General features: G+C 53.3%; 54 protein-coding genes, 1 tRNA gene and 1 riboswitch (1 of these 56 running past the window's edge). Of the genes, 50 read left to right on the forward strand and 5 right to left on the reverse strand.

Annotated elements, in window-relative coordinates:
• Nucleotides 1–219: 219 nt before the first annotated feature.
• Nucleotides 220–741: a hypothetical protein gene (locus D7M11_RS31875; RefSeq protein WP_120751335.1), complete on the reverse strand. Its 522-nt coding sequence runs from the start codon at nucleotides 739–741 to the stop codon at nucleotides 220–222.
• Nucleotides 742–986: 245 nt separating this feature from the next.
• Between D7M11_RS31875 and D7M11_RS31880 the strand changes: the two genes are divergently transcribed.
• From D7M11_RS31880 to rsmI, 10 genes are all read left to right on the forward strand, one after another.
• Nucleotides 987–1,187 carry a sigma factor G inhibitor Gin gene (locus D7M11_RS31880; protein WP_240041403.1) on the forward strand — a complete coding sequence of 67 codons (201 nt, stop codon included), beginning with the start codon at nucleotides 987–989 and terminating at the stop codon, nucleotides 1,185–1,187.
• A 112-nt stretch (nucleotides 1,188–1,299) separates the two neighbouring features.
• Nucleotides 1,300–2,793 carry an aminotransferase class I/II-fold pyridoxal phosphate-dependent enzyme gene (locus D7M11_RS31885; RefSeq protein WP_120751336.1) on the forward strand — a complete coding sequence of 498 codons (1,494 nt, stop codon included), beginning with the start codon at nucleotides 1,300–1,302 and terminating at the stop codon, nucleotides 2,791–2,793.
• Nucleotides 2,794–2,832: 39 nt separating this feature from the next.
• On the forward strand, nucleotides 2,833–3,507 hold the full coding sequence (gene tmk / locus D7M11_RS31890) for a dTMP kinase (RefSeq protein ID WP_240041404.1): 675 nt from the start codon (nucleotides 2,833–2,835) through the stop codon (nucleotides 3,505–3,507).
• A 169-nt stretch (nucleotides 3,508–3,676) separates the two neighbouring features.
• Nucleotides 3,677–4,006 (forward strand): cyclic-di-AMP receptor, encoded by a 330-nt coding sequence (locus D7M11_RS31895; protein WP_120751337.1) that lies wholly within the window; start codon nucleotides 3,677–3,679, stop codon nucleotides 4,004–4,006.
• A 31-nt stretch (nucleotides 4,007–4,037) separates the two neighbouring features.
• On the forward strand, nucleotides 4,038–4,484 hold the full coding sequence (locus D7M11_RS31900) for a YaaR family protein (RefSeq protein WP_120751338.1): 447 nt from the start codon (nucleotides 4,038–4,040) through the stop codon (nucleotides 4,482–4,484).
• Between the two features lie 43 nt (nucleotides 4,485–4,527).
• Complete coding sequence (gene holB, locus D7M11_RS31905; protein WP_120751339.1) at nucleotides 4,528–5,496, forward strand: DNA polymerase III subunit delta'; 969 nt, start codon at nucleotides 4,528–4,530, stop codon at nucleotides 5,494–5,496.
• A gap of 114 nt (nucleotides 5,497–5,610) precedes the next feature.
• Nucleotides 5,611–6,414 carry a PSP1 domain-containing protein gene (locus D7M11_RS31910; RefSeq protein ID WP_120751340.1) on the forward strand — a complete coding sequence of 268 codons (804 nt, stop codon included), beginning with the start codon at nucleotides 5,611–5,613 and terminating at the stop codon, nucleotides 6,412–6,414.
• Nucleotides 6,415–6,446: 32 nt separating this feature from the next.
• The gene (gene yabA, locus D7M11_RS31915; protein WP_120751341.1) at nucleotides 6,447–6,806 is read left to right on the forward strand and encodes a DNA replication initiation control protein YabA; all 360 of its coding nucleotides are present in this window, start codon (nucleotides 6,447–6,449) and stop codon (nucleotides 6,804–6,806) included.
• A 124-nt stretch (nucleotides 6,807–6,930) separates the two neighbouring features.
• Nucleotides 6,931–7,707 (forward strand): tRNA1(Val) (adenine(37)-N6)-methyltransferase, encoded by a 777-nt coding sequence (locus D7M11_RS31920; protein WP_120751342.1) that lies wholly within the window; start codon nucleotides 6,931–6,933, stop codon nucleotides 7,705–7,707.
• On the forward strand, nucleotides 7,704–8,585 hold the full coding sequence (gene rsmI, locus D7M11_RS31925; RefSeq protein WP_120751343.1) for a 16S rRNA (cytidine(1402)-2'-O)-methyltransferase: 882 nt from the start codon (nucleotides 7,704–7,706) through the stop codon (nucleotides 8,583–8,585). The genes D7M11_RS31920 and rsmI overlap by 4 nt, the downstream gene beginning before the upstream one ends.
• A 126-nt stretch (nucleotides 8,586–8,711) precedes the next feature.
• Here the strand turns inward: rsmI and D7M11_RS31930 are convergent, their stop codons facing one another.
• Nucleotides 8,712–8,975: an AbrB/MazE/SpoVT family DNA-binding domain-containing protein gene (locus D7M11_RS31930; RefSeq protein ID WP_120751344.1), complete on the reverse strand. Its 264-nt coding sequence runs from the start codon at nucleotides 8,973–8,975 to the stop codon at nucleotides 8,712–8,714.
• A gap of 443 nt (nucleotides 8,976–9,418) precedes the next feature.
• On the opposite strand from D7M11_RS31930, the gene D7M11_RS31935 reads away from it, so the two are divergent.
• Entirely contained in the window at nucleotides 9,419–10,708 is a 1,290-nt protein-coding gene (locus D7M11_RS31935; protein ID WP_120751345.1) for an HD domain-containing protein, read from the forward strand.
• 87 nt (nucleotides 10,709–10,795) lie between these two features.
• Complete coding sequence (locus D7M11_RS31940; RefSeq protein WP_120751346.1) at nucleotides 10,796–11,569, forward strand: TatD family hydrolase; 774 nt, start codon at nucleotides 10,796–10,798, stop codon at nucleotides 11,567–11,569.
• 88 nt (nucleotides 11,570–11,657) lie between these two features.
• On the opposite strand, the gene D7M11_RS31945 is transcribed toward D7M11_RS31940, so the two are convergent.
• Both D7M11_RS31945 and D7M11_RS31950 read right to left on the reverse strand, forming a co-directional pair.
• Nucleotides 11,658–12,875 carry an ABC transporter permease gene (locus D7M11_RS31945; protein ID WP_120751347.1) on the reverse strand — a complete coding sequence of 406 codons (1,218 nt, stop codon included), beginning with the start codon at nucleotides 12,873–12,875 and terminating at the stop codon, nucleotides 11,658–11,660.
• Nucleotides 12,872–13,618: an ABC transporter ATP-binding protein gene (locus D7M11_RS31950; RefSeq protein WP_120751348.1), complete on the reverse strand. Its 747-nt coding sequence runs from the start codon at nucleotides 13,616–13,618 to the stop codon at nucleotides 12,872–12,874. Before D7M11_RS31950 ends, D7M11_RS31945 begins: the two co-directional genes overlap by 4 nt.
• 277 nt (nucleotides 13,619–13,895) lie before the next feature.
• A riboswitch (cyclic di-AMP (ydaO/yuaA leader) is annotated at nucleotides 13,896–14,050 on the forward strand.
• Between the two features lie 348 nt (nucleotides 14,051–14,398).
• Here D7M11_RS31950 and D7M11_RS31960 point away from each other — a divergent pair.
• The 32 genes from D7M11_RS31960 to ftsH all read left to right on the forward strand — a co-directional run bounded on the left by D7M11_RS31960 (nucleotide 14,399) and on the right by ftsH (nucleotide 46,098).
• Nucleotides 14,399–15,457 carry a ubiquitin-like domain-containing protein gene (locus D7M11_RS31960; protein ID WP_338042525.1) on the forward strand — a complete coding sequence of 353 codons (1,059 nt, stop codon included), beginning with the start codon at nucleotides 14,399–14,401 and terminating at the stop codon, nucleotides 15,455–15,457.
• A 132-nt stretch (nucleotides 15,458–15,589) separates the two neighbouring features.
• Nucleotides 15,590–16,159 (forward strand): ribonuclease M5, encoded by a 570-nt coding sequence (gene rnmV / locus D7M11_RS31965; RefSeq protein WP_120751351.1) that lies wholly within the window; start codon nucleotides 15,590–15,592, stop codon nucleotides 16,157–16,159.
• The gene (rsmA, locus tag D7M11_RS31970) at nucleotides 16,156–17,052 is read left to right on the forward strand and encodes a 16S rRNA (adenine(1518)-N(6)/adenine(1519)-N(6))-dimethyltransferase RsmA (protein WP_120751352.1); all 897 of its coding nucleotides are present in this window, start codon (nucleotides 16,156–16,158) and stop codon (nucleotides 17,050–17,052) included. Before rnmV ends, rsmA begins: the two co-directional genes overlap by 4 nt.
• A gap of 54 nt (nucleotides 17,053–17,106) precedes the next feature.
• Nucleotides 17,107–17,976, forward strand: coding sequence for a sporulation peptidase YabG (gene yabG / locus D7M11_RS31975; protein WP_120751353.1), 870 nt, complete (start codon nucleotides 17,107–17,109; stop codon nucleotides 17,974–17,976).
• Between the two features lie 307 nt (nucleotides 17,977–18,283).
• Nucleotides 18,284–18,559 (forward strand): biofilm formation stimulator Veg, encoded by a 276-nt coding sequence (gene veg / locus D7M11_RS31980; protein WP_110843831.1) that lies wholly within the window; start codon nucleotides 18,284–18,286, stop codon nucleotides 18,557–18,559.
• 109 nt (nucleotides 18,560–18,668) lie between these two features.
• Nucleotides 18,669–18,857, forward strand: coding sequence for a small, acid-soluble spore protein, alpha/beta type (locus D7M11_RS31985; RefSeq protein WP_120751354.1), 189 nt, complete (start codon nucleotides 18,669–18,671; stop codon nucleotides 18,855–18,857).
• 119 nt (nucleotides 18,858–18,976) lie between these two features.
• Nucleotides 18,977–19,831 carry a 4-(cytidine 5'-diphospho)-2-C-methyl-D-erythritol kinase gene (ispE, locus tag D7M11_RS31990; protein WP_120751355.1) on the forward strand — a complete coding sequence of 285 codons (855 nt, stop codon included), beginning with the start codon at nucleotides 18,977–18,979 and terminating at the stop codon, nucleotides 19,829–19,831.
• Between the two features lie 79 nt (nucleotides 19,832–19,910).
• The gene (purR, locus tag D7M11_RS31995; protein WP_120751356.1) at nucleotides 19,911–20,741 is read left to right on the forward strand and encodes a pur operon repressor; all 831 of its coding nucleotides are present in this window, start codon (nucleotides 19,911–19,913) and stop codon (nucleotides 20,739–20,741) included.
• A 17-nt stretch (nucleotides 20,742–20,758) separates the two neighbouring features.
• On the forward strand, nucleotides 20,759–21,151 hold the full coding sequence (locus tag D7M11_RS32000) for a RidA family protein (protein ID WP_120751357.1): 393 nt from the start codon (nucleotides 20,759–20,761) through the stop codon (nucleotides 21,149–21,151).
• Nucleotides 21,152–21,264: 113 nt separating this feature from the next.
• The gene (spoVG, locus tag D7M11_RS32005) at nucleotides 21,265–21,549 is read left to right on the forward strand and encodes a septation regulator SpoVG (protein WP_110843786.1); all 285 of its coding nucleotides are present in this window, start codon (nucleotides 21,265–21,267) and stop codon (nucleotides 21,547–21,549) included.
• Between the two features lie 132 nt (nucleotides 21,550–21,681).
• Nucleotides 21,682–23,082, forward strand: coding sequence for a bifunctional UDP-N-acetylglucosamine diphosphorylase/glucosamine-1-phosphate N-acetyltransferase GlmU (gene glmU, locus D7M11_RS32010; RefSeq protein WP_120751358.1), 1,401 nt, complete (start codon nucleotides 21,682–21,684; stop codon nucleotides 23,080–23,082).
• 103 nt (nucleotides 23,083–23,185) lie between these two features.
• Nucleotides 23,186–23,824, forward strand: a complete 639-nt coding sequence (locus D7M11_RS32015) for a 50S ribosomal protein L25 (protein ID WP_120751359.1) — start codon at nucleotides 23,186–23,188, stop codon at nucleotides 23,822–23,824.
• 397 nt (nucleotides 23,825–24,221) lie between these two features.
• Nucleotides 24,222–24,782, forward strand: coding sequence for an aminoacyl-tRNA hydrolase (gene pth / locus D7M11_RS32025; protein WP_120751361.1), 561 nt, complete (start codon nucleotides 24,222–24,224; stop codon nucleotides 24,780–24,782).
• Between the two features lie 122 nt (nucleotides 24,783–24,904).
• On the forward strand, nucleotides 24,905–25,135 hold the full coding sequence (locus D7M11_RS32030; protein WP_120751362.1) for an anti-sigma-F factor Fin: 231 nt from the start codon (nucleotides 24,905–24,907) through the stop codon (nucleotides 25,133–25,135).
• A 467-nt stretch (nucleotides 25,136–25,602) separates the two neighbouring features.
• Nucleotides 25,603–29,124 carry a transcription-repair coupling factor gene (gene mfd, locus D7M11_RS32035; protein ID WP_120751363.1) on the forward strand — a complete coding sequence of 1,174 codons (3,522 nt, stop codon included), beginning with the start codon at nucleotides 25,603–25,605 and terminating at the stop codon, nucleotides 29,122–29,124.
• Nucleotides 29,111–30,166 (forward strand): peptidylprolyl isomerase, encoded by a 1,056-nt coding sequence (locus D7M11_RS32040; protein ID WP_120751364.1) that lies wholly within the window; start codon nucleotides 29,111–29,113, stop codon nucleotides 30,164–30,166. Before mfd ends, D7M11_RS32040 begins: the two co-directional genes overlap by 14 nt.
• 210 nt (nucleotides 30,167–30,376) lie before the next feature.
• Nucleotides 30,377–30,919, forward strand: coding sequence for a stage V sporulation protein T (spoVT, locus tag D7M11_RS32045; protein ID WP_120751365.1), 543 nt, complete (start codon nucleotides 30,377–30,379; stop codon nucleotides 30,917–30,919).
• A 133-nt stretch (nucleotides 30,920–31,052) separates the two neighbouring features.
• The gene (locus D7M11_RS32050; RefSeq protein ID WP_120751366.1) at nucleotides 31,053–32,717 is read left to right on the forward strand and encodes a putative polysaccharide biosynthesis protein; all 1,665 of its coding nucleotides are present in this window, start codon (nucleotides 31,053–31,055) and stop codon (nucleotides 32,715–32,717) included.
• A 14-nt stretch (nucleotides 32,718–32,731) separates the two neighbouring features.
• Nucleotides 32,732–34,219, forward strand: a complete 1,488-nt coding sequence (yabN, locus tag D7M11_RS32055; protein WP_120751367.1) for a bifunctional methyltransferase/pyrophosphohydrolase YabN — start codon at nucleotides 32,732–32,734, stop codon at nucleotides 34,217–34,219.
• Nucleotides 34,220–34,333: 114 nt separating this feature from the next.
• Nucleotides 34,334–34,606 carry an HU family DNA-binding protein gene (locus D7M11_RS32060; RefSeq protein WP_120751368.1) on the forward strand — a complete coding sequence of 91 codons (273 nt, stop codon included), beginning with the start codon at nucleotides 34,334–34,336 and terminating at the stop codon, nucleotides 34,604–34,606.
• Nucleotides 34,606–34,863: an RNA-binding S4 domain-containing protein gene (locus D7M11_RS32065; RefSeq protein WP_120751369.1), complete on the forward strand. Its 258-nt coding sequence runs from the start codon at nucleotides 34,606–34,608 to the stop codon at nucleotides 34,861–34,863. Before D7M11_RS32060 ends, D7M11_RS32065 begins: the two co-directional genes overlap by 1 nt.
• A 118-nt stretch (nucleotides 34,864–34,981) precedes the next feature.
• Nucleotides 34,982–35,263, forward strand: a complete 282-nt coding sequence (yabP, locus tag D7M11_RS32070) for a sporulation protein YabP (RefSeq protein WP_120751370.1) — start codon at nucleotides 34,982–34,984, stop codon at nucleotides 35,261–35,263.
• Nucleotides 35,260–35,850 (forward strand): spore cortex biosynthesis protein YabQ, encoded by a 591-nt coding sequence (gene yabQ, locus D7M11_RS32075; RefSeq protein ID WP_240041405.1) that lies wholly within the window; start codon nucleotides 35,260–35,262, stop codon nucleotides 35,848–35,850. The genes yabP and yabQ overlap by 4 nt, the downstream gene beginning before the upstream one ends.
• 26 nt (nucleotides 35,851–35,876) lie before the next feature.
• Nucleotides 35,877–36,200 carry an FtsB family cell division protein gene (locus tag D7M11_RS32080; RefSeq protein WP_240041406.1) on the forward strand — a complete coding sequence of 108 codons (324 nt, stop codon included), beginning with the start codon at nucleotides 35,877–35,879 and terminating at the stop codon, nucleotides 36,198–36,200.
• A 178-nt stretch (nucleotides 36,201–36,378) separates the two neighbouring features.
• Nucleotides 36,379–36,852 carry a S1 domain-containing RNA-binding protein gene (locus tag D7M11_RS32085; protein WP_120751371.1) on the forward strand — a complete coding sequence of 158 codons (474 nt, stop codon included), beginning with the start codon at nucleotides 36,379–36,381 and terminating at the stop codon, nucleotides 36,850–36,852.
• Nucleotides 36,853–36,989: 137 nt separating this feature from the next.
• Nucleotides 36,990–37,063, forward strand: a tRNA-Met gene (locus D7M11_RS32090).
• A 371-nt stretch (nucleotides 37,064–37,434) separates the two neighbouring features.
• Complete coding sequence (gene spoIIE / locus D7M11_RS32095) at nucleotides 37,435–39,924, forward strand: stage II sporulation protein E (protein WP_120751372.1); 2,490 nt, start codon at nucleotides 37,435–37,437, stop codon at nucleotides 39,922–39,924.
• A gap of 332 nt (nucleotides 39,925–40,256) precedes the next feature.
• Entirely contained in the window at nucleotides 40,257–41,027 is a 771-nt protein-coding gene (locus D7M11_RS32100) for a VWA domain-containing protein (protein WP_120751373.1), read from the forward strand.
• Nucleotides 41,011–41,928 carry a protein kinase domain-containing protein gene (locus D7M11_RS32105; RefSeq protein WP_120751374.1) on the forward strand — a complete coding sequence of 306 codons (918 nt, stop codon included), beginning with the start codon at nucleotides 41,011–41,013 and terminating at the stop codon, nucleotides 41,926–41,928. Before D7M11_RS32100 ends, D7M11_RS32105 begins: the two co-directional genes overlap by 17 nt.
• Nucleotides 41,929–41,991: 63 nt before the next feature.
• Nucleotides 41,992–43,428, forward strand: a complete 1,437-nt coding sequence (tilS, locus tag D7M11_RS32110) for a tRNA lysidine(34) synthetase TilS (RefSeq protein WP_120751375.1) — start codon at nucleotides 41,992–41,994, stop codon at nucleotides 43,426–43,428.
• Nucleotides 43,429–43,496: 68 nt separating this feature from the next.
• A complete protein-coding gene (hpt, locus tag D7M11_RS32115; protein ID WP_120751376.1) occupies nucleotides 43,497–44,039 on the forward strand; it encodes a hypoxanthine phosphoribosyltransferase in 543 nt (180 codons plus the stop codon).
• Nucleotides 44,040–44,118: 79 nt separating this feature from the next.
• The gene (gene ftsH, locus D7M11_RS32120; protein WP_120751377.1) at nucleotides 44,119–46,098 is read left to right on the forward strand and encodes an ATP-dependent zinc metalloprotease FtsH; all 1,980 of its coding nucleotides are present in this window, start codon (nucleotides 44,119–44,121) and stop codon (nucleotides 46,096–46,098) included.
• Between the two features lie 73 nt (nucleotides 46,099–46,171).
• On the opposite strand, the gene D7M11_RS32125 is transcribed toward ftsH, so the two are convergent.
• A complete protein-coding gene (locus D7M11_RS32125) occupies nucleotides 46,172–48,388 on the reverse strand; it encodes an S-layer homology domain-containing protein (RefSeq protein ID WP_240041407.1) in 2,217 nt (738 codons plus the stop codon).
• A gap of 301 nt (nucleotides 48,389–48,689) precedes the next feature.
• Here D7M11_RS32125 and D7M11_RS32130 point away from each other — a divergent pair, with 301 nt between their 5' ends.
• From D7M11_RS32130 to nadB, 6 genes are all read left to right on the forward strand, one after another.
• A complete protein-coding gene (locus D7M11_RS32130) occupies nucleotides 48,690–49,217 on the forward strand; it encodes a GbsR/MarR family transcriptional regulator (RefSeq protein WP_158606954.1) in 528 nt (175 codons plus the stop codon).
• A gap of 166 nt (nucleotides 49,218–49,383) precedes the next feature.
• Nucleotides 49,384–52,494 carry an efflux RND transporter permease subunit gene (locus tag D7M11_RS32135; RefSeq protein ID WP_120751379.1) on the forward strand — a complete coding sequence of 1,037 codons (3,111 nt, stop codon included), beginning with the start codon at nucleotides 49,384–49,386 and terminating at the stop codon, nucleotides 52,492–52,494.
• Between the two features lie 48 nt (nucleotides 52,495–52,542).
• Entirely contained in the window at nucleotides 52,543–53,808 is a 1,266-nt protein-coding gene (locus tag D7M11_RS32140) for an efflux RND transporter periplasmic adaptor subunit (protein WP_120751380.1), read from the forward strand.
• A 24-nt stretch (nucleotides 53,809–53,832) separates the two neighbouring features.
• Nucleotides 53,833–55,572, forward strand: coding sequence for a hypothetical protein (locus D7M11_RS32145; protein ID WP_120751381.1), 1,740 nt, complete (start codon nucleotides 53,833–53,835; stop codon nucleotides 55,570–55,572).
• Between the two features lie 256 nt (nucleotides 55,573–55,828).
• The gene (gene nadA / locus D7M11_RS32150) at nucleotides 55,829–56,767 is read left to right on the forward strand and encodes a quinolinate synthase NadA (protein WP_120751382.1); all 939 of its coding nucleotides are present in this window, start codon (nucleotides 55,829–55,831) and stop codon (nucleotides 56,765–56,767) included.
• A 100-nt stretch (nucleotides 56,768–56,867) separates the two neighbouring features.
• On the forward strand, nucleotides 56,868–57,671 hold the start of the coding sequence (gene nadB, locus D7M11_RS32155) for an L-aspartate oxidase (RefSeq protein ID WP_120751383.1). The gene runs 819 nt beyond the window's last position; 804 of the gene's 1,623 nt are visible here — the first part of the coding sequence; its start codon is at nucleotides 56,868–56,870; its stop codon lies off the right edge, out of view.

Here is a 57,671-nt window from a genome sequence, read left to right on the forward strand (position 1 = left end):
AGCAATGCGTGCAGCTGACGAATACTAATCGGTCGAGGGCTTATCCAAAGAGCCTCGGATACCCCCGAGGCACTCGATTCTGCTTCAATCGCTCGTTTCGCATCCAGTTTTCAAGGAATAATCCTTGCCTATGAATCCGCTCCTTTATACAGGAAGCGTTTTTTTTGTTTTATCGAGTTCTTTTGCAGCAAGACAAAAAGCCCGGTCAAATGACTCGGGCTATTGAATGTAGTAGGAAGTATCGCCGGCGCCGATCTTGAGCAAGCCGGGCTTTTTTGCCCGTCGGAGCACGAAAAAAATCCAAAAGCGCGGTAGCATATACCAGATATGAAGGGCGAGCAGCATCAAGACATGGTCCTTGCCGATCCAGGGGAACAGGCAAACGATGATCGCGCTGCCGATCCATAACAGCTGGTTATGAATCCCGGTCACGATCCGCAGCGAAACATGTTGAGCCGGAAGCAGACCGAGCCAAGGAAGCCGCCAGCCATACGACCAGGCGCTCCGCTGCCCGGAAGCGAGAAGCTTCATATATAAAGCGGTAAGCCCGCTGTACAGATTAGGCAGAAGCAGCAGTCCTCCCACGAAGGAGACGGCAAGCGAAGGCGATACGGAGACAGCCATATATATGGCAAACGGAAGCGGCAGCACGCCATAAAGCAAGAGCGGCAGCGGTCGGTGACGCACCCTTTTTATAAGCGTGAAATTATAAATCGTGGAGTCTTTATCCAAGCGATGCAATCGAAAACCTCCTCTTCCTTCTATTATAAAGGGAACCCGCATGGGGCAAAAGTGTTTTCTTCACCTCTTTCGTTATGGTTCCCGGCTATTTACGAGCAAGCACCATTAGCCTAAATTCCACATATGGTATTGCAAAGTCGAATCCAATCATTCCGAAAACTTCGATTTACGCAAAAAAAATGAAACACGCTAGTTTAAGAGAATAGAAAATGTGGCATACTGATAGGGAAAAGGGGTGAAACCTCATGGAGCATATGGAGCAGGCCGAGACTGTGCGGAACACATGCATCATCTGCGATCAGCCGAAGCCGAATGGGATTCAGATCTGCGCGGAGTTTATATGCGACGAGTGCGAGGCGGAAATTGTCAAAACCGATGTGCTGGACGTCAAATATCCTTTTTTCATACATCGGATGAATAAAATATGGTATAAGATGAACGCCTAAGCCTCGGGCGTCTAGAAAGCTCGTTAAGGTCTATCTTCTCGGAAGGGACCTTTTTTGCTTTTAGCCGAACCTTTCCTGTATTGTAGAAGGGGAAAAAGGAAGGGGACGTTTTATGAGCGAGCAAGCGTTGCCGCTGCTGGATGCTTTGCTGCATCACAGTCGGCTGGACTATAAAAGTTTTCATGTTCCCGGCCACAAATCGGGGAAAGGTCTCTTGCCTTCGGCTGCTAGTTTTCGCGAGCTGATGGAGATCGATTTGACGGAAATTACGGGAATGGACGATCTGCACAGTCCTGAGGGGATTATTCGTGAAGCGCAGCAGCTCGCGGCCGATTGCTTTGGGGCCGAGGAAACGTTTTTTTTGGTTGGGGGAAGCACAGCCGGGAATTTAGCCTCCATTACTACGTTATGTATGCCGGGAGACATCCTCATTGTCCAGCGGAATGTACATAAGTCCGTTATTAACGGACTAATGCTGGCCGGCGCAAAAGCGGTGTTCGTCTCGCCGCGCTACGATGCCGAATCCGGGCTTCCGAGCGGTCTGGACAAAGCCGGCGTGGAGTTTGCTTTGCAGCAATATCCCGAGGCCAAGGGAGTTCTTGTGACGAACCCGAACTATTACGGGATGGGAACGGATGTGCGTGGACTGGCCGATCTGGCTCATGCATACGGGAAGCCTTTGATCGTCGACGAAGCTCATGGAGCCCACTACGGATTTCATCCAGCTTTGCCAAAATCGGCTCTGTCCTGCGGGGCCGATCTTGTCGTGCAGTCTACACACAAAATGCTTACCGCCATGACGATGGGGGCGATGCTGCACGTGCAAGGGGAGCGGATCGACCGCGAGCTGCTCAGATCACGATTGGCGATGCTGCAAAGCTCTAGCCCCTCTTATCCGATACTGGCGTCACTCGATGCCGCCCGCCATTTGCTGCAGACGGAAGGAAATCAGTGGCTGGCCCGGGGGCTGCAAGCGGTCCAGCGGGTGGAATCGGCCTTGGCGGAGTGGTCCTGGTACCGAATGTTACCGGATGCGCCGGCTTTTGCCTATGAGACGAAAGATCCGTTTAAGCTAACGATCTCGGATGCGACAGGAACGCTGAGCGGTTACGAGCTTCAGAGCGAACTGGAAGCCCGCGGCGTTATGACCGAGATGGCCGATCCGCGCCATGTGCTGCTCGTATTTAGCCTCGCCTCAGACGAAGGGGATGCCGACCGGCTGATAACGGCGCTGGCGCGACTGGCCGGGGATTTCCGGCTTTCAGAGCGAACTGTTCCGGCTTCCGCCGTGCCTGCTGAATCTTCGTTATTTCGCGAGGGCGTGTCGGCTTCGGTTGCGTTCGGAATGGGCAGATTTGGCGATACGACGGAGGTGACGCTCTCCGATGCGGCTGGGCGTATCGCCGGGGAGATGGTTATTCCATATCCGCCAGGCATTCCCGTTCTGTATCCAGGGGAGACGATAACCGGGGAGACGATAACTTATTTACAGCAGCTTGCGGATCGGGGAGCGCGATTTCAAGGTGCCTCATCTCCTCGGCTGCAAACGATTCGGGTGGCTCATGGGCCGGACCAAGCAGGAAATGGGAATACGAGCATCGAATAGAACTATTACGGTAAAAACGATGCTGATAGGAGAACGGTCGTGGCGAACAAAGGAATATTTATTACAGTCGAGGGCGGAGAAGGAGCCGGTAAAACGTCAGCCATCCGCTTGATGGAGCAGCTTTTGCAACAAGCCGGCTACGAGGTTGTGGTGACCCGCGAGCCGGGAGGCATTCCGATCGCAGAGCAAATCCGGGAGGTGATCTTGGATTCGCGCAACACCGAGATGGATGGACGAACCGAGGCGCTGCTGTATGCGGCGGCAAGACGCCAGCATCTTGTACAGAAGGTTATTCCTGCGCTCGAGAAGGGGCATGCCGTGTTATGCGACAGGTTTATCGATAGCAGCCTGGCTTATCAAGGTTTTGCGCGGGAAATCGGAATGGATGAAGTGTTCGAGATTAACCGGTTTGCCATCCACGATACGATGCCGGATTTAACCTTGTTTCTCGACGTGTCCCCGGAGGTCGGGCTTGAGCGCATACGGGCCAATAGCGGGCGCGAGGTGAATCGACTCGATATGGAATCGCTCGCTTTTCACGAGCGGGTCAGAAGCGGCTACTTGCTGCTGCTGGACAAATACCCCGAGCGCATCGTCCGCATTGATGCGAGCCGCTCCGAGGCGGAAGTGACCGGCTCCTTGTCGGCGGTGCTGATCGAGCGGCTGAAGCTCCAGATGGCCGATGGGAACATTGGACAGCAGAATCGTGTATAATGGAAGTAGGCCGCTGCCCGGGGCAACGGCTGCCGCGAAAGACGCGAGCCATTGGGTGTATAGAAGCTGCAAACGATGAAGCCATGGGCCTTGTAAACGTTTTCTTTTCTAATATGATATACTAGATATGGGATTCAATCAGCCTATACGATTCCAGGGAGGTATGTGTATGAAGTTGGTGATCGCAGTCGTACAGGATAAGGATAGCAACCGTTTGTCCAACGCTCTTGTGAAGGAAGGCTTCCGCGCTACGAAGCTGGCCAGCACCGGCGGTTTCTTGAAAGCCGGCAACACGACGTTTATGATAGGGATTGAAGACGAGCGTATTCATGAAGTATTTCAAGTGATCAAGGCGAACTGTAAAGTGCGCGAGCAGCTCGTTACACCCGTTTCGCCAATGGGCGGCACGACCGATTCGTATATTCCGTTCCCGGTCGAAGTTCAAGTTGGCGGCGCTGCCGTATTCGTTCTCCCCGTCGAACGTTTTGAGCATTTCTAGGCAAACTGTATAATAAGGAAGGAACAGATCTGTGAAAATCAATCCCGGCCTGCGCCCATTCGGCAAACAAATCCAGCTGACGGACAGTCCTCTGGCGGCCCCGGCGCCGCCTAAAAGCTTCTCCGACATGTTGAACCAGCAAAACGGCAAAGCCGATGCCGAGCAGCTTACCCGCATGCTTCAGCAAATTCAGCTGCAAGGTGAAAGGCTCAGCAAGTCGATGACGGTTCGCGAGCTGCGCGCCTACAAAATTTTGGTGAAACAGTTTCTGGAGAATACGGTCCGCAAAGGAATCGGCATCAAAGATACGACCGGATGGGATCGCCGCGGCCGCGGCAAGCGGTACAAGCTGCTCGATGAAATCGATCGGCATCTGACACAGCTCGCCGACGATTTGCTGGAGACGGAAGAAGGGAAGATTGAGCTTCTGGGCAAAGTCGGCGAAATTCGCGGGCTGCTCATCAATTTGTTTTATTGATAGAGGAAGTTAAGAAGGCTGTAAGGTTACGGAGAGAGCATATATGAACTTTCAATCGATACCGGGACAGGAACGCGCCAAGCGGCTTTTGCAAAACAGCTTGAAGGCGGATAAACTGTCCCATGCCTATATATTTGCAGGTCCTCTCGGAAGCGGGAGAAAAGAAATGGCCCGGGCGTTTGTCGCTGCGCTTTTTTGCAGCCGCAACCGGGACGAAGCGTGCGGGGAATGCCTCGAATGCCGCAAGCTGGCGCACGGCAACCATCCCGATTTGATCTGGGTTGAGCCGGATGGCGCAAGCATCAAGATCGACCAGATTCGTGAGCTGCAGCAGCAATTCGCTTATCGTTCCTCTACATCGGGTACGAAGGTGTATATATTAAATGAAGCGGAACGTTTGACGGTACAGGCGGCTAACAGCCTGCTTAAGTTTCTGGAAGAGCCGCAAACGCCGATTATCGGCATCCTCATAACGGATAACGGACAAGCTCTGCTGCCCACGATCCAGTCTCGTTCGCAATGGGTGCAATTTTACCCGATTCCCCCGGAACAGATGAAGAAAAAGCTGCTCGACGAGGGCCACGCTCCGGAGCTTGTTCATGTAGCCGTACGGCTGGCTGCGGGGCTAGAAGCGGCTCGGTCGCTTATCCAAATAAATTGGTTTGCAGAAACAAGAAACGTGATGATACAATTAATGAAGGACCTCGCCGGCAAACAGCCTTTTCTTGTTACCGTGCAAACGAAGGTGATGAAGTCCGAGGTCGCCGAGCATTTGGACACGCTGTTCGACATGATTATGTTGTGGTACAAAGACTTGATTCATGTATGTTACGGTTCAAAATCAAGTATCGTTTATATAGATCAGGAGGACCTGCTGTCGAGGCTTGCATTCACGCGGGACGTCAGTATTTGGGTCGAATGTATGGAGCGGGCGGCGGAAGCCCGGAAGCGCCTGCGATCGAATGCGAACACGCAGCTTGTCTTGGAGCAGTTTCTGATCGATGTGAAGTAAACGTTGCTGCTCGCAAAGTTCAGTAGTTGCTTACGAAGTCAGCATTCCTCACGGAATGCTCGGCAGTTGTTTACGAAGTAACGTTGCTTACGCAGCGTCTTAGGAGGGAAGAAGGTGTACAACGTCGTAGGAGTCCGTTTCAAAAAAGCGGGCAAGGTGTATTATTTCGATCCAGCGGATCTGCCTATAATCCAAGAAGATGCAGTAATTGTAGAAACGGCCCGTGGCGTCGAGTACGGCAAAGTCGTAATCGGTAAACGCACCGTCGGTGAATCCGATGTCGTCCTTCCTCTAAAAAGAGTCATTCGCGTAGCCGATCATACCGACGCCAAACTTGTCGAAGACAACAAAAACGCGGCCAAAGGCGCAATGGCTACCTGTCAGGAGAAAATAAAGGAACATCAGCTCAAAATGAAGCTGGTGGACGTCGAATATACGTTTGACCGCAACAAAATCATTTTTTATTTCACCGCCGAAGGCCGTATCGATTTTCGCGAGCTGGTGAAAGATTTGGCCAGCATTTTTCGGACGCGCATCGAGCTTCGCCAGATCGGGGTGCGCGATGAGGCCAAAATGCTCGGCGGTATCGGACCGTGCGGACGCATTCTGTGCTGTTCCTCGTTTCTCGGCGATTTTGAGCCGGTGTCGATCAAGATGGCCAAAGATCAAAATTTGTCGCTCAACCCGACAAAAATATCCGGGCTATGCGGAAGGCTCATGTGCTGTCTCAAATATGAGCACGATCAATACGAAAGCGTCAAGCAGGAAATGCCGAAGATTGGAACTGTCGTCATTACATCGATGGGTAGCGGCAAAGTCGTCAGCTTGCAGGTAGAAAACCGTATGGTCAAGGTGCAGCTGTTCGATTCGGGCAAAATGGAAATGATGCCTTGCGACGATGTGGCGGAGCAAGATTAAGCTCCATAGTATGAGGCGCTCGAGGTGCAGACGTGGAAAAAAAGGACCTGTTTACGCAAATGCATCAGTTGGAAGAGCAGGTGGGCGGCTTTCATCAGGTGATCGGCTCTTTGAAGCAGGAAATTGTCCAATTGCTGGAGGAAAACAAACGGCTCAGTATTGAAAATCAGCAGCTGCGCAAGCTGCTTCGCAGCGATAACGAAACGGGCAGCGATGAATTTACCGAAGCCCGAAATCCTGAGGAAATGGCCAAAGACACGCCGGCCATCGGAGAAGGCTACGAAAACCTGGCTCGTCTGTATGCAGAAGGGTTTCATATATGCAATGTGCATTATGGACATTTGCGAACGGAGAAAGATTGTTTGTTCTGCTTGTCCTTTCTGAGCAAATAACACTCGGCTGGAATATATGCCGTAGGGAGCGGATTGGGAGCCGTTAATCGGGCGCCGACCGTATCTCTACGGTTTTTTCGCCCTTTGGCTTACGCGTAACCGCGAAAGGAGAATTCCGGGGAAGATGGAGAAGAACGATAACGGGCTGCGGCCCGGAGAACGGTTGGACGACCTGCTTACCCATGAGCTGCAAATCATTCAAAGTGACGAGGTGTTCAGTTTCTCGCTCGACGCCGTGTTGCTTGCCAGATTTTGCAAGGTGCCGCCGCGTGGTCGCATCGTCGATTTGTGCACCGGCAACGGCGTTATCCCGCTGCTGCTCTCCACGAGGACGAAGGCGGACATCGTCGGTGTCGAGATTCAGGACCGGCTGGCGGATATGGCGGCGCGAAATGTGCGATGGAATCGGCTGGAGGACCGGCTTCGCATCGTACATGGCGATCTAAAGCAAGCTCACGACGTGCTCGGCTACGGCCAGTTCGATCTGGTCACGGTTAATCCGCCTTACTTGCCGATTGCTTCCGGGGACCGGAAGCTGAACCCGCATATCGCAGCGGCCCGTCACGAGCTGTTCTGTACGCTTGACGATGTGCTAGCCGCTTGCAGCCGGCTTGTGCGGACGGGAGGTAAGGTGGCGATGGTACACAGGCCTTCACGGCTGGCCGAAATCATGAGCGGAATGCAAAAATACCGGCTGGAGCCGAAGCGGATGCGATTCATTCATCCCCGCGAAGGCCAGGAAGCCAATATGGTGCTGATCGAGGCAACGCGTGACGGCAAGCCGGAGCTGAGGGTGCTGCCGCCGCTTATTGTACATAGCGCGGACGGTTATTGCCAGGAACTGCTCGACGTTTATTACGGTCACGCAGATGAGCTTAAGGAGAAGGGGGAAGCACAATGAGCGTGCAAATTCAGAAAAGTTACGAGCCGAAAGCCGGGGTAGGGACGCTGTATTTGGTATCGACGCCGATCGGCAATCTGGAGGACATGACATACCGCGCCGTACGCATTCTTAAGGAAGTGGATTGCATTGCCGCCGAAGACACGCGGCAAACCCGCAAGCTGCTCACTCACTTCGAGATTCAAACGAGGCTGGTCAGCTACCATGAGCACAATAAGATGGCCAGCGGCCCGGAGCTCATTCGGCTCATCGGAGAAGGCCGGTCGATCGCACTGGTAAGCGATGCCGGAATGCCGGCGATTTCCGATCCGGGCTATGATTTGGCGAAGCTCGCTGCCGAGGCAGATATTCCGGTTGTGCCGATTCCTGGCGCAAATGCGGCATTGTCGGCGCTTATTGTTTCGGGACTGCCGACCGAACGTTTTTTGTTCGTCGGTTTTTTGCCGCGCGAGAAGAAAAAGTTGAAGGACGAGCTGGAACGAATCAGTCATATACAAGCGACGCTTCTCTTTTACGAATCGCCGCACCGGGTCATGAAGACGCTGGAGGTTATGGCCGAGGTTTGGGAGGACGGGCCGATCGCAATTGCGCGTGAGCTGACGAAACGCCATGAAGAAATTGTCCGCGGCTCTATTAGCGAATGCTTGGAGCTGTTTCGGACGAAGGAGGCGCTAGGAGAATTTTGTATCGCAGTCGATCGCAGCAACGCCGGGGAACGTGCGGATGCGGAGGCGGAGTCCTGGTGGACGGAGTTATCGATTGAAGAGCATGTTGCCCGCTACGAGCGGGAATCCGGAGACCGGAAAGAGGCGATGAAACGAGCTGCAGCCGATCGGGGCGTCAGCCGGCGCGACATCTATAATGCGCTTATTCCATGACAAAAAAAAGATCCCCGGGTGCGACGCCATCACATCGCGCCCTGGGGATGTACAGAGGAGATATATAAAGGTTAGAAATAACTGTGATCATATTCCTATTATAACCTATAATTTCGATTTTGTCTTTTAATTTGTCATAGAATTATAAATTTCTGCTAATTCAGCCAAGCACTCTTTGCTGATCATTTTTCCTTTGAAATAGACGAGGTTGTCGGCGTTTCCGGTAAAGATGCAGGCAGGCTCGTATTTTTTGAGCATGATCCGCTCTCCGTCCACATAAATTTCGAGCGCGTCTTTCTCCCCGATACCAAGCGTACGGCGAAGTTCTATCGGAATGACGACACGTCCGAGTTCGTCAACTTTGCGGACAATACCTGTGGATTTCATCATGATGTTGTACCCCTCTCGATTATTTCGTCATAATTCGACAATGTTATTGTCTTAATCATACCAACCATTCCCATAACAGTCAATCGGATTTCAGGCGTTTGGATAAGAATTGACGCGCGCAAATTATTGTCTAGCCCTCGGAAGTGTTGATACAGGCGGCTTTATGAGAATATATGTAGGGCTGCTGTCAACATAACTAGGTATTATGGGTAAGAAAAGCATAACAGACTGTTCACGTATTTGGAAGTAAAAATATGAATAATATTCGACAATTTCCTGAAAGTTATGTCGAACTCGACAAGAACTGTATCGCTATTTGTCGAAGGCTGCACTCTCGATACGTTCAGGCAGGGCAAACTTTCTTGGACGAAATTAAGGTTGTTTTAGCCTCGTTAGTATATACTTGTAGTAGATAAAGCTTTCCAGCAAACGGAGGGTGGAGCATGGCTGCGCAGCTGAGGGAAGAAAAAGTTTTCAAAGATCCGGTACATAAATACATTTACGTTCAGGACGAGACGATCTGGAATCTGATCAACACGAAGGAGTTTCAACGGCTTCGCCGGGTTCGGCAGCTGGGCACTTCGTTCATGACGTTTCACGGTGCGGAGCACAGCCGATTCTCTCATTCCCTCGGTGTTTATGAAGTGGCCCGGCGCATTATTTCCCAGTTCGAGCGCAGCCGTTATCCCGACTGGCCGAAGGAGGAGCGGCTGCTCTGCCTGTGCGCAGCGCTGCTGCACGACATCGGGCACGGTCCATTCTCGCATTCGGTCGAATCGGTGTTCGGTACGCATCACGAGCAGTGGACCTGCAAGCTTGTGCTTGGCAATACCGAGGTCAATCGCGTACTGACCGAGGCGGACCCGGAGCTGCCGAGGAAAGTGGCCGACGTCATCTGCAAAACGTACGACAAGGAAATCGTCGTCAGCCTGATCTCCAGCCAGCTGGATGCGGACCGGATGGATTATCTGCTCCGCGACGCCTATTATACCGGCGTCCATTACGGCACCTTCGATCTGGAGCGAATTTTACGCGTCATCCGTCCGCATCGCGGGCATATGGTTGTCAAGGAAAGCGGTATGCACGCGATTGAAGATTATTTGATGTCGCGCTACCAGATGTATTGGCAAGTGTATTTCCACCCGGTTACCCGAAGCTCGGAAATATTGCTCCGTAAAATATTCGAAAGAGCAAAGGCGCTTTATGGGGAGCGCTACCGCTTCCAGTTTTTGATGGGGCCGCTGGTCGGGCTGCTTGAGAACGAAATAACGCTTGAAGATTATGTAGCTTTGGATGAAGCCTACATCCAGATGACGATCATGCAGTGGTGCAAGGAACGGGATGCGATCTTATCCGATTTATGCGCCCGCTTTATGCACCGCAGGCTGTTCAAATATGTGGCGCTGGATGAAATCGGCGAGCAGCTCGAGGGTGAGCTGCGGGCGGGCCTCATGAACTGCGGCATCGATCCCGACTATTATTTGGTGATCGATTATTTGACCGACCTGCCTTACGATATATATCGTCCCGGCGACGCAGAGGAGAGCTTGCCGATCTGGCTGCTGGACGGACAGAACCGGCTGGTCGAAATATCCAGGAAGTCCGATATTATTCGTTCCATCAGCAGCATTCATAGTGGCAAGCACCATGTGTATTTTCCGGAAGAGCTTCTGCGGCAAGGGAACTCGTGCCTGTCCGCGGAGCTGCTGAGCGTGCTGAAGCCGGGGGGCTGACTGAAAGCCATTTCATAGAGGTTACGTCGTTTGGAAGAATAAGGTTTGATACGATTTTTGCAAGGGTATAACTTCGTGGAGGTACTTATGCTAACAGATACGCATACGCATTTAAACGTGCGACAATTCGACGACGATAGGGACGAGGTGATCGAGCGGGCCCGGCAAAACGGCGTCAGCCGGATCGTGAACATCGGCTTTAACCGCGAGACGATACCGTCTTCGATCGAACTGACGGAAACGTATGATTTTATTTACAGCACGGTCGGCTGGCATCCCCAAGACGCGATCGATATGAAAGCGGACGATCTCGACTGGATCGAGGAGCTGTGCGCCAAGCCCAAAGTGGTCGCGATCGGGGAAATCGGACTCGATTACTACTGGGACACATCGCCGAAGGACGTGCAGCACCGGGTATTTCGCGAGCAGATACGGCTTGCGAGGAAGCTGGGAATGCCCATATCGATCCATAATCGGGACGCCCATCACGATGTCGTGCAAATTTTACGGGAAGAGAAGGCGGAGGATGTCGGCGGCGTGATGCACTGTTTTTCAGGAAGCTGGGAGACGGCGAAAATGTGCCTGGATATGAACTTTTACATATCGTTCGGCGGGCCGATTACGTTCAAAAATGCGAAGCAGCCGAAGGAGGTGCTGGCCCAGGTGCCGCTGGACCGGCTGCTCGTGGAGACGGACGCTCCTTACTTGACTCCGCATCCTTTTCGCGGCAAACGCAATGAAACCGGATATGTCCGGCTTGTTGCCGAGGCGGCGGCGGACATCCGGGGCATCCCGTTCGAGGAACTGGCGCGCATCACTTCGGACAACGCATCGCGATTGTTCCGTTTCCCGCAAATTTAATCGAAATTTGAAAACCCCGGTCGGCTGCCCGGCGCTGCAAAGCGTCTTGGCAAAAGCGGATCGGGGTTTTTCGTTGTTTCCATCAAATTTACTTCAAGCCGCCGCGATGGTCGTTACGGATAGCCCGCATAGTCGAGGTGTAGGCGACAAGCGCTGCGGCAACCGGAAGCAGAAGCAGCCACGGCGTGAATACTGTGGCCCGAAGCGCAGGCAATAGTAAAATGACAGCTTGCACGAGCTTGGCTCCAAGCGCGACCCGAACAGCCGAATTGTGTCTGAGCGCTGACGGAATGGGATATAGCGCCGGCCAGACGGAATGGCGGTGAAACCGGGACAGGGTGGTCAGTTGAACGCTGGTCACAATGAAAAAAAGCGCATAAACGATCGCGTACAGACCGGGCGTGCTCAGGCAAAGCAAAATCGCCGCGGCTACAAGCGTCAGTCTGCATAAAATGCCGAAAAGCTCGGAACGCAGCAGTGTCAGCAGATATAGGTACAGGAACGCATTTGGTTGGCGCAGCGGAATCCGTTTCGCCAGCCGGGCAAGCAATCGGCGGGGCTTGACACGATTCGGCAATTCGTCGACATCGACAAACGAGTTGAAAAACAGCAGCAGTGTCGTCCGGTGCCTGGTTTCCATCAGCCGCAAGTAGGTCCAGTTGACGACGAGCTTTCGGGTTCTGAAAGCCCAGAGGCTCATAATCGCCGCTGCGGCCGCGAAAGCGATCAGACCGGCGATCAAGCCGAAGCGGTATAACGCGTAAACGGCGGCGGCATCGGCGAGCCAGCGCGTGAGTCTGAACAGAGCGCGATATTCGGCGCGGACAAACGACGATTCCAGCCAAGCGCCGAGCAAATTCGCGAATTTCAGCGCGAGGGCGAATGCCAGGACGGCGAGCGGCGCAGCCGCGTCGGTCCCGAAGCCGTGACGGTACAGCGGCATTACGGTGAACACGGCTAGCAGCACGGCGAAGCTCTGGGTCAGGAAGCTGTACCGCAGCGCGCCGCGGAAGTAAGGACCGATCCGGGCTTCCATCGGGACGAGGAAGATGAGATCGGCTTCCCGCAGCAGCGTCCGGATCGGACTGACCGCCAGGAACGGCGTGACGATACAGCTGATGACGAGTGCATGCGGAAACGTATCGGGAAGCCGCTCCAGCACTTTGCCGTACATGTAGGAGGAAGCGAGGAAGACGGCCAGCACGAACAGGAAAAATCCGCTCTGTCCCGCATACACCGTATACCGCGCGTTCGTTCGGATATGCGCCGCAAGACGTTTCTTCCAAAGCGCTTTTGCCGGGTTCATGACGCGCCGCCTTTCACGATCGTATAAAACAGGTCGTCCAGCGTCGTATCGGGTGCCTCTCCGGCGCTTTGCCGCAGCTCGTCCAGCGTTCCTTTCGCCGCGATTTTCCCCCGGTGCAAAACGACGTAACGATCGCAGTACGTCTCCAGCGTCGATAAAATATGCGAGCTGATCAGGAAGGAGGCGCCCTCCTTTTTGCGGCGGGCCATCAGGTCGAGCAGCGAACGGATGCCCAGCGGATCAAGCCCCAGAAACGGCTCGTCGATTACATACAGCGGCGGTTCGACAAGAAAAGCGTTCATGATCATTACTTTTTGGCGCATTCCTTTCGACAACGTTTGGGGAAATGCGTCAAGCTTGTCGGTCATGTCGAACTGCTCCGCGAGCGAGGCCGAGCGCTGCTCGAATTGCTCCTCCGTGAGGCCGTACGCGATCGCGCTCATGCGGAGGTGCTCGCGGATCGTCAGCTCCTCGTACAGTTCGGGAGCCTCGGGCACATACGCGAACGAGCTGCGGTACTCGCTCGTATTGTCGCCGGTTGCGAGTCCCATAACGCGGACGCTCCCTTTTTGAGGCGCCAGCAGACCGAGAATATGTTTGATCGTCGTGCTTTTGCCGGCTCCGTTTAATCCGATTAATCCGATCATCTCACCCTGAGCTATCGTAAAATCGAGGTCGTGAATGACGGGGCGATTCCAAATGTAGCCGCCAGATAAATTTGAAATTTCTAAAGCATTAGCCATTTATTTCCTCCCTTTTTGTATCCGCCAATTCCCATCATCATACCATTTTTGGGTGAAAAACTTCATCTTCGGAATAATGCGAATGCGAAAAGAGGGTCCAAACAGGAGCCGTAATAGCTTCAGACGAAGAAAAACAGCGATTTGTTTCATAAAAAAACTAAAAAATCGCAGATTTTTCGCCTTTTTGCTGAAAAAACGGCTTTTCATCCTCTTTACAGGTTTTTCATAAGGCTTTAATATTACGATCATAATGATTCGAAACGTAAATACCGCCATCGACTACCTATCGCTGAGTTTCCGTAAGGGAAACGGGGGAACCAAGTTACATGGGGTGAATTTTAGCTGGGGCTGTTACCTGCAGCCTGCAGCTAAATAGGGCGACTCTCGCGTCCGAACCCGTCAGCTAACCTCGTAAGCGTGAAGAGAGAGGCACGATTGTCGGGCAAAGGATGCCACACCCTGAACTGGGATGAGCATTGATTTACTGCCGCGAGAAGAGTACCTCTTCATCCGCGGCTTTTTATTTTCGGAATTTTCCGAAAATATCCTGAACGGACTATTCAGGCACAGTCGTCATACACACAGCCCTGACATGTATCAGACCGATGGCGAAGCGAATCATTCAAAATGAACCAGGTCGCGTCAATCTAGTCATGCGTAACACTCGACGGCGAGAACTGATGAAGGAGGACCGCAGAAGTGGGCGTTATTCCAGGCGGAGAAACCCATGTAAAACGATCATCCAGCATGTCTTTCGCAATGCGATGGAAGCATGAAAACTTGCGTAGGATCCTACTAAGCGCTTTGTTTTCGATCGTGATGGCAGTCATGTTTGCACTGCTTTTGTACGGAATATCAATCAAACAAATCCAGCTGGTCGTCGGCGGAGAATTGAAACAGGTCAAGACAAGGGAGTCGACGCTGTCCGCCGTACTCGCGGAGCATGGAGTAGCCGTAGGCCAGTACGATAAAGTGTCGGCGAGTCTGGATGCGAAGCTGAGGCATGGCGACACGTTCGTCGTCGAGCGTGCCGTTCCGATCGAGCTGACGGCCGACGGCAAAACGGAAACGCATTACACCGTAGCGAAGACGGTGGAGGGCGCACTTGCAGCGCTTAATGTGGAGCTAGGCGAGATGGATAAGCTGAGTCCGGCTAAGGAAGAACCGATCGCGGCTCATACGCCGATCCAGATCGTGCGCGTTCAGAAGCTGATCGAGGATCAAACCGAGTCGATTCCGTTCGACACGGTGAAGCAGAACGATCCGAACTTGCTCAAGGGCAAGGAGCAGGTCGTGACGGCCGGCATAGAAGGCGTTCTGTCCAAAAAAATCGAGAAGGTGTTCGAGGACGGCCAGTTAATCACCGAAACCGTCGTCGATATGAAAGTGGAACAGGAGAGCGTCAGCCAGATCGTCGCGCTCGGAACGAAAAGCCCGGTTGTCGTTTTGTCGGCGGCATCTCCGAATGTTGACGAGGTGACGAAAAACGGAGTCACGTTTGCCTACAAGGAGATTTTGAACAATGTAACGCTTACGGCGTACTCCATCGATGCCGCATCCACAGGCAAGACTAGCGAACATCCGCAGTACGGCATGACCTTCTCCGGAACGAAGGTGAGCGAAGGCCGGACGATTGCGGTCGATCCGAAAGTCATACCGATCGGCTGGTGGGTTTATATCGAGGGGATCGGCTTGCGCCGCGCCGAGGATACCGGAAGCGCGATCAAAGGGAACATTATCGACGTTTATTTCGAGAACCCTGATTACGCCAAACGTTTCGGCTTGAAGCGGGGCTACAAGGTGTACATTATCGGCAAAGAAAAACCGTCTGTTAATTGACGGTTTCCGAGGTCTCCGTCTGTAAAAATCCGTTGATTAGAACAGAGGGGCTCGGGTATATTGTAAATAGGTGACTTTAGCAAAAGAAGAGGCGAGCCCTCTTCTTTTTGTTCGTGCTGAAAGGAAGAATGTATGATACAGGAAATCATTGTTGTCGAAGGCCGCGACGATACGGTCGCCATCCGCAGGGCGGTAGAGGCGGAAACGATCGAAACGGGCGGCTCCGCCATTGGTGAAGACGTGCTGCGGCGCATCGCTATTGCACAGCAGCGCAGAGGCGTCATCATTTTTACCGATCCGGACCATGCCGGCGAGCGGATACGCAAAATTATTTCGGCCCGCGTGCCCGGGTGCAAGCACGCCTTTTTGACGCAGGAGGAAGCGACGCGCAAAGCCGATATCGGCGTCGAGAACGCCTCCAGGGAGGCGATCGTTCGGGCGCTAGCCAGCGTGCGGACCGAGATGGAGCCGGGAGCGGATGAACCGTCTGACATTACGATGGACGATCTGATGAACGCGGGACTGCTTGTCCATCCCCAGGCCGCCGCGCGTCGGCTCGAGATGGGCAAGCTGCTCGGGATCGGCTACTGTAACGGAAAGCAATTTTATAAGCGATGCCGGATGTTTCGAATCGGGCACGAAGAATTCGCCAGGGCGTACAAGCAAATGACCGCCTTGCTGGAAGGTGGGAGCACGTCATGACGGATAACAAGCTACTTGATGTGGCCAGTCCGAAACGGACAAAGGAAGTCATTCAGAAGCACGGATTCACGCTCAAAAAAAGCCTCGGGCAAAACTTCTTGACCGATGCGAACATTTTGCACAAAATCGCCGCCAGCGCCAACTTAAGCACCGATAAAGGAGCGCTCGAGATCGGGCCGGGCATCGGCGCGCTGACGCAGCAGCTCGCCAAGGTGGCGGGCAAGGTCGTAGCTGTTGAGATCGACGGACGGCTGCTGCCGATTCTTGAGGAGACGCTATCGGCCTACCCGCACGCCTCCGTCGTTCACGGCGATGTGCTGAAGCTCGATCTGGATAAGCTGTGGCGCGAGCATTTTGCGGAATGCTCCAAAGTCAGCGTGGTGGCGAATTTGCCCTATTACGTGACGACTCCGATTATTATGAAGCTGCTCGAACAGAAGCTGCCGCTCGAATACATCGTGGTCATGATTCAGCGGGAAGTGGCCGAACGAATGTCGGCGCGTCCCGGCGGCAAAGAGTACGGAAGCTTGAGCATTGCCGTCCAGTATTACGCCGAGCCGGATATCGTGGCGATTGTGCCTCCGACCGTATTCATCCCGCAGCCGAATGTCGACTCCGCCGTTATCCGGCTGAAGCTGAGGGAGACTCCGCCCGTTCAGGTGGAGGACGAAGCGTTGTTTTTCGAAGTGGTTCATGCCTGCTTCGCCCAGCGCCGCAAGACGATATCGAACAATCTGCTCGCGAGTCTGTTCGACAAAGCGTCGAAGCCCGCTATGGAGGCCATACTCGCCTCGTGCGGAATCGAACCGCAGCGGAGGGGCGAAACGCTCAGCATTGCCGAATATGCCAGCCTTGCGAACGCCATCCTGGCTTATCGCCAGCAGCAGCGGTAACACGCACCAAACGTTACAATCGCCCATAAGATAGTCGAGGGAGGCGATTGTAGGATGGAGCAAGGAGAACTGGTCGTTCGGAGGTCTTATGGCGGAGACGTCATCTTTAAGATCGCCGCTCTTGAAGCGACTCGTGCAGTGCTGAAGGGCGTCGATTATCGGCTGCTCGCCGATTCGCCGATTACGGATTTGCAGCCGGTTCAAGGTACTAGACCGCTTCAGCAGCATTATTCGCAGATGAAGGTGAACGATTCGCTGCGCGAGCTGGCCCGCTATCAAATGTGGCAGCGGGAGAAGCGGCAAACGGAGCTTGGCGGTACGGAACAAATACCTCACGCCTATTTTGAAGTACCCGGTAAAGTGCTGCATTTGGACGGAGATCCGACTTATTTGCGCAAGAGCATGGCACTGTACGGAGAATTTCACGTTCCGGCGGAAGGCTATTTCGTTACGGAAGCGAATATGGCGCATGCCTTGTACACATTATTGCCGCAGGCAAGGCCGGATATTGTGGTGATTACCGGCCACGACGGCATACTGAAGCATATTAAGGATCGCGACATAAGCGATATAAGCAGCTACAAAAACTCGCATAACTTCGTTAACGCCATCTATGCGGCGCGGCAGTACGATCGCAATTTGGATTCGCTTACAGTGATCGCAGGCGCCTGTCAGTCGCATTTTGAAGCGCTACTGCGGGCGGGAGCCAATTTTGCCAGCTCGCCGGCCCGGGTGCTCATACACGCGCTTGATCCTTCGTGCATCGCCATCAAGACGGCCTTCACGTCCGTACGGGAGACGGTCAACGTTGCGGATGTGATCCGCAATACAATAAGCGGGTATGAAGGCGTTGGCGGCGTGGAGACGCGCGGCAGCTACCGGCTGGGATTGCCCAGGCTGAAAGCTCCGCAACCTGCTACTTGAAAAGTGCCGCGAGGTGCTTTTTTTCTTTTGTTTTAGATCATAAGCACTTTAGGGTGCTTTTTTCTTTTTAACCCAATTATGGCCAAATCGAAACGCCATCTGGGGATTTTTTCTTTTGTTTTTTTGTAAATGGATAAAAAATGAACGTTTTGTGAATGTTAAGGGGGAGAAAGTTCAAAAAAATCGAAAAAAGGCAGCAGAAAAGGCGTTGACAATAAGTTTGTTTGGTTGATATAATATTTAGTTTAATTTGACATACTACCTCTGGATGAGTTATAATAGACAAGGAAAGAGGTGGTAGCTCACAATGGCTAAAAATGCGCTGTTGGAAATCAAACGCAGTTTGGAAGCCCATGTCGGGCAGAAAATCATGTTGCGAGCAAACGGAGGTCGCCGCAAGACGATCGAACGCTCCGGGGTTTTGGAAGAAACCTACCCTTCCGTCTTTATCGTAAAGCTGGATCAAGACCAGCATGCGTTCAAACGGGTGTCTTATAGCTATGCGGACATTTTGACCGAATCGGTGGAAGTGACCGTGTGCCAGGACGAAGGACAAGTCCGGATCACCTATATTCAACATTAACCATAACGTGTACCGGCGGCGAAACGCATCATTTCGCCGCTTTTTTCGCATACTAAGCTATAATCCCGCACAACAAAACCGAATACGGGTATAAGGAGGCTTGGTTCACATGAGTCGCAGAAGACGCGGAGTCATGTCGGAGCAGTTCAAAGACGAGCTTGCCAAAGACTTGGGTTTTTATAACACGGTTCAGCAGGAAGGATGGGGCGGCATTCGCGCCAAAGACGCCGGCAATATGGTGAAACGCGCGATCCAGCTTGCGGAGCAGCAACTGGCGAACCAGAACCCGCAGCGGTAAGGAGAGCGTCCGTAACGGGCTCTGAACCTCGAAAGCTAGAGCAGCTTGTCTGCTTTAGCTTTTCTTTATGCCGTTTGATATAATATGGTAAGCTATCGCTTCGGTAAAGGTTGTGAATTATGAAAATATACGAAAAGGCACCGGCGAAAATCAATTTGCTGCTCGACGTCCTGCGCAAGCGGGAGGACGGCTATCACGAAGTGGAAATGGTCATGACGATGATCGATCTGGCGGACCGGCTGGAGATGCAGGAGCTGCCGCGCGATACGATCATCATATCCAGTCAGGCTGGCTACATTCCGCTCGATGAGAAAAATTTGGCGTTTCAGGCCGCAAGGCTCATCAAAGAACGTTATGACGTCCGAAGCGGCGTCTATATTCATTTAGATAAAAGGATTCCGGTGGCGGCCGGTCTGGCGGGCGGAAGCAGTGACGCGGCAGCTGCGCTGCGCGGCCTGAACCGGCTCTGGAAGCTGAACATCGGGACCGAGGAGCTGCAGAAGCTAGGGGCGGAACTCGGCTCGGACGTTCCGTTCTGCGTCACGGGAGGGACGGCGATCGCCCGCGGCCGCGGAGAGAAGCTGGAGCCGATCGAGGGGCCGCCGCAGTGCTGGGTGATTTTGGCCAAGCCGCCGATCCATGTCTCGACGCAGGAGATATACGGACGTCTGCAAGCAGGGGCGATTGCACAGCACCCGTCTACGGCTGATATGCAACGTGCGATAAGGGACAAGCGGTTTGCGGACGTGTGCGCGGCGATGGGCAATGTGCTCGAGGACGTCACGATCCGGCATTATCCGGAAGTGAAACAGATTAAGGAGCTTATGCTCCGGCTGGGTGCCGACGGGGCTATGATGTCGGGCAGCGGTCCGACCGTATTCGGACTTGTGCAGAAGCAATCCAAAGTCGCCCGGATCTATAACGGGCTGCGCGGTTTTTGCAAAGATGTGTACGCGGTGCGTCTATTGCCGTAAGCGGTTGCGAAAACCCGTATGAAAATGATATATTCTGTTTATATTATTCGGAAATTCGCGGTTGTGGGGGGAGAGGCGCGTGAAAAAATTAAAACGAAGTGCCCGATTGGTGGAAATGACGCAGTATTTGCTGTGCCGCCCCCACACCTTAATACCGCTTACCTTGTTTGCGGAACGGTACGCCTCGGCCAAGTCGTCGATCAGCGAAGATTTGGCGATTATCAAAGAGGCGTTCGAGGAGGAAGGGCTAGGCGAACTTCAGACGCTCGCCGGAGCGGCGGGCGGAGTCAGATACACGCCGAAAATTTCCAAAGCGGTGTCGCTTGCCATCTTGAACGATATCAGGCAGCAGTTGGAGCAACCCGAGCGGGTGCTGCCGGGCGGATATTTGTACATGAGCGATATGCTTGGCCAGCCGGCTCTCGTGAATGAGGTCGGCAAAATGTTCGCGACCGCCTTCGCGGACAAGCCGCTCGATGTTGTCATGACGGTCGAGACGAAGGGCATACCGCTGGCCTACGCTGCGGCAACGTTATTAAACTTGCCGGTGGTGATCGTAAGGCGGGACAATCGGGTTACGGAAGGCTCGGCGGTAAGCATCAACTACGTATCCGGGTCGACCAAGCGTATATCGACCATGTCCCTCGGACGCAGGTCGCTTAAGGAGCAGTCCAATGTACTTATTATCGACGACTTCATGCGGGCGGGCGGCACGATTCAGGGCATGATTGACCTGCTGCGGGAGTTCAGGGCGACGGTTCAGGGAGTCGGGGTATTCGTGGAATCGGCGGAAGTGGACGAGCATCTGATCGAGGATTATGTGTCCATTGCCAAGCTAACCGGTGTTGACCCTAAGACGAAGCAGACGACCGTGCTGCCCGGCAGTTATTTTCAGCTGGACTTGAAATGAAACGGGAGGCTTATACCATGACCATCGAAATCGTATCGACAAGAAAAGCACCTGCGGCGATCGGGCCGTATTCGCAAGCCGTAACGCTCGGCAATCTAATCTTTACTTCGGGGCAAATACCGCTGAACGAAAGCGGCCAGCTTGTAGAGGGCGGTATCGAAGAGCAAACCCATCAAGTGTTCCGCAATTTGACCGCAGTATTAGAGCAAGCGGGAGCGACGCTGAGTAGTGTGGTGAAGGCAACGGTGTTCATCAAGGACATGAACCAATTTACGGCCGTCAATCAAATATACGCTTCGTACTTTGGAGACCACAAGCCGGCACGGTCGACCGTTGAAGTGGCGCGGTTGCCTAGAGATGTGCTTGTCGAAATTGAACTGATCGCAGCGAAAGCTGTCGAAAACGTTTAAAAAGCAAAATTAAATTTAAAAAATGTAATTTTTTCGGAAAAAACTAGGAGGAATCTGCATTGTGATGTGGAAGTATACACCAAGTCTGGCATAGTCAAAAGGTGGTGAACACAATGCAGATTACTGATGTACGTCTTCGCCGGGTAAATTCCGAGGGAAGGATGAAAGCGATTGCTTCCATAACGATTGACAACGAATTTGTCGTTCACGACATTCGAGTCATCGACGGAAACAACGGGATGTTCGTGGCCATGCCGAGTAAACGGACCCCGGATGGCGAGTTCCGCGATATCGCGCATCCGATTTCGTCCACCACGCGCGAGAAAATTCAAGCGGCCGTTCTGGCCGAGTATGACCGGGTTTCCAGCGAGGAAGAAGTTATCGAAGAAGGAGCCTGAATTAATGAGACAGTGAAGAGAGCCTGACTTTCGGCTCTCTTTTCTTTTGAATAAAATTGCGTTATAGTCGGAGGAACCGGTGTTTTAGTTTGCAAGGAAGCTTTTGCGCTTAGACCGAGGAGGTAAATCTTAATGCAATTATATGGTATTGTACTGGCAGCAGGTCAAGGGAAGAGGATGAAATCGAAGCTGTACAAAGTTCTCCATCCGGTATGCGGCAAGCCGATGGTCGGTCATGTGCTGGATGTGCTGGATGCGGTGCAGGTAGATCGCAAGGTCGTTATCGTCGGACACGGAGCGGAGGCCGTTCAGGCTTATCTTGGGAATCGTGCCGAATTCGCGCTTCAGGCGGAGCAGCTCGGAACGGGGCATGCCGTTGCTATGGCGAAGCCGCAGCTTGGCGAAGAGGATGGCATTACTGTCGTTATATGCGGTGATACGCCGCTTATACGGCCCGACTCGCTGGAGGCGATGATTGGGCTGCACCGGGAGCAAGGGGCCGCTGCGACGCTGATGAGCGCGGATCTGGATGTTCCCCGCGGGTACGGACGTATTGTCCGCAGCGGTCAGGGCGACGTCGAGCGGATCGTGGAGCAGAAAGATTGTACGGCCGAAGAGGATGCAATCCGCGAAATTAACGCGGGCACCTACGTCTTCGACAATCGCAAGCTGTTTGCCGCGCTGGAGAAGGTGACGAACCATAACGCCCAGAACGAGTATTATTTTACCGATGTCATCGGTATTTTGCGGGCGCAGGGCGAGAAGGTGCTTGCGTATTGTACGAGCGATCCTTCCGAGTGGATCGGCGTGAACGATCGCGTCGCTTTGTCGGAAGCGGAAAAATATATGCGGGAGCGCATTAACCAAGAACATATGAGGAATGGCGTCACCGTGATCGATCCGGCGAATACGTATATCGAAAAAGAGGTGCGTATCGGAGCGGATACGGTTTTGTATCCGGGGACGGTTTTGCGCGGGAATACCGTAATCGGTCAAGACTGCATGGTTGGGCCAAACAGTGAGATCGCGGATTCGACCATCGGTGACGGCGTCGAAATCAAACATTCCGTTCTTGCGGAAGCTACGGTTGGCGACAACTGCACGGTAGGGCCTTTCGCTTACCTTCGTCCGGGCGCGAAGCTGGCCGGCAACGTGAAGATCGGCGATTTCGTGGAAATCAAAAATTCGTTCCTGGATGAAGGCGTCAAAGTATCGCACTTAAGTTATATAGGCGACGCCACTGTAGGCAAAAACGTAAACGTTGGCTGCGGTTCGATCACCGTTAACTATGACGGCTTCAATAAACACAAAACCGTCATCGGGGATGATGCATTCGTTGGCAGCAACGTCAATCTGATCGCTCCTGTCACGATCGGTAAGGGCGCTTTTCTCGTAGCCGGTTCAACGATTACGAACGATGTGCCGGATAACGATGTAGCCATCGCCCGCGAACGGCAAACGAATAAAGCCGGCTATGCGGAGAAGCTTCGCAACCGATTCAAGACGCAGAAAGAAAACAAAAAATCGACTTGATGTTTCGTTCCTCCTCAAGATGGGTAAATTAACATGGAATAGGTTCGCTTTCTTCTTCATTCCGGAAAGCCGCCAAGCCATCTTGTCAGGAGGGAATCGAGTGATGAAGACGACATTAAAAGCGGAGAGCCGGGACGGCAACGTAACGAAATCCGAATTGAATCAAATGCGGGAGCGCGGGAAGGTGCCCGGCGTTGTATACGGCAAGAAGGTAGCAAGCACTCCGATCGCGATCGACGAGAAGGAGCTGCATGCGCTGCTGAAACACAACCAGCACTCGATCGTGCAGATGGACATTCCCGGCAGGGGAGCGTTCCCGGTCATGATTAACGGCGTTCAGCGGGACAGCTTGAAGCGCAGCGTGCTGCATATCGATTTCCATCAGATCAATATGGACGAACCGATCCGGGCTACGGTCGGACTGGAGTTTACGGGAGAATCGCCGGCCCAGCGCGAGGGCGGGGTATTGACGGCGCTGCTTCACGAGGTGGAAGTGCGCTGCTTGCCCAGCCGTCTTCCCGGCGCTATCGAGGTCGATATAAGCGGACTTGAGCTGGGAGGAAGTTTCCTCGCCAAAGATTTGCAGCTTCCGCCGGAGGTTGAGCTGAAGACGGACGAAAATTCCGTGCTGGCTACGATCCTCGTGCCGCAGAAGGCAACCGAGGAGTCTGAGGACGAAGGCGAGAAGGCGGCCGAGGCAAAGGGAACCGAAGCTGAGGGAGAAGCGGTCAAGCGCGACTGATCCGTATATGATTAGAGGGTTACGTTCCAGTATGGAATGTAACCCTCTTTGTCCTTGTGCGTGAAGCCTTGCTTCACTTTATGGGGAATGTTTTAGTATCCCGGACGGGAAACGAACGTATACAAGCCTCGGTTATAATAAGTGCTGTTCACTTTGATAAACGAATGAGTCACACGCTCTACGTATCCAATATCCCGATGATTTTTTTCCAAATATATTCGCACTGGAACCTGATGTTGGATATGATCATTGAAATGGTTGTCTTCTGAAATACGATCACCGTTAGAATACATATTAGGCCCATCCTCGCTTTATTGGATTTTACTAGCTAAGACAACTGACTGGGCCGTTTCGTTGCATCGGACGCAAAATTTTTTTTGGGAAGGAAACGAATCGTATGAAGTGGATAATCGGTCTCGGCAATCCCGGAACGGCTTATCAGCATAATCGCCATAATGTCGGATTTATGGTGATGGACCGAGCGGCCGAGCAGTGGGGCATTTCGGTAACCCAGCACAAATTTAAAGCGGTTATGGGCGAAGGCCACGTCAAAGGCGAGAAAGTATATGTGCTGAAGCCGATGACCTATATGAACTTGTCGGGCGAATCGATGCGGGCGTTCATGGATTTTTATAAGGCATCGCTCGAGGATCTTATAATCGTATATGATGACATGGATACCCCTTTCGGGCAAATCCGGCTGCGTTATCAAGGCAGCGCGGGAGGGCATAACGGGATCAAATCGATTATTGCCCATGCCGGCACGCAGTCGTTCAACCGCATTCGGGTCGGCGTATCCCGCCCGACTCCCGGCTACAGCATCGTCGACTACGTGCTTGCCGACTTTACGAAGGAAGAGACGAAGACGCTTCCCGATGTCGTGCAGCGGGCGGTAGAGGCGCTGGAGTTTTCACTGGAGAACAACTTCGATAAAACGATGGCGAAGTATAACGTCTGATTGTATGTTGCGGAAGATCCGAGGTCTTCCCGGCCCTCCAAGCGGCTAAGTTTACGAGAATTGGTTCATACTAGTAAACGATGGCAGTCTGGAAGTCATACGATTGGTCGGGAGGGCATACTATGGCTGTAAAATATGTGTGCAGGCACTGCGCGACGTCTCTCGGGGAAATCGACAATGCGCTTGTAAGCGAAGCGCAGCTCGGGTTCCATTTCTTGACCCCCGAGGAGCGCAGCGATATAATTACGTATAGCCAGGGCGGGGATATTCTCGTCAGGCTTACTTGCGATTACTGCCGCAAGGCGCTGGACGAACACCCGGAATTGAATATGGTTGCGAATCCGCTTCAATAGCGGTGCCCATACGCAGCATGAATCCAGCTTGGATCGGATAAAGAAGTAAAGCCTCGGTACCCTAAGCCTAGGCTTTCTTTTTGAATGTTTCAGAAAGTTTAAGTTCGCTAAAGCGCACGTTACAATGGATTACCTCGTTAAAGTGAATGAGAATTTCTGAACCAAGAAAAACTTCCACTAAAACGCGGTCGCTCATCCTTGAGATACGTCGATAGACGTTTTTCTTATTGCTACAGAAAGTTTAACTTCGCTAAAGCACTAAAGCGAAGAGCGACTTTCTGTACCAAGAAAAGCCACCGCTTACGCAGGGTCATTCATCGTGGAAAGGGCTTCGTTTAGAAGCTTTTCTTATCATTACAGACGTTCGAGCTAGCTTTATCGAAGCAAGGAAACAAATATACGCAGCCCACAGGTATCGATCCGCAGCTCTTTTTTTGGCTCGGCTAGTTATAAAGGAGTGTTTACCGTTGCAATCATTGGTTCGTGCCTTTTCCGAGGACCGCGAATTTGGATCGATCGTTGCCGGCGTCGAGTCGGGCATGCGCGAGCAGCTCGTTTCGGGGCTCGCGGGTTCGTCGCGGCAAGTTTTTATTTCCGCGCTAGTGGAAAAACTGAATCGGCCTCTCTTTGTTGTCACTCACAATATGTTTTCGGCGCAGAAAATGACCGAGGACTTGCTTGAATGCTTGCCGGAGGAGCAGGTACTGCTGTATCCGGCGAACGAGCTGATGGTGACGGAGGCGGCGGTGGCCAGCCCCGAGACGCTTGGCCAGCGTATTGACGCTTTAACCCGTTTGGCCGCGGGCTTCCGGGGCGTCGTTATCGTTCCGTTTGCCGGTGTGCGCAAGCTGCTGCCGCCAAGCCACATTTTCCGAGAAGCGCAATTCGAGATTCGCGTCGGCGAAACGGTCGACCTGGACTCGATCTTGCAGCGCATGGTGGAGCTGGGCTACGAGCGCGTCGAGCGCGTCGAATCGAAGGGCGAGCTGAGCGTGCGCGGGGGCATATTGGACTTTTACCCGCTGACAGCCGATACGCCTTTCCGGATAGAGCTGTTTGATGTGGAAGTCGATTCGATCCGCAGCTTCGATGCTGTCGATCAGCGTTCGATCGACAAACTAAACTCGGTGGTCGTGACGCCGTGTAAGGAACTTATCGCCGAAAGAAAACGCTTTCAAAACGCAGCGGAGCATGCCTACGATTTGCTTCAGGAGCAGCTTGCCCGGATGACCGACCGCCAGGTGCGGGAGAAGCTGAAGGAAGAGATCGGCCATGAGGTCGAACGGCTGCGCGAGCATCAATTTTTCGCAGGGCTGTATAAATATGTCGGCCTTCTATATCCGGAGCGCCACACGCTTATGGATTACTTGCCGAAGGATGCGGTCCTCGTCATAGACGAACCGAGCCGGCTGCTGGAAACGGCGAAGCAGCTTGAGCGGGACGAGGGCGAATGGATGACGAACCTGCTGCAGGAGGGTAAGTCGCTGCCGAGTTTTGTCATGTCCAAAACTTACGAAACGCTTCTGCATCGGACGGCGTTCCCTGCGCTGTACGTTTCTTTGTTTTTGCGTCAGGTGCCGCAAACGCAGCCGCAAAACGTCGTCAACTTCATGTGCCGGGCGATGCAAAATTTCCACGGCCAGATGAATGTGCTCAAATCCGAGATGGAGCGGTGGAAAAAAACCGGCGCCCGCGTCATGCTGCTCGCAAGCGGGGATGAACGCGTCGAACGGATGCGCAGGGTGCTGAGCGATTACGAGATCGAAGAGCCGATCATTCTGAACGGAAATTTGCAGGCCGGCTTCGAGCTGCCCTCGGTTCACCTCGTCGTGATTACCGAAGGCGAGATGTTTACGCAGAAAAACCGCAAGGTGCGCAAGATCGACAAAAAAATTGATAATGCCGAACGGATCAAAAGCTACAGCGAACTGAAAGTTGGCGACTACGTCGTCCATGTCAACCACGGCATCGGCAAATATGTCGGCATCGGCACGCTGGAAGTCGGCGGCATTCATAAAGATTACATGCACGTTTTGTACGCCGGCGGCGATAAGCTGTCGGTGCCGATCGATCAGATCGACTTGATTCAGAAATACGTAGGCTCCGAGGAAAAAGAGCCGAAAATCTACAAGCTCGGCGGCGCCGATTGGGTCAAGGTCAAAAACAAAGTGCGCAGCACTGTGCAGGATATCGCCGACGATCTCATCAAGCTGTACGCGGACCGGCAGGTTGCCGCCGGTTATGCCTTCAACAAGGATTCGACGTATCAGCAGGAATTCGAAGGGATGTTCCCGTATGATGAAACGCCGGATCAGCTGCGCGCGATTGAAGAAATCAAAAAAGATATGGAACTTCCGCGGCCTATGGATCGTTTACTATGTGGGGACGTCGGATACGGTAAGACGGAGGTTGCAGTCCGTGCGGCATTCAAGGCGGCGATCGACAGCAAGCAGGTAGCGGTGCTAGTGCCGACGACAATACTCGCCCAGCAGCACTATGAGACGTTCCGGGAGCGGTTTGCGGATTATCCGCTGAACATCAAGGTACTGAGCCGATTCCGTTCGCAGAAGGAGCAAAAGGATACGATCAAGGGGGTCAAAGCGGGCGCGGTCGATATCGTCATCGGCACGCATCGGCTCTTGTCCACGGATCTCGTGTTCAAAGATTTGGGATTGCTCATCGTGGACGAGGAGCAGCGGTTCGGGGTATCGCATAAGGAAAAGCTGAAGCGTCTGAAAACGAATGTGGACGTATTGACGCTGACCGCGACGCCGATTCCGCGTACGCTGCATATGTCGATGCTGGGCGTCAGAGACTTGTCGGTTATCGAAACGCCGCCGGAAAACCGCTTTCCGGTACAGACGTATGTCGTCGAGCACAGCAATGCGCTTGTTCGCGAAGCAATCGAGCGGGAGCTGGCGAGAAACGGACAAGTGTATTATTTGTATAACCGGGTGCAGGGGATCAACCAGATCGCCGAACAAATTTCGTTCCTCGTTCCGGACGCGAAGGTTGGCGTGGCCCACGGGCAAATGTCCGAGCAGGAGCTGGAGAAAACGATTCTCGACTTCCTGGACGGGGAATACGATGTTCTTGTCAGCACGAGCATTATCGAGACGGGCGTCGATATTCCGAACGTGAACACGCTGATCGTACACGACGCCGACAAAATGGGGTTGTCCCAGCTGTATCAGCTGCGCGGCCGCGTTGGGCGCTCGAATCGGATCGCCTATGCGTATTTTACGTATCAGCGGGATAAGGTGCTCACCGAAGTGGCGGAGAAGCGGCTGCAAGCGATCAAGGAGTTCACCGAGCTTGGCTCCGGCTTCAAAATAGCGATGCGCGACCTCACGATCCGCGGCGCAGGCAATTTGCTGGGAGCGGAGCAGCACGGTTTTATCGCTTCGGTCGGCTTTGACCTGTACACCCAGATGCTGGGCGAAGAAATCGCCAAACGGAAGGCGGAGCTGCACGGCGAGAAGCCGGAAGTGAAGGTCGTGCCGATGACACAAATCGACCTTACATTTGACGCTTACTTACCGTCCGATTATATTTATGATAGTATGCAGAAGATAGAGATTTACAAGAAAGTGGCGAATATCAAGTCGCTGGAAGAAGCAGGTGACATGTACGAAGAGATCGAGGATCGATTCGGAACTTTGCCTCAGGCGGTACTCAACCTGCTAGCCGTTGCCCGTTTGAAAGTGTACGGGTCCGAATATGCAATAGAGTCGATTTCGCAAAAGGGGGACGATATTCAGCTCAAGATCCACTCGAGCGAAAACGGCAATCTGGACGGTCAGCGGCTTCATGCGTTATCAACGCAGTACGAAGGCCGAATCAAGCTGATTTCGGGTCCGCAGATCATCATCCAGATGAAGTGCAAGGGTCTCAAGCCAGAAGCATCCATCGAAATGCTGGAGCGTTTTCTGGTACAATACAAGGAGGCTTTAAAATCGAAAGGAGAATTACGCCATGTTGCCAACTAACCGCAGTAAGACGAAGCGCCGGTTGTCCGTTATCCTGGCGGCTGTCGTCGTAGCGGCGGTGGCTTTGACCGGATGCGGTAAAGATAAGAATAGCGGAGCGGCTGCCGGAAGCACCGAAGTCGTCGCCACTTACAAGGACGGCAAAGTGACCAAGGGAGAGTACAATTCGTTCGTCGGCTCCGTTAAATTTTTCAATCCGATGTACGCGCAGTTCGAAACCGATCCTACGTTCCAGGATTATATGATGAAGCAGCTCATCGCCTTCAAGGTGCTGGGCGACAAGGCTGACGCCGCCTCTAAGAAAGACGCCGAAGCGAAGACGAAGGATCAGATCGATCAGATCAAAAACTACTTCGCGCAGCAGGGCGACAAAAATGCGTTCGACACGCAGCTCAAGGCCGCGAATTTGACGCAGGACGACATCAAGGATTATATTTTGAAAAGCCTGGTCGTACTTGGCGACGCCGAGAAAAAAGTAACGGACGATCAAGTGAAAACGAAATATGACGAAAATTCGAAGGCTAACGCCTATACGATCGCTACAGTTAGCCACGTTCTCGTGTCCTTGAAGGACGCGAATCAGGAGAAAGAAATCCGCACGAAGGATGAGGCGCTCAAGCGGGCTCAGGAAGTTAAGACGAAGCTGGATGGCGGCGCCGATTTTGCGGCTATCGCCAAAGAGTATTCGGATGACGGCGGCTCCAAGGACAACGGCGGGAAATACGAAAACGCCAGCGTCGGCGATTGGGTCGAAAATTTCAAAAAAGCCGCGATCGAACTGCCGATCGGCAAGATCAGCGATCCGGTGGAAACCGAGTTTGGCTATCATGTCATGAAGGTGGAAACCCGCTCGAATAAAACGCTGGACGAGATGAAGGAACAAATCAAATCCGAACTGGCCGAGCAGCAGGTATCCGATTATATCGAGAAAGATTTGCCGGGCATTATCGAGAAAATCGAGACGGACAAGCTGCCGAAAGCCGCTCCGGCACCGGCAGGGGACACGTCCGCACCGAATTTGACGCAGCCTGCGGCCAAGTAATTCAACATTTATTTTTGTCGATCGAGACGTCCGTTTTTCGGGCGTCTTCATCTTTTCTTGTCTCCCGTATAAGAATTTGGGAGCAGTAACATACTATGGGCAGACAAACAAAAGTTAAATTTCAGCCTCCTGTAAACGATTATTGCATATAAGCCAGCCATACAATCGTACTTCAAACACTTCTAACTTCGAAAGTGAGGCAACCAGAATATGAAAGCAACTGGAATTGTTCGTCGGATCGATGATTTGGGCAGGGTTGTAATTCCGAAAGAAATACGCCGCACGTTAAGAATACGGGAAGGAGACCCGCTCGAAATATTCGTAGACCGCGACGGCGAAGTGATTTTGAAAAAGTATTCCCCGATCGGCGAGCTTGGCGACTTCGCCAAAGAATATGCCGAGTCGTTATATGAGAGCACCAACCACATAACGATGATCTCCGACCGCGATACGATTATCGCCGTTGCGGGCGGGTCGAAGAAGGAATATTTGGAGAAGCAGATCGGTCCAGTTGTCGAGTCGTGCATGGAAAACCGTAAAGCTACGCTGGAGACGAATGCGGGGCAATATGAGCTTTGCAAGGACGTCACCGAAATGTACGGCTCCTACGTGATCGCCCCGATTGTGGCGGGCGGAGACCCGATCGGCTCGGTTATACTGGTGAACAAGGAAGAATCGGTTAGTATGGGCCAGATGGAGACGAAAATGGCGGAAACGGCGGCCGCTTTCCTGGCCAAGCAGATGGAGCAGTAAAAGGTTTTCGGGCTTCCCGGTGAAGTAGGTCACTTCGCAGGGGAGTCTTTGTCGTTTTGGGGGAAGCTTGACGTCACTTTCTGGGGATTCTTATAATGGAGGGAACGTGTCTTTGATACGAAAGGGGAGACGTATGCAACAAGACTCGAACCTGCCCCGGGCTCCCGCTCGGGCGATCGTCAAGGGCGCCTTCGTGCTGGGCGCGGCAGCGATCGTATCCAAGCTGCTCGGAACGCTGCAAAAAATTCCGCTGCAAAACGTGGCGGGAGACGGTGTGTTCGGCATTTATAACGCGGTATATCCGCTATATACGCTCATTCTGTTTTTGGCGACAGCGGGACTTCCGGTCGCCGTCTCGCGCTTCGTCGCAGAAGAGATGACAGACGGCTCTGCGGACGGGGCTAGAGGCGTAGTGAAGATGGCGCTGACGATTTCGGTAGGGACCGGTCTATTTTGTTTTATATTGCTGTATGCCGGCGCGGGTACAATCGCTTCCTGGATCGGCAACGGACAGACGGAAGACGCCCTCCGCAGCGTTTCGTTTGCGCTGCTGTTCGTTCCGTGGCTGGCCACACTCCGCGGCTACTTCCAGGGGCTCGGCGATATGGTGCCGACCGGAGTATCTCAGGTTACGGAGCAGCTGATCCGCGTGGCCGTCATGGTAGCCCTGTTGTTCATCCTAATCGGCATGGGTGCCTCCGACGGGACGATCGCCGCTGGCGCTACGTTTGGTTCGGCGGCAGGGGCGCTGGCCGGGCTGATTGTCATGGCCGCTTACTGGTATGTACATACCCGAAGACGCAAACGAAATGTTCCGGGCGAAGGGTCGGTGCCTCCGGTGCGTCCTCGCTCGGGCCGCCGCGTCAGCTACAAAGCTTTTATTGCCTATGCGCTGCCGATTTGTCTCGGCTCCGCCGTACTGCCGATTTTGACGCTGGCGGATACGTTTACAGTGCCTCGGCTGCTGCAGCAGGGCGGTCTCGGCGAAGCGGAGGCGATGGCGCAGTTCGGGCTGTACAACCACGGCCTCCCGCTCATCCAGCTTGTCGCTATGATCGTCTCCTCGATGTCCGTGGCGCTTGTTCCGGTCATAGCTGCCGCGCGAGCCAGAGGCACGCTGGCTGACGTTCGGGGCAGTGCAGAAGCGTCGCTGCGCCTCGTATGGCTGATCGGGCTGGCTGCGTCCGCAGGCATGGCGGTAACGGCGATCCCGTTAAACGTCATGTTTTATAAAGAGGCGGCCGGATACGGCACGATGATGATTTTGTCGTTTACAGCCGTGTTCAGTGTCGTTCAGATCGTGTCGGGGACGATTCTGCAAGGTTTGGGCGCGGAACGTGCGACGGCGTACTTCCTGCTCTTCGCTGCGGCTCTCAAAATCATCCTGAACATTTGGCTCGTTCCGCGCTACGGCATCGCAGGCGCGGCCGTCTCGGCCGTGGCGGCCTACGCTCTTGCCGCCGGGCTTTCGCTGTTCCGGCTGCGAAGCTTCGGGTTCGTTCGCCTGTCCGTACGCACCTTGGCGCTGAAACCGCTGCTCGCTACGGCGATCATGGTGGTCGCGACCGCTGCCGTCGTTTTTGCGTCGGATGAAGCGATCGCCGCTCTGTTCCCCGGCTTCTCCTACAGATGGAGGCAAACGTTCGTGGCGCTTATATCCGTAGCAGCCGGAGCCGCCGTTTTCGGTATCGCCTTGTTTCGCACCGGCGCGCTTGGCGCGGCCGATTTGGCCGCCGTGCCGAAAGTCGGGGCCAAGCTGCTGCCCCTTTTACGCAAATGGCGCATCGTATCCCACTAAGAGGAGGTTTCCCTATGTCACCATCAATCACTGTGCTCGGACTTGGTTCGGGAGATGAGAATCAGCTCACACTGGGCGCCTGGAAGACGATTCAGGCGGCCTCTCCGCTCTATGTAAGGACAGAGCATCATCCCGTCATCGGGTATTTGCGGCAAAACGGCGTATCGATCCAGTCGTTCGACAGTTTGTACGAAGCGAACCGTTCCTTCGAGGACGTGTACGTCTCGATCGTGGACGAGCTGCTGCGTCTCGCCCGCATGTCGTCCGTCCCGATCGTATATGCGGTTCCCGGGCACCCGATGGTCGCCGAATCAACGACAAGGCTGCTTCGCGAGCGCTGTGCCGAAGAGGGCGTAACCTTGTCTGTAATGGGGGGCGAAAGCTTTCTCGATCAGGCGTTCGTCCGCCTCGGCTTCGATCCGATCGAAGGCTTCGCTTTGTTCGATGCAACGGCGCTACCTGCCTCGGGCGCGGCGATCGAACCGCGGATGCATACGCTCATCGCGCAAGTGTACGATACGCACACGGCTTCCGACGCCAAACTGTTTCTGATGAGCGTGTATCCCGACGATTTTGAGATCGTAGTCGGTCACGAGCTCGGCATAGCAGGCCGGGAAACGATTGTAAGAGTGCCGCTCTACGAACTGGATCGGCTGGACGGCTACGGCAATTTGTCGCTGATCTGGGTTCCGCGCGCAGACCGTGAGACACTGCGAATCCGCCAGTTCGAGCGTCTGCGCGAGATCGTCGACATTTTGCGCAGTCCGAACGGCTGTCCGTGGGACCGGGAGCAGACGCATGCGAGCATACGTAAAAACTTGATCGAAGAAACGTACGAGGTGCTGGAGACGATCGACGACGACGATCCGGCGGCGATGTGCGAGGAACTGGGCGATCTGCTGCTGCAAATTATGCTGCACAGCCAGATGGAGGCGGAAACGGGCGCCTTCGACGTCTACGATGTGATTGAGGGACTGAACGAGAAGCTGATCCGCCGTCATCCCCATGTGTTCGGCGACGCAGGCGCAGACGATGCGGATGAAGCGCTTCGCAACTGGAATGCGATGAAAGCGGAAGAGAAAAAAAGCCGCGGCATCGACGTGACCGAGCAGTCCGTGCTTGCGGGAGTCCCGCGTGACCTGCCCGGGCTCATGAAGGCGTACAAGCTTCAGAAAAAAGCGGCATCCGTCGGCTTCGATTGGGAACAGATCGAAGAGGTGTACGCGAAAATCGAAGAGGAGATTTCCGAGCTGAAGGCGGCCAGCGACGAGGAGCGGCTCGGGGAGCTCGGCGATCTGTTATTCGCCGTTGTCAATTTATCGCGATTTTTGCGGATTGATCCCGAAGAAGCGCTTAGTTCGACAAACCGGAAATTTGTGGAACGTTTTGAATATATAGAGCGACAATTGCGTCTAAAGGGCCAACAAATTGACCAAACTGGGTTAACAGAAATGGAACATTTGTGGCAGGAAGCAAAAAAACTTTCGAAATTTGCTAGATAGCAGAAGGATTTCTTTGCCTGATAAAGAATACATAGACCGTACAGGCTTATCAGCCAGGCAACCCCAGCTTTCCGCGCGAAAGCTTCAAGCCAATTTTTTAGGAGGAATTTATCGATGAATAAGACAGATCTCGTAAACAACATTGCTGCTAAAAGCGGATTGTCCAAAAAGGATGTCGAATCCGTATTGAACAGTTTTCTTGGCGAAGTAACTGACGCTTTGTCCGCAGGCGGCAAAGTTCAATTGATCGGCTTCGGCACGTTCGAAACCCGTACCCGCTCCGGACGCACGGGCCGCAACCCGCAAACGGGCCAAGAAATCAAAATCCCGGCTTCGAAAGTTCCGGCTTTCAAAGCAGGCAACAAGCTTAAAGAAGCTGTTAAGTAATGCGTCTTGACAAGTTTCTGAAAGTATCCAGACTCATTAAACGGCGGACGGTTGCGAAGGACGTATCCGACCAAGGCCGGATCTGGATCAACGGAAGGGAAGCGAAGGCGAGCAGTACGGTCAAAGTCGGGGACGAGCTAGTCATCCGATTCGGCCAGAAAAGCGTCACCGTTCGCGTGGAGCGCCTCGCCGAAACGACCCGGAAGGAAGAAGCGGGAGAGATGTACACTGTTTTGAAGGAAGAATCGAATGCGTAAGCATTGATAAAGACCGGCCATGTGGGCCGGTTTTCGTATTTTACAAAGCTTCTCTCCGTGCCGGTTCTAAACCGCAGTCCCTCCCCATAATCTAGTCGTAGAGGGAGGGGTACATGCCATGATCGAACCGTTAAAACAAAAGCGGCAGGAAGTGAAGATGCTCAACCGGAAGCTGCTCGAAATATCTGGCGTGCTTAATGTCGAAAGCTTCGACAGCGAGGAATTTTTGCTCGAAACGGAATGCGGGTTCTTGGCCATCAAGGGGCAAAATTTACATATCAAGAACTTGAACCTGGAGCAAGGGCTGGTGGCGATTGAGGGGACGGTACACGGCCTCACGTATCTCGACGCGAGCGCGCAAGAGAAATCCAAAGGATTTCTAGGGAAGCTGTTCAAGTGAGCCTCCAAATCCAACTGCTTACGTTATCCGTAATGGCGGGCAGCGGCGCATTCATGGGCGCATTGTTCGACGTGTACCGCGTCTTATCCGGACAGCTGCGGCCTCCCCGCTGGCTCGTTCCGCTGCTCGATATCGGATATTGGGTCGTTGCCACGTTATTCGTTTTCCGCTCGCTGCTGTACAGCAATGACGGACAAGTCCGAATGTACGTATTCCTCGCGCTCCTGCTTGGCGTGTGGCTGTACTTCAAGCTGTTCAGCTGGCTGACCGTTCGTTTGGTCGAATGGTGTATCCGTTTCGTCAAGGCGCTGATCCGGTTTTTTCTCAAGACGATCGAAGTCATCGTAATTGGGCCGATCCGGTTTTTATACCGCGTCCTGATCGTCCTCATCGGTTTTTTGTGGGCGTTCACTATTTTCCTTGGAAAAATTGTGTTACAATTGTTGTATCCGTTTTACGCACTCGGCCGTTTTCTGCTGAGGCCTCTTCTGAAGCGGCTGAAAATGCCGGGATGGCTCAATCGTTTTTTGGTCTTGTGCGGCAAAGGGGTACAAGCTGTTAGGCGGTTGTTCCGCAGAAACGGATAATAACGGACAGGGAGGGAACCGCTACTGTGCGCGAAGCGAAACAGACCGGGGCTTCCGAACAATCGAATAAAGGCGCCAGGCGCCGCATTCGGCTGCTCGCATTTGCTATGGTCGGCTTTATGACTTGGGCGGCTCTCATCTTGTGGAATCAGCAAGGCCGGCTTGGAGTCAAGGCGGCGCAAGTCGATGAATTGACACAGAAGCATGTGGAAACGGTGAAGCTGAACGAAGGCTATAAGAAAGAGATCGAGCGGCTGAACGACCCCGAATATATATTGCAAAAAATCCGCAAGGAATACCATTATTCGAAGCCGGGGGAAACGTTGTTTTATACTCCCAAATCTCCGTGAGCCCACGTCCTTATTGACCTTTATGTCGCCGATCTTGTATAATCTCCATATCCGATCCTCACACAAGCCTGCCTGTTGGTGCAACTTTTTTGGAAGCCGTCGCAAAAGTTGCGAGAATTGCGTATGGATAGTATGAGAGATTATTTCCAACATATCTTAGGGAGGAACGTTTCATTCTATGGCAATTGAAGTGGGCACCAAGTTGGAGGGCAAGGTGACAGGCATTACTCATTTCGGGGCATTCGTAGAACTATCTGCAGGCGTGACCGGTCTCGTTCACATCTCCGAAATTGCCGACAATTATGTGAAGGACGTCAACGATCACCTGAAGCTGGAAGACAAAGTTTTGGTGAAAGTCATCAACGTGGACAAGGACGGAAAAATTGGTTTGTCCATTCGCCAAGCTGTCGACAAACCTCCAGGCGAGCAGCGCCCGGATCGCCCTGAGCGCGGATTTAACCGGGACCGTGAAGATCGTGGAGATCGTGGAGGAAGAAACGATCGCGGTGGCCGCCCCTTTAAACCTGCCCCGAACCGCTTGACTTTCGAGGATAAGATGTCGCGTTTCTTGAAGGACAGCGAAGAACGGATCTCGAACTTGAAGAAGAATACTGAAGGGAAACGGGGCGGAAGAGGCGCTCGACGCGTATAAGCCGAGCTACCCGTTGTTATGCAGCTTATGGTACGCCGGCCGTCCGACAGGACAGTCGGCGTTTTTGGTCTTCGGATAAGGCTTCCCGAACCGATTGACAACACCCCGGGCGCTGGTATATACTTTCATATGATTATGGCGGCGTAGCTCAGCTGGCTAGAGCGTACGGTTCATACCCGTGAGGTCGGGGGTTCGATCCCCTCTGCCGCTATCCATAGTTCCGACAAAAGCTCCGACACGTTTTGAACGTGCGGGGCTTTTTCTTTGTTTCTCGGCCGATTTGCAGACAGGTTGTATGCTTTTGTCGGACTTTCCGTCCGCGGTCTAGGGAATCGACACTGTTTTACGGAATCATCTTGTCCATCATGCGAGCGTCTGTTCGGATCGCCGGGCGGCGAGACATCGAGTCTTTGCGAACGAAGGTACGGGCAGAGCCGGAAACGCGCGTTTTCGGGGAACTGCGCGGCTCAGCCGTTTTTGTCGGAAAATTCTTTGAGCCCACATCCGCATTGTGACAAACTTTATACTAGATTCGTTTTTATAATAGGGGCACACCAAAAATGAAAAAGGATGTGTTCCGGTATGATGAAATGGAATGTACTCGATTTTAAATCGTCTCCGCTCAGCGGAAAGTTGGATAAATCGAAGGACGGAGGCAAACGGACGTTTCTGGAAAACCGGTTCATCCAATCGATGATTGCGAGGAAGTGGGCTTTTTTGCTGGTCGTCATGGCTTTTCTGCTCGGCCGGGCGATGATTCTCGAGCAGCTTACTCCGTTCGCGATCGCTTATTTCGCAGTCGTTTATTTTGTCCGCAAGGACTTGATCCGCTGGATCGGCCTTTCGATCATCGCAGGAAGCTTGCTCGCCTTCGAGATCAAGACCGGATATATCGTAACGGAAATGCTCGTGTTTCTCTTGGTCCAGAAAGGCTTGGAAAAGTACGGGCGCTCGGAGCTGGCGTACGCGCCGATCATTGTGTTTACATCTGCATTTGCCGTCCAGTTGTTCGGCACCATCGTAACGTCCGAGCTGACCTGGTACTCGCTCATGCTTACGGCCGTAGAGGCCGCGCTCAGCTTCGTGCTGACGCTCATCTTTATCCAGGCGATCCCGGTTTTTACGTTAACGCGAAAAAACTACGCGCTAAAAAACGAGGAGATCATTTGCCTCATCATTTTACTGGGATCGGTGATGACGGGTACGGTGGGGTGGATCATCCAGTCCGTTTCGCTCGAGCACGTGCTGTCCCGCTATTTGATCCTACTGTTCGCGTTTGTGGGAGGGGCCCCCCTCGGCGCTTCCGTAGGCGTCATTACCGGTCTGGTTCTCAGTTTGGCCGATGTCGGCGCGATTTACCAGATGAGCCTGCTCGCCTTCTCGGGCATGCTGGCCGGTTTGCTCAAGGAAGCGAACCGGATGGCGGTGGCGTTCGGGATGCTGCTCGGCTCGTCGATCTTGTCCATCTATATCGGCAGCCAGGCCGAGGTGATGAGCTCGACCTGGGAATCGGTCGCCGCCGTTATTCTGTTCATGCTGACGCCTCGGGCCTTCGTCCAGACGATCGCGAAGTACGTCCCGGGAACGCGTGAAAACATGAAGTCACAACATGATTATGCGAAGCGGGTCCGAGATATTACGGCTACTCGGGTCGAGCAGTTTTCCGAGGTATTCCGTCAACTGTCGAGCAGCTTCAGCCAGCTTTCGGAGGTGGATGAGAGCAAAGCCAAGGAGGAGGCGGTCGGACATTTCATGAACTCGGTCGCCGGCAGAGCTTGCTCCACTTGCTGGAAGCGCCATCAATGCTGGGACGACAAGTTTTATCAGACGTACCGATATATGTCCGATATGATGACCGCAATCGATGAGCGGGAGACGATGACGAAGAAAGATATTGCACCCGAGTGGAAGCAAATATGCGTGCGGACCGATCAGGTGCTCGGCGTCATGAAACAGCAGTATGCGCTGTTCAAGCACGATCTGCATTGGAAGCGGCAAATCCAGGATAGCCGTCAGCTCGTAGCGGAGCAACTGAGCGGCGTGTCGCAGGTCATGCAGGATTTGGCCAAAGAAATCAAACGGGAGGGACATGAGCTGTTTTTACAGGAGGAGCAAATTCGCTCCGCGCTTGAGGATTTGGGTCTTTCCATTCACAGCATCGATATTATCAGTCTCGATGAGGGGAACGTGGAGATCGAGATCATCCATCAATATACGAGGGGATTTGATGAGTGCCGGAAAATTATCGCGCCGCTGCTGTCCGATATTTTGGGTGAAAATATCGCCGTGCGCAGCGAAGAAATATCGAGCCGGGGGGATGGTTTTGCAACCGTATTGTTTTGTTCGGCCAAGGAGTTCGAGGTGGAGACGGGGGTGGCCGGTGCGGCCAAAGGAGGCGATCTGCTGTCTGGAGACAGCTTCAGCACGGTAGAGCTCGGCAACGGGAAGTTTGCCGTGGCGATCAGCGACGGAATGGGCAATGGAGAGCGGGCCCGGGCGGAGAGCAGCGCGGCGCTCTCGATTTTGCAGCAGCTGCTGCAATCGGGCATGGACGAGAAGCTGGCGATCAAGTCGGTTAATTCGGTGCTGATGCTCCGTTCGTCGGACGAGATGTTCGCGACGGTCGATGTAGCGCTAATCGATCAATACAGCGCTCAGACAACGTTCATGAAGATCGGTTCGACGCCGAGTTATATTAAAAGGGAGACGGAGGTAATTCAAGTTACGGCCAACAATTTGCCGATCGGCATTTTGCAGGATATTGACGTTGATCTGATCTCGATGCAGCTGCTGCCGGGCGATACGCTCATTATGATGACCGACGGCATTTTCGACGCTCCGGGGCCGGCCGTCAACAAGGAGATGTATATCAAGCGGATCATTCAGGAAATCGACGAAACCGATCCGCAGCTATTCGCCGATTGCATGCTCGATACGATCGTGCGTTATAATGGGGACATTATGGACGATATGACGGTTGTTGTCGCTCGCATTCAGAAGTATAAGCCGGAGTGGGCGACGTTTCGCTGGCAGGGCATGACCCATTTCGAGCGCCCGAGAACGGTAAGTTGATCCCCCAAAAGTGAAGCGAAGCTCCGAAGCTTAGTCCGTCGGAGCAGCTAAGCTGCTCTCGCAATAATAGCTACTCTTAAACACGAATGTACTTCGTCGACTTTCATCGATTAAAGCTATTATTAATACTTTCGGGGGAGCCCCCAAATCGCCCCATAAAGTGAAGCCAAACTTCGATGCGCATTACATGTTCTCATCCTATAGATCCGATCCCTGGAACCCGGTAAAACCGGGTTTTTTTCTTTTTGCACGGCGCTGCCTTCCGGGTATCGTTCGCTTCTAGCGGGGGAATGCTAGATACTAGAATCGGAGCGAGGAAGGATTGATCCCGGATGAAACAAATTATTCTGATTACAGACGGATGCTCAAACGTTGGGATTAGCCCGGTTGTAGCGGCGGCTCATGCCAGGCAATCGGACATCGTCGTCAACGTAATCGGCATTGTCGATGGCGGCGATTTGGGCGAGCGCGGGGCGACGGAAATTGCCGAGATCGCCAAGGCAGGCGGAGGCATGAGCCGGCTCGTCACCCAGTATGCGCTCGCCGAAACGGTGCAGATGATGACGCGCCAAACGGTGCTCCGGACGATTCGCCAGACAGTACAGCAGGAGCTGAAGCAGATCATCGGGCCGGGGGCCGCTCTGGAGCAGCTGCCTCCGGGACAGCGGGGAGCGGTCGTGCGGATGATCGACGAATGGAGCGAAACAAGCTCGCTGCGGGTAGCTCTGCTGATCGATACGAGCGCCAGCATGGCTCCGAAGCTGAAAGCGGTCGAGGAAGCGTGCCGGGATTTGCTGGCGAGCCTGCGTGCCCGCAAAGGGGTCAGCGAAATGGCGGTTTTCCGTTTTCCCGGCCATGCGGAAGTCGACCTGCTTGCGGACTGGACGTCCGATCTTGCCAAAACCGCCAATATGTTCTATAACTTAAACATGAAGGGGACGACGCCTACCGGCCCCGCCTTGTTAGGGGCGATCCGGTATGTGGCGCAGGACACCCCGGCGCACAGCACGTTAACCGACGGAGCCGCAATACGGGGAAGGGACGAAGAGCGTTCCTACAAGCCGAGCGATGGGGACGGGATATTCAGTGACTACATCGTCTAAAGTAGTCTTGACCGAAGGGTTCGCCGTTTGCGGAAAATGGAACAAACGGCGGTACCGGATCGAAAGGCTGCTTGGAGAAGGGGCCAACGGCAAAGTATTTCTCGTGCATTCGGGAAAACAAGCCTATGCACTTAAATTCGGGTACGATACGGTTGATCTGCAGCTCGAGGTCAACGTGCTCCGGGAGCTGGACAAGAAGTCGGCCACCCCGTTTTTGCACGATGCCGACGATGCGGTTATTAGCGGCAAAGTATTCCCTTTTTATGTAATGCGATACGTGCGCGGACAAATTCCGCGCTATTATATTAGAAGGCACGGCCCGGACTGGATCTATATTATCGGTCTGAACACGCTGCGCAAGCTGAACCTCCTGCACCGGCAGGGATACATATTCGGCGATTTGAAATCCGATAATGTGCTCGTCTCGGGATACGGGGAAGTGGAGCTTGTCGATTTTGGCGGCGTTACGGAAATGGGCCGTTCCGTGAAGCAGTTTACGGAGCTGTATGACCGGGGCTTCTGGAACGCCGGGGAGCGGATCGCGGCAGGCAGTTACGACCTGTTCAGCTTCGCCGTCCTTTGCCTGGAGCTCGGAGGGATGGGCAAAAAGCTGAGGGAGCTTGCGCAAGGCTTACCCCAAAGCCGAAGCATAAAAGATCTGGAGAAGCTGATCGACGAATGCCCGAGGCTTCGCGCCGTCGCGCCGGTGTTGAAAAAGGCGGTAGCCGGACGGCTGGCCGATTCCGCGGAAGCGGCGGAGCTGTGGAGCGAAGCGCTCAAAAGCCAAGGCGTTCACGCTGTTCCGCGTTCGGCCGCTTCTGCCGTATGGATCAAAACGTCGTTCGCCGCCTCTATCGGGCTGTTCATTTTGGTGCTTTGCGCGATATGGCTGAGAAGCTGATGGGGACAATCGCGGCTTGGCATACATCAACGGTTGAGAAAGAGATGAGGAAAAGTGCCGCTTATGGAGCTTGCGGATAAAGTGGAGAACGTGATCAGCAGAGATCGGCTCGCCTGTGAGGGCGACCGGATCGTCGTCGCCGTATCGGGCGGGCCCGATTCGATGGCGCTGCTGCACGTTCTTTTTTTGCTTGCCCCGAAGTTTCGCTTCGAGCTGATGGCCTGTCATATCAATCACGGATTCCGTCCTGAGGAGTCGGAGCGCGAGGCCGAGGTCGTTGCCGCTTTCGCCGGCCGCTTGGGCATTCCCTGCGAGATCGGCCGGTTTGATCTGCCGGCTTACATTGCGGAGACGGGGCTTAACGCGCAGGTAGCGGCTAGGGAAAAGCGTTATGCTTATTTGCACGAAACGGCGGAGCGGTACGGGGCGAACAAGATCGCTCTGGCCCATCATGCGGACGATCAGGCGGAGACGGTTATGATGCGGGTCTTGCGGGGAACGGGTCCATCGGGACTATCCGGCATGGCGGTGCGCCGAACCGAAAAAAAAGTGGAACTAATCCGCCCCTTCTTACGTATATACAAATCGGAGATCGAACGCCATTGTGACGTTTCCGGCATCCCGGTATGCCGGGACAGCAGCAACGTGTCGCGCAAATATTTCCGCAACGTCGTCCGTCTGGACGTGCTGCCGTATTTGCAGACGTATAACGAGAAGCTGCCGGAATCGCTGAATCGGCTCGCCGAGATGATGAGGGCCGAAGACGATTGGATGGAAGCCGAAACAAAGGCGCGATTTGATGAGCTTGTCGCTCTCGAGCGGAAAGAAGGACGGGTCGAATGCAGCCTGGTCGCAAACCGTTTTGCCGCGCTTCCCGTTGCTTTACAAAGGAGACTGATTAAACTAATATTAAACTATGTTTTTTCGGAAAACGATCTTGCCGATTACGAACGGATCGAGACGATTCGTGAGGCGATTGTACGTGAAGGCGGGAGATCGCTGACGCTTGATCTGCATGAGAGGCTGAAGCTCGTACGCGAATATGATACGGTTTCCTTTGTACGGCAGCGATTATCGGACCCGGTGCGGTATGCATATGAGATTACCGGACCTGCCACTGTAATAAGTGTGCCGGAAGCGGGGATGGAGCTGGCTTGCGAGCTGGTTGGCACAGCCGCGATTGGCCTTACTCCTGCGCGGAGGAGAACGGGCCGCAGCGAAGCTTTTTTCGACGGCGATCAAGTGTTGTTTCCATTAACGGTGCGCGGCAGACAGCCCGGCGACCGGATGGAGCCGCTCGGTTTAAAGGGAACGAAAAAAGTAAAAGATATGTTCATTGACGAAAAAATACCGCCTTCAGCCCGGGATCAGTTCCCGCTTGTGCTGGATGCAGCGGGACGCGTGCTTTGGATCCCCGGACTGCGCAGATCCGCCCATGCCGTCGTAGCGGATACGACAACTCGGGTATTGGTCATGAACGTTCGCCATGTAGAGAGGTAAGCTTGGCTTGCCTTGCCGAGCATGCGGGCATTCATGCTTTCATAGTATACAGTAGGAGGGTCCACCCGTTGCAAAACGACATTCAGAACATCCTGTTCACCGAAGAGCAAATCCAGGACAAAGTGAAGGAGCTTGGGGAGCAGCTCAGCCGCGATTTTGAAGGCCGCAACCCGCTCGTCATCTGCGTACTGAAGGGCGCGTTCATCTTTATGGCCGACCTGGTGAAACGGATGAGCATTCCGCTTGAGATCGATTTTATGGCCGTTTCCAGCTATGGGCAAGCGACCAAATCGTCTGGCGTTGTGAAAATCATCAAGGATTTGGACGTTCCGGTCGAAGGCCGCAACGTGCTCGTAGTGGAAGACATTATCGACAGCGGGCTCACGCTCAGCTATTTGATCGATGTGCTCGAGCGCCGCAATGCATTGTCCGTATCGGTCGCCACGTTATTCGACAAGCCTTCGGGAAGATCGGTAGAGCTCGAACCCGACTACAAGGGGTTTACGCTTCCTGACGCCTTTATTGTCGGATACGGACTGGACTATGCGGAGAAATACCGCAATTTGCCGTACATCGGCGTGTTGAAACCGGAAGTTTACACGGCGCAGTAAGCCGCATGCCGCCTGAGTTGTGATCGTCTGACGCGCTGTGGTAAAATAAGTTACGTGTGTCGCAGAGAGGAGGTAGGGGATGAATCGGATCATCCGCAATACCGGATTTTATTTGCTTATTTTTTTAGTGACGGTCGGGATCGTACACTTTATCAGCAATCAGAACGATACGAAACAGACCATCTCGTACACCAAATTCCGTGAGGAATTGAAAAATAACAATGTCGACGAAGTATCGGTGAAGTTCGACGGTTATACGTATTTGATCCGAGGCAAGCTCAAGCAGTCAAGTACAGACAAGCCGCTGTTCGAAACCCATGCCCCGTTCGACGACCGGGTCATCGAGCTGCTCGAGCAGAGCAACATTACGAAAGAAGTACATGAGAAAATGGACGGGGACAACGTATGGATAACGTTTCTGACGTCTATCATACCGTTCGTCATCATTTTAGTCCTGTTCTTCTTCCTGCTGAACCAAGCGCAAGGCGGCGGCGGCAAGGTGATGAATTTCGGGAAGAGCCGCGCGCGGCTGTATAACGAAGAAAAGAAGCGGGTCACGTTCGACGATGTCGCGGGCGCCGACGAGGAGAAGCAGGAGCTCATTGAGGTTGTCGAGTTTTTGAAGGATCCGAGGAAGTTCGCCGCACTCGGTGCGAGAATACCGAAGGGCGTTCTGCTCGTAGGTCCTCCGGGTACCGGTAAAACGCTGCTTGCCAGAGCGGTTGCCGGTGAAGCGGGCGTGCCGTTCTTCAGCATCAGCGGTTCCGACTTCGTGGAAATGTTCGTCGGTGTCGGGGCATCCCGCGTACGCGATTTGTTCGAGAATGCGAAGAAAAATTCGCCTTGTATTATTTTCATCGACGAGATCGACGCCGTCGGACGCCAACGCGGCGCCGGCCTCGGCGGCGGTCATGACGAACGCGAGCAAACGCTCAACCAATTGCTCGTCGAGATGGACGGCTTCGGCGCGAACGAAGGCATTATCATTATCGCCGCAACGAACCGTTCCGATATTTTGGACCCTGCCCTTCTTCGTCCAGGACGCTTCGACCGTCAAATTACGGTAGACCGCCCGGATGTGAAAGGCCGCGAAGCGGTGCTCAAGGTTCACTCCCGCAACAAGCCGCTTAACAAGGATGTCAAGCTGGAGTCGCTTGCCCGTTATACGACGGGATTCAGCGGAGCCGATCTGGAGAACTTGCTTAACGAAGCTGCGCTCATCGCAGCCCGCCGCAACCGTAAAGACATTTCGATGGATGAAGTCGAAGAGGCGTTCGACCGCGTCATTGTCGGCGTGCAGAAGAAGAGCCGCGTGATCAGCGACCGGGAGAAAAGAACGATTGCTTATCACGAGGCAGGGCATGCCATCATCGGTTATTACGAGCGTCATGCGGACGTCGTGCACAAGGTGACGATCATTCCGCGCGGCCGGGCCGGCGGTTATGTGCTGAGCATCCCGAAGGAAGGCGAAGATCGTTTGCTCGCCACCAAGTCGGAGCTGCTCGACCGGATTACCGGATTGCTGGGCGGACGCGTTGCCGAAGAGATATTTATCGGCGAGATCGGAACGGGTGCTTACGACGACTTCAAGAAAGCGACCAGCATGGCACGCAGCATGATCGTGGAGTACGGAATGAGCGACAAGCTCGGACCAATGCAATTCGGCAACTCCCAAGGGCAAGTATTCCTGGGACGGGACATCGGCCACGATCAAAACTACAGCGATGCAATCGCCTACGAGATCGACAAAGAAATGCAGCATATTATTCGCTCCTGCTACGACCGGGCAAAAGAAATACTGCAAAAGCATAACGAACAAGTGCATTTGGTAGCGAACGCTTTGCTTGCGCGCGAAACGCTCGATAAGGATCAAATTATCGAATTGCTCGAAAAAGGCGCAATCACGGGTTCGGACACTTCGGAAGATTCGTTGTCCGGCGGTACTGCCGCAGGCAAGGAAGAAGAGCCGAAGGTTAATATCCAGACGCAGACAGGCGGCATCGACGCCAATAAGCTTGATTTCGACAAAGATAAAAAAGAGGACAAGAAAGACGAATAAACCGGAACATCCATACCAGCATTACTCAGAAGAAAGGAGAGCTCCTAACGGGCTCTCCTTCTTTGTCTGTATATTAGTCGTTCCGATAAACAGTTCTGGTGACAGTGGACGTTAACCCGGATTTATTGGTTACCACAATTTTGATAGGATTTGCGCCTTTCTGCAAACTAACTGAGCTGGAAAATGTACCGCCATAGTTAGCGTACAGGAGTCGGTCATTTAAATATACAAATGGGTTGGGATCGTTTTTGTCGGTTACCGTACCCGTGACGGTAATCGAGGCCAAACTTGTCGTTTCGGGCAAATACCCTAAAGTAATGACAGGCGCCGATACTTCGTAACGAATCGATCTGGTGACGGTTGTCATTTTGCCGTTTTTGTTTTCTGCTCTGAAGGTGATGATATTATCGCCTTCGGTAAGAGTGATTTCTTTGCTAAACGTGCTGTTGTAGGGAGCATACACCGCTTGGTCGTTGATATACACAGCAGGATTGGGATCGTTTTTGTCCGTTACTTTTCCGGAGACTGTTACTCGATTCAATTGTGTGGATTCCGGAACATAGTTGATGACAAGAGTCGGTCCGCCAGCGGTGAATGTAATTGACCTGGTAACAGTCGTTATTTTACCGTCCTTGTTTTGTGCTTTGAAGATGATTGTATTTTCGCCTTCGGTAAGCGTAATTTCTTTGCTGAACGATTTGTCGTAGGACAGATACACCGCTTGGTCGTTAATATAAACAGCAGGATTGGGATCGTTTTTGTCCGTTACTTTTCCGGAGACCGTTACTGTATTCAATTGTGTAGATTCCGGGACAGAATTAACGACAAGAGCAGGACCATTGTTGTTGAAGGTAATCGATTTGGTAACGGTTGTTATTTTACCGTTCTTGTTCTGTGCTTTGAAGGTGATTGTATTATTGCCTTCGTCAAGAGTAAGTTCTTTGCTGAACGAATTGTCGTAAGACATATACACAGCTTGGTCATTGATATAAACAACAGGATTGGGATCGTTTTTATCCGTTACTTTCCCGGAAACCGTTACTGTATTCAATTGTGTAGATTCCGGAATAGAATTAACGACAAGAGCAGGTCCGTTAGCAGTGAAGCTTACCTTTTTGGTCACCAGGCTTTCTTTATTTTTGTCATTTTTCGCTTTGAAAGTAAGCGTATTTTCCCCTTCTTCGAGTGTAACGGTTTTGCTGAAAGTACCATCCCAACTTACATACAGTACTTCATCGTTCAGATAAACAACCGGCTTGGAGTCGGAGGCGTCTTTTACTGAACCGGACAATTTTAACTCTGCAGCGCTTACTGTAGCAGGCACATCGTTAATCGTTAGCGATGGTGCCCCAACCTTAAATGTTACTTTCTTTTCAACAGAATTCGTTTTGCCGCTTGGCAGTTTGGCAGCTACGGTAACCGTATGTTCCCCTTCCTGCTCGAACAAAACTCCTTCCTTAAACGAGCCGTCTGTAAGAGCGGCCGGTTTTCCGTTTATCGTTACTTTGGCATCGCGGCTAGTTTTGCCGGACACATATACCGTACCGTCCGAGGTCGTATCGGGAACAGTAACCTCAAGTGCCGGACCGTCCATTTGATCATGGGCGGAAGATTTGATGACTTTATATAAAAGGGTTGCGACTTCTGCGCGCGTAATCTCTTTATTCGGCCTGAATGTCCGGTCGGAATAGCCGTCGATGAGCTTCTTCTCCGTTGCAATTGCCACGTAGTCGCGCAGACCGATTGATATATCGCTTACATCGCGGAACGTATAGGACAAAATATTGGGATTCACTAAATCATTGGAGCCCAGCCCCATCACTTTAACAAGAGCAACAGCGACGTCTTCGCGAGTCGCTTTTGTTTCAGGACTAAAGAAAGCCCGACCGCGAGGAGGGTAATAACCGGTCAGAAATTCTTTGGTGGATTCGATATAACTATAAGACCAGCTGCTCTTATCTACATCGGAATAAGTAGGGTCGGCAGGGCTTTGCAAAGATAATGAGAAAGTTAATGCGATTAGCTTGGCGAATTCTTCACGGGTGATGGATTTATCCGGTTGAAACGAAGAATCCTCATATCCCGACAAAATACCTTTCCGCGCCATGTCCTGAATGGCTTCCGATGCCCAATGATCTTGTTTGAGGTCAATAAAAACAATGTTCTGGTTAATGGTTCCGCCGTTTACAGCTTGATTTTGTAACACATTAGTGTCGGCGAACGCCAAGCTGGGCAATTGAATCATGGATAGCATCAAAAGACAAACTAAAAGTCTTTTAAATAAGGCCACGTTGAATCATCCTTTCAGAGTTCGTTGTATTTGTTTGGCGACAAAATGTCGCTCCTCCCTTTCTTCAAATTTTCGAAATAACTACCGTTAGACTCATCAAACATATGCCAAAAGGCCTAAACAATTCCATGTTAAACCAAGAAACCAAATGGGTCAATGTGGAAACTGCGCCTCATTCTCGCTCTACAAAATATTCATATATGAAATCGATTGCAAGATTTGACGAACGGGCTATCTAGCATTTACGATTAGATCGTTAATATGATTTTTAACGATGTAAACGCTAATGGGGGAAAACGATGTGGGAGAAAGCGAGTTCGAGCGCTTCCGGTCCGAGTGGACCGAAAGGATGGCGCTGCTGTTCGAGGAAAGCGGAACGAGTCCGCTTGTCGGACGCATATACGCGCTGCTGATGAGCTCTCCCGAGCCGGTCAGTTTGCAGCTCATGTCCGAAAAACTCGGCGTAACGAAAGCGGCTGTCAGCATTCAAGTACGGACGCTTGAACGATACGGGCATTGTATGAAACTGCCGAGGGGGAAAGATCGTAAAGACTACTATTGTATCCCCGAGGATCATTTGCAGGCATCGATGCGCATGGTGACGACCCGTCTTCATTCCGAAATGAATTATATTGAGGAGACGCTGCGTAAGATGCCCGATCCGGACCGGCAGGCGCCAAACGAGCAAAAGTCGCTTCAGGTGCTTCGGCAGCGGTATTCCGAGCTGCTAGCGTTTTACCGTGTTGTGTTTCGCCGGCTGGAAGGGGTAGAGGAGGAGATGGAGCGGTTAATTGCGGATCTGCGCGCCCAGCCGGAACAAGACAGGTAGCGCCGGAGGAAGAAACCGGTCTTAGGTCTAGGTTTGATTTACAGCCGCAGACCATGTTGCGGTCAGCCGTTCGCTCTTACAATAAACAATGGGAATACATAGAAGGACTACAGCACGTTAGGAGACAGAACAGTAAGCAAGAGCGTAATAGGAGGGATGGAACCGAATGAATCGCTTGACCGATTTTTCCATGAAAAACATAGCGGCGGTCATCATTTTGATTTTGCTGCTGTCCATCGGGGGAAGTTTTGCGGCCACCAGTCTTAAGGTCGAAAGCATGCCGGATATTACGCTTCCGATGGTATTTGTAACGACTTCGTACAAGGCGCCTCCGAAAGATGTATTGGAGCAAGTGACGAAACCGCTTGAAAAAGCGATTGCGGGCACAAAGGGACTCAAAAATCTCGTTTCCAGCTCGAGCGACAATTTCTCGCAAATTACGGTGGAGCTGGATCAGGGCGTCAAGCTGGACGATGCAAAGAAAGACATAGAGAGCCTGGTCGCCAACGTCAGCTTGCCGCAAAGCGCGGAGAAGCCCAAGGTTGCGACGTTCGGTTTCGCTTCCCAGCCGGTTTATTATTTGGCCGTCTACGGCGAAAACAATATGAACCAGACCGAGCTGGAGAAGCTGTATAAAGACATCATCCTGCCCGGCTTCAACGGGATTAGCGGCATCGACCACGTCGACTCGGTCGGCAACAACGAAGCTCAGATCTCGATTCGGCTCGATGCGAACGCCTTGAACCAATACGGGCTGTCGCCATCGGACGTATCGGATATGATCAAAGCGGCTTTGATGTCGAGCCCAGCCGGAACGGTCGAGTTCGAAGGACGAAGCCAGATGGTTCGCGTACGCGGCCAAATCGATACCGTATACAACCTGGAAAATACGCCGCTGCGCACGGCGAAAGGCGAAACGCTGCTGTTGAAGCAAATCGCAAAAGTCGCCTCTGTCACGGAATCTCCGTTTATCGCCAGACTGAACGGCGTGGCAGCGATCGGGATTCAACTGTACAAGACGAAGGATGCGAATGCGGTCGAGTTCGGCAATGCGGCGGATGTGCTCATCGCAGGCTGGGAGAAGACACTCCCGAACATCAAGTTTTTGTCCGTCTACAATGCCGCGACCGATATCAAGCACTCCATCGACGGCATGGTACGCGAGGGCGGCCTCGGAGCCGTTCTGGCCTCGCTCATGATATTAATATTCCTTAGAAATATTCGGATGACATTTATCGTTTTGGTCTCGATTCCGCTTTCCATCCTCATTACGCTGTTATTTATGTCCGGCCTCGATATTTCGCTGAACATCATGACGCTGGGCGGTATGGCGATAGCGGTCGGCCGGGTCGTCGACGACAGTATCGTTGTCATCGAGAACATATACAGCCAGCTGCAAAAAGCGCAGGAGCGCAACGAATCGGTCATCAAAATGGCGACGAAGCAAGTATCGGCAGCCATTACGTCCTCGACGATTACGACGGTCGGCGTATTTGCCCCGATCGCTTTCGTCAGCGGCATCCTCGGCGAAGTGTTTCGCCCGTTCGCTCTGACACTGGCCTGCGCGCTTCTGTCCTCGCTCATCGTGGCGCTTACGGTTATCCCGATGCTGGCCAAGCTGATGGTTATGAAGCAGAAGAACATTCCGGTACACGACGAGACGAAGGTCGGCAAGCTGCTGAAAACGTACAAAAGCGTTCTTGTCTGGTCGTTAAAACATCGGATCAAAACACTGTTGCTCTCTTTTCTATTGTTCGTGTTGTCCCTCGTCTTGATTATTCCGCAGTTGGCGATGACGTTTATGCCGGAGAGTGAAGCCGACCGTCAAATGCTGTTTCAACTGCAATTGCCGCGCGAAACGTCGATGGAGACGATGAATGCGAAAGTGGATCAAATCGAAAAGCTGATGCAAAGCGAGAAAGACAGCGCCGGGCAGCCGAAGTTCACTTATATCGAATCGCTGATCGGTTACGATTTCGGCCAAGAACGGGTTCCTTACAAAGCTACGATCTTTACGGAAGTTAGCCAGAATACGAATGCCAAGGAAGCACTGGAATATTACAAAAAACTGTTTTTAAGCGATATGCCGAAAGAATCGCGTGTGGAAGGACAACTGCTGTCGTTCGGCGGAGACGGAGGCGGAGGGACGGACTTTTCCTACCTGCTGAAAGGCGACGATCTGCAAAATCTCGAATACGCAGCCGGCTTGATTAAGGAAAAGATGACGTCCTTCCCTGAGCTGCTCGATATTAAAGACTCGCTCGGCGATAAGAAAATGGAAGTCGAGGTGCTCGTCGACGCGGAGAAAGCAAGGGTGTACGGCCTGAGTCCGGCGCAGGTGACGGGAGCCGTCAACTCGTGGGTTCGCAAAGAAACGCTCGGAGACATCAAGCTCGACAACGTTACTTACGAAACGAAGCTGGAGCTCGATCGCAGCTTCAAGGATTCGCTTCAGGATATCGCGAACATTCCGCTCCGGACGCCGATCGGTCCTACGATTAACTTGAAGGACGTGGCCAAAGTCCGCGAGATCGACGCGCCTGTGGCGATAAGCCGCGAGAAGCAAACTCAGATTATGCAGGTTACGGCGAAAATCAACAACGTTGACAAAGGCGGCGTTTCGGCCAAAGTATCCGCCGAGCTCGACAAAGTCGATCTTCCGCCGGGTGTGAGCCGCCAGGTTAAGGGCGTATCCGACGATATTAATGAAAGCTTCGGTCAAATGTTCATGGCGATGGCGGCCTCCATCTTCATCGTGTATCTCGTCATGGTGCTTGCCTTCGGCAATGCCAGCGCGCCTTTCGCTATCCTGTTCTCGCTGCCTCTGGCCGCGATCGGCGGTTTGATCGGTCTGCTCGTGACGAAAGAATCGCTGAACATTACATCGCTTATCGGCTTCCTGATGCTGATCGGGATTGTCGTAACGAACGCCATCGTGTTAATTGACCGCGTGCAGCAGCTGCGGGAGCAAAACTATTCCGTTCATGACGCCTTGATCGAGGGCAGCATGACCCGGATGAGACCGATCATTATGACCGCAGGCGCAACCGTATTTGCTCTAATGCCGCTTGCGCTCGGCCTGTCGAAAGGGACGATTATTTCGAAGGGGCTCGCCGTCGTCGTTATCGGCGGACTCACGACCTCGACGCTGCTGACCTTGCTCGTCGTTCCGGTTGTGTACGATCTGATCCATTCGTTTAAAAATCGCATATCCCGGATGTTCCACCGCAAGTCGAAAAAGGCGGCTGCCGCCACTCCGGACAACGTGTCCGTGTAAAAGACTAGGCCCCACTTTGTGGGGCTCCTTAAAGGAGTTAAGGCGAAAATGAGACAAAAAAGGCTGAAAAGCAATTCGGTAAGCGGCGGCGTGAAAATAGCGGCGACCCTCGTGCTAACTGTCGCCGTCGCGGTCGGCTGCACGGCGGGACCTAAGCCGGAGGTTCCGGCAGCGGCCCAAGAGCAAACGATCAAATCGGTCAAGGTGCAGAAGGTGGTCAAACAAAAAATCGGCGATCCGCTCGAGCAAGTCGCTGACGTCGTATCCGCCACGCAATTGGACGTCATGTCCAAGGCGAGCGGGGAAGTAAAGCAAATCTTGAAGCAGCGCGGGGAGCAGGTAGCGGCCGGTGATGTCATCCTGAAGCTCGATACGGTCGATATGCAGCTGCAGAAGGAAAAAGCCTCGCTTCAACTGAGCAGCAGCCAAGACGCGCTGAACAAGGCGAAGCAGGATTTGACCAACAGCAAAACGGAAATGGCAAACAGCGTGAAAAAAATGGAACAGGCGCTGCTTGACGTAACGAAGGCTTACAATAAAGCGAAAAATGATTATGATCAAGGGCTCATTGCCAAGCCGCAGCTCGATCAAGCCGAGACCGCCTGGAAAAACCAGACGATGGACCTCGATCTGCTGAAGCAAAAGCAAAAGACGCTTGATACGAGCGATAACTTGTCCGCTTTGGAATCGCAAGTCCAATCCGCCTCCTTGTCCATGAAGGAACTGGAGCGCAGCATGTCGAATCTGGAAGTGAAGGCTCCGATCGGCGGTATTCTGACTGAGCTTCCGATCATTGCCGGCATGACGATCCAGCCGGGTGTGAAGGTCGGCCATATTCAGCAGTTCGATCCGATTTTGATCAAGGCGCAGCTTACGGAAAACTCGGCGAAGCTGGTCCGCGGCAAACAAGAACTCATTTATTACATACCGGGAAGCGCGGAGAAGCCGAAAGCAAGAATCAAATATTTGTCCGATTCGATGGATACGCAGAGCAAATCGTACGAGCTGGAGCTGGAGGTTGCGAATACGAACGGTCAACTGAAGCCGGGAACGAAGGTGCAGATTCAGTTGACGACCGAGCAGGAGCAGATCGTCGTTACCGTTCCGACGCTTAGCGTCGTTCGTGAGGGGGGAGACTCGTTCGTGTTCGTTCTGGTTGGAGATACAGTGGAGAAACGGAAAGTCGAGCTGGGCCGGCTCAGCGAATTGAACCAGGAGGTCCTCTCCGGAGTCAAAGAAGGAGAGCAGCTCGTCGTATCCGGACAAAATCAGTTGAAGGATAAAGAAAAGGTTCAGCTTGCCGAAACGAAATAAGACTTTTGGAACGGAGGAACTTCTTTGAAACCGACATGGAAGAAATCTATATCAGCCGCCTTACTGAGCGTTTCGCTCGTCATGACGGCCTCTCCGGCCGCGTTGCTCGCAGCCGAGGCGGGCGCTGTGGCGCAAAGCGTCAGAGGGGAATATGCGTTAACTCAATCGGTGCGAGCCGACGTCAAAAGCATCAGCAGCGAACGTGCAGGCGACAGTACCCGAATCGGAGCGGTCGTTCGTTTGTACAATGAAGGCGGGCGCGTCACCCGGGTACCGGATTATGAGCTGCGTATCAAAACGACGAACGGGCTGGAATATACGCTGCAACCGAGCGCCACGAACGCCAGGGCGATTCAAGCGAAGGAGAAAGTCGAACTCAGCTACATGCTGACTCTCGATGACGGGAATACGACCGAGATCGCCGAGCTGAGCTGGGTAGAAGTGGACGAATATGTGTATCCGCGAAAGGAAACGCCTGTCCTGAATGTGCCTGTAACGGGGACCGTCTGGCATGGCGCCGACTCCGAAATTGCGGACCCGGCCATGATGAAGGTGTGGGGCCAGCCGTTCCGGCTGCCCGTCCTCTCCGATACGCTGCAATATACGCCGGTAACGCTGGTTAATGAGAAGACGCCGCAAGGTCCCGTAACGGTGATTACGCTTATCGCCGAAAATACGGGCACGCTGACCGAGACGGTGCCTAACTTCAATATCGACGGAAAAGCCGACAACCGCTCGTTTGCCGGGCAGCGCGCGGAGAAAGAAGTGACGCTGAAGCCGGGTGAGAAGAAATATATGCATTACGGCATACTGGCTGAAAACGGCGTCGTTTTGACCAGCCTGAACGTGCTGACACCGGAATCGTTCGTGCAGCTCGGAGCCGACAACAAGCCGGCTGTAGAATCGTACGCCGTAGGGCGGCTTAGCATAGCTTTGCCGTCAAACGATACGATCAGTGCCGAGATGCTTCCGGCTTACGAGCTTCGCAACCGTATCGTGTTCGACCCGCTTAACAAGCTGGTCGACAAGGAGACGGAAGTGTCGCTCGTCGACCTGAGTATGAACGAGTCCGAGACGGCCGGTTATAAAACGATCATCGCCAAGTTTATAGTTAAAAATACGGGCGAGAATCCGGTGCCGCTTCCAGCATTCCAGGCCGAGCTGAGAAACGCCGAAGGATACCGATATACGGGCTCCCGGCAAACCGTTGTCTCCGAGCAGCTTGCGCCGAAGCTCGCTTACCTGGTGAATTATGCGTTCGCCGTGCCTTCCTCGGAAACGGGCGAGAATCTGCTTATGAAGCTTCAGGACGGCCAAACGATCGCACCGTACAACATTCCGATCGCCGGCTTCAAGACGGCCGTTGCAACAAAAGAAGCAGAGGGCAATACAGAGAACAATGTGCTTTCCTTTTATCCGTATAGCGTAAAGCTGAACAGCTGGGCGCTCGCGGCTCAAGGCGGGCCGGCAGGCTATACGTACAAGCTGAAGCTGGATACGGACATTACGACTGTTGACGACGTTGTCGCCGGAGCCGGGGCAGCCAATATGAAGCTCGAGCTGCACGACACGCTCGGCCGTATGATCGCCTCCGAGACGGTCCCGTTATCCGGTATGAACAAGCTCATTAGCGGTGCACAATTTATCATGTTCCAAAATCTGCGTACCGACCAATTCGAATGGCCGCTTACGCTCAAAATTTACGAATCGATTCAGACGCCTGCCGGAGAAGCGAAGCGGCTGGTCGCTACGCTCAAGCAATAGGACGAAAATGGATAAACCGTCAAGACAATTGGAACCCGGCTCACCAGAGCCGGGTTTTTCCACGTTTCATCCCGTTTTTTTATGTTGACAGCGCAGCATTTCGTTGTGTAAATTAGGTGTAAACTTAAGTAAAATCCGAAGCCTGCGGCAGCGAGGTTTTGAACTTTTACCGACTGCGGATGCCGGCATTGGATTACACAAGTGTTAAGCGAATGCGTGAACTTTTTCACGTGTTCCCACGAAGGGAATGATTCGGATGGAAGCTCTTGCGCTGGAACGTAAAGCGGAGCAGAACCGCGAGCTGAAGGAACGCATTGCGAAGCTCAAGAAGGAACGAAACGCGATTATTCTCGCTCACTATTATCAGCGGGATGAAATACAGGAAGTCGCCGATTTCCGCGGGGATTCGTTTCTGCTCGCCCAGAAGGCGGCGCAAACCGATGCCGAAGTCATCGTGTTTTGCGGCGTGCATTTTATGGGGGAAAGCGCCAAAATTTTGGCCCCGAACAAAACGGTCATTATTCCCGATGAACGGGCCGGCTGCCCGATGGCCGATATGGTCAACGTAGAAGGTCTGAAAGCGCTAAAGAAAAGACACCCGAACGCGGCCGTTGTCACCTACATCAACTCCTCGGCGGAAATCAAAGCGGAGACCGACATTTGCTGCACGTCCGCCAATGCCGTCAAAGTGATCCAATCCGTGGAGGCGGACGAAATCATTTGGGTGCCCGACAAAAATTTGGGCGACTATGTATCGAAGTATACCGACAAGAAGATGATCATCTGGGAAGGGTACTGCAATACCCACGATATGCTTACAGTCAAGGACGTCATGGAAATGAAAGCGCAGCATCCGAACGCGCAGTTCGTCGTTCATCCGGAATGCCGTCCCGAAGTCGTCAAGCTGGGCGATTTTGTGGGCAGCACAACGGCCATCATTAAATATTGCAAGGAATCGGACTGTCAGGAGTTTATTGTAGGCACGGAAGACGGAACCGGCTATCAGTTGCGTCTGGACAGCCCGAACAAGCAATTCCATTTTGCAACCAAGTTTCTCGTTTGCCCGAATATGAAAGTGAACAACTTGAAGAAGGTCGCAAAATGTTTGGAGACGATGCAGCCGCAAATTTACGTGCCGCCGCAAGTCGCCGAGAAAGCTAGATTGTCTCTGGAGCGCATGTTGCAGGTGAAATAACATGCGCCCAGGCGCGTGTTACAAACGAAGCAACCTACGCTTGGAGCGCATGCCGCCGGATCGGCGGCATGCGCTACTCTGCTGTCTGAAGGTGATGGGTATGGTGCCGCGTTATTTGATCGATTTCTCGCTGGACGAGCTTCCCGCCGTGGAAACCGACGTAATGGTAATCGGAGCGGGGATCGCCGGTTTGTTCACGACGATCCGGGCGAGCGAGACGAACCAGGTTCTTATTATTACGAAACCGAAATCGCTGCTGGAGAGCAATACCCGTTATGCGCAAGGCGGGATCGCGGCGGTTATCTCGGATGAGGATTCCCCGGAATACCACCGTCAGGACACGCTGACGGCAGGAGCCGGGCTCTGCGATTCGGAAGCGGTGGACGTGCTTGTCCGCGCGGGTCCGCAAGGCGTGAAGGATTTGGTCGGTATGGGAACTCAGTTCGACCTGGAGAACGGGGAGTACGCCTTAACGAAGGAAGGCGCTCACAGCCAGCGCCGCATTTTGCATTCGAACGGCGACGCCACAGGGGCCGAGATTGTCAGAGCGTTGTCCGAGAAAACGCGGCAAAACCCAAATGTGACGATTTGGGACGATCATTTCGTCATCGATCTGATTACGGACAAGGGCGAATGCTTCGGAGCGATTGTACAGAAGCCGGACGGTCAGCGCGTATTCGTTCGCGCGCGGGCGACGATCTTGTGCTCCGGCGGCTCCGGGCAGCTTTACCGGTATACGACGAATCCGGACATCGCCACCGGCGACGGCGTTGCGATCGCCTACCGGGCGGGCGCGGTCATACGCGACGTGGAGTTCGTTCAGTTCCACCCGACCTCGCTGTGTTATCCTGGAGCGCCGCGGTTTCTGATCTCCGAAGCGGTTCGCGGAGAAGGAGCCGTTCTG

Origin of the sequence: Paenibacillus ginsengarvi (assembly GCF_003626695.1) — a bacterium.
Classification (GTDB): Bacteria; Bacillota; Bacilli; order Paenibacillales; family NBRC-103111; genus Paenibacillus_AB; species Paenibacillus_AB ginsengarvi.

Excerpts from the sequence above, each read along its gene's own strand:
- D7M11_RS32100 (WP_120751373.1), top strand. The coding sequence starts at position 40,257 with ATGAAACAAATTATTCTGATTACAGACGGATGCTCAAACGTTGGGATT.
- yabP (WP_120751370.1), top strand. The coding sequence starts at position 34,982 with ATGATCGAACCGTTAAAACAAAAGCGGCAGGAAGTGAAGATGCTCAAC.
- D7M11_RS32050 (WP_120751366.1), top strand. The coding sequence starts at position 31,053 with ATGCAACAAGACTCGAACCTGCCCCGGGCTCCCGCTCGGGCGATCGTC.
- veg (WP_110843831.1), top strand. The coding sequence starts at position 18,284 with ATGGCTAAAAATGCGCTGTTGGAAATCAAACGCAGTTTGGAAGCCCAT.
- ftsH (WP_120751377.1), top strand. The coding sequence starts at position 44,119 with ATGAATCGGATCATCCGCAATACCGGATTTTATTTGCTTATTTTTTTA.
- pth (WP_120751361.1), top strand. The coding sequence starts at position 24,222 with ATGAAGTGGATAATCGGTCTCGGCAATCCCGGAACGGCTTATCAGCAT.
- tilS (WP_120751375.1), top strand. The coding sequence starts at position 41,992 with ATGGAGCTTGCGGATAAAGTGGAGAACGTGATCAGCAGAGATCGGCTC.
- D7M11_RS31945 (WP_120751347.1), bottom strand. The coding sequence starts at position 12,875 with ATGAACCCGGCAAAAGCGCTTTGGAAGAAACGTCTTGCGGCGCATATC.
- yabG (WP_120751353.1), top strand. The coding sequence starts at position 17,107 with ATGGAGCAAGGAGAACTGGTCGTTCGGAGGTCTTATGGCGGAGACGTC.
- holB (WP_120751339.1), top strand. The coding sequence starts at position 4,528 with ATGAACTTTCAATCGATACCGGGACAGGAACGCGCCAAGCGGCTTTTG.
- rsmI (WP_120751343.1), top strand. The coding sequence starts at position 7,704 with ATGAGCGTGCAAATTCAGAAAAGTTACGAGCCGAAAGCCGGGGTAGGG.
- D7M11_RS31935 (WP_120751345.1), top strand. The coding sequence starts at position 9,419 with ATGGCTGCGCAGCTGAGGGAAGAAAAAGTTTTCAAAGATCCGGTACAT.
- spoVT (WP_120751365.1), top strand. The coding sequence starts at position 30,377 with ATGAAAGCAACTGGAATTGTTCGTCGGATCGATGATTTGGGCAGGGTT.
- D7M11_RS32065 (WP_120751369.1), top strand. The coding sequence starts at position 34,606 with ATGCGTCTTGACAAGTTTCTGAAAGTATCCAGACTCATTAAACGGCGG.
- D7M11_RS32015 (WP_120751359.1), top strand. The coding sequence starts at position 23,186 with ATGAAGACGACATTAAAAGCGGAGAGCCGGGACGGCAACGTAACGAAA.
- D7M11_RS31880 (WP_240041403.1), top strand. The coding sequence starts at position 987 with ATGGAGCATATGGAGCAGGCCGAGACTGTGCGGAACACATGCATCATC.
- D7M11_RS32060 (WP_120751368.1), top strand. The coding sequence starts at position 34,334 with ATGAATAAGACAGATCTCGTAAACAACATTGCTGCTAAAAGCGGATTG.
- D7M11_RS31930 (WP_120751344.1), bottom strand. The coding sequence starts at position 8,975 with ATGATGAAATCCACAGGTATTGTCCGCAAAGTTGACGAACTCGGACGT.
- spoIIE (WP_120751372.1), top strand. The coding sequence starts at position 37,435 with ATGATGAAATGGAATGTACTCGATTTTAAATCGTCTCCGCTCAGCGGA.
- D7M11_RS32135 (WP_120751379.1), top strand. The coding sequence starts at position 49,384 with ATGAATCGCTTGACCGATTTTTCCATGAAAAACATAGCGGCGGTCATC.
- D7M11_RS31920 (WP_120751342.1), top strand. The coding sequence starts at position 6,931 with ATGGAGAAGAACGATAACGGGCTGCGGCCCGGAGAACGGTTGGACGAC.
- D7M11_RS31985 (WP_120751354.1), top strand. The coding sequence starts at position 18,669 with ATGAGTCGCAGAAGACGCGGAGTCATGTCGGAGCAGTTCAAAGACGAG.
- D7M11_RS32085 (WP_120751371.1), top strand. The coding sequence starts at position 36,379 with ATGGCAATTGAAGTGGGCACCAAGTTGGAGGGCAAGGTGACAGGCATT.
- D7M11_RS31950 (WP_120751348.1), bottom strand. The coding sequence starts at position 13,618 with ATGGCTAATGCTTTAGAAATTTCAAATTTATCTGGCGGCTACATTTGG.
- D7M11_RS31895 (WP_120751337.1), top strand. The coding sequence starts at position 3,677 with ATGAAGTTGGTGATCGCAGTCGTACAGGATAAGGATAGCAACCGTTTG.
- yabN (WP_120751367.1), top strand. The coding sequence starts at position 32,732 with ATGTCACCATCAATCACTGTGCTCGGACTTGGTTCGGGAGATGAGAAT.
- rsmA (WP_120751352.1), top strand. The coding sequence starts at position 16,156 with ATGACGGATAACAAGCTACTTGATGTGGCCAGTCCGAAACGGACAAAG.
- nadA (WP_120751382.1), top strand. The coding sequence starts at position 55,829 with ATGGAAGCTCTTGCGCTGGAACGTAAAGCGGAGCAGAACCGCGAGCTG.
- ispE (WP_120751355.1), top strand. The coding sequence starts at position 18,977 with ATGAAAATATACGAAAAGGCACCGGCGAAAATCAATTTGCTGCTCGAC.
- glmU (WP_120751358.1), top strand. The coding sequence starts at position 21,682 with ATGCAATTATATGGTATTGTACTGGCAGCAGGTCAAGGGAAGAGGATG.
- D7M11_RS31940 (WP_120751346.1), top strand. The coding sequence starts at position 10,796 with ATGCTAACAGATACGCATACGCATTTAAACGTGCGACAATTCGACGAC.
- spoVG (WP_110843786.1), top strand. The coding sequence starts at position 21,265 with ATGCAGATTACTGATGTACGTCTTCGCCGGGTAAATTCCGAGGGAAGG.
- D7M11_RS31885 (WP_120751336.1), top strand. The coding sequence starts at position 1,300 with ATGAGCGAGCAAGCGTTGCCGCTGCTGGATGCTTTGCTGCATCACAGT.
- D7M11_RS32040 (WP_120751364.1), top strand. The coding sequence starts at position 29,111 with ATGTTGCCAACTAACCGCAGTAAGACGAAGCGCCGGTTGTCCGTTATC.
- rnmV (WP_120751351.1), top strand. The coding sequence starts at position 15,590 with ATGATACAGGAAATCATTGTTGTCGAAGGCCGCGACGATACGGTCGCC.
- D7M11_RS32000 (WP_120751357.1), top strand. The coding sequence starts at position 20,759 with ATGACCATCGAAATCGTATCGACAAGAAAAGCACCTGCGGCGATCGGG.
- D7M11_RS32140 (WP_120751380.1), top strand. The coding sequence starts at position 52,543 with ATGAGACAAAAAAGGCTGAAAAGCAATTCGGTAAGCGGCGGCGTGAAA.
- D7M11_RS32030 (WP_120751362.1), top strand. The coding sequence starts at position 24,905 with ATGGCTGTAAAATATGTGTGCAGGCACTGCGCGACGTCTCTCGGGGAA.